The organism is Algoriphagus sp. (genome assembly GCF_046296635.1).
Taxonomy (GTDB): Bacteria; Bacteroidota; Bacteroidia; order Cytophagales; family Cyclobacteriaceae; genus Algoriphagus.
In genome coordinates this window covers 1-54,592 of sequence record NZ_JBKBKZ010000011.1, presented here as the reverse complement: position 1 = coordinate 54,592, position 54,592 = coordinate 1, and the positions used below count along the sequence as shown (strand labels likewise).

Sequence of the window (54,592 nt, the reverse complement as noted above, 5' to 3'; positions counted from 1 at the left end):
TTAAGAAATTAAGGGCATTTAGAGCTTTAAACCAATCTACTGTTTATCAATTTGTTACAAGTATAAATGACTCTAAAATTAACATGTGCTAGTGTCTTAATTCTTAATTAACTCAATTACCTAAATGGTTAAAAATCAATACTCTTCCACCTTGATCACCCATTTTGATTTCTCAAATAGTTTCTAACCATTAAGAAATTAAGGGCATTTAGAGCTTTAAACCAATCTACTGTTTATCAATTTATTACAAGTATAAATGACTCTAAAATTAACATGTGCTAGTGTCTTAATTCTTAATTAACTCAATTACCTAAATGGTTAAAAATCAATACTCCTCCACCTTGATTAACCATTTTGATTTCTCAAAGAGTTTCTAACCATTAAGAAATTAAGGGCATTTTGAGCTTTAAACCAATCTACTGTTTATCAATTTGTTACAAGTATAAATGACTCTAAACTTAACATGTGCTAGTGTCTTAATTCTTAATTAACTCAATTTCCTAAATGGTTAAAAATCAATACTCCTCCACCTTGATTAACCATTTTGATTTCTCAAAGAGTTTCTAACCATTAAGAAAATTAAGGGCAGAGAATTATGTAACTTCCTGTCCGACATTTCATATAAAAAAAGCCACCAAACCAAACCCCATGAAAAACAAAAAGCTTGTATTAACCTGTTTGATAGCAACAATGGCCTTTTCGCCACTGCTAGCTCAAAAAGCCCCCAAACCCAATCCTCTGAAAGGTTCTGTTCAGCAAACCATTGACACACGGTTTGCAGCCATGACTGATCTCAGTGATCAAATTTGGGCCTTCGAAGAAATTGCATTTAAGGAATTTAAATCATCCGCTGCGCTCTCCGCTTATGCAGAAGAACTCGGATTCAAAGTCACTCGGGGTGTGGGTGAAATTCCTACAGCTTTTGTAGCGGAATATGGCTCAGGATCTCCGATTATCGGAATCATGGGAGAATTTGATGGACTTCCCAGACTCTCTCAAAACAAGGTCCCCTATAAAAGTCCTCTTCACGAAGATGCACCCGGTCATGGCTGTGGGCACAATCTTTTTGGAGTAGCCTCACTCAGTGCAGCTGGCGCCATAAAGGATTTGATTGCTGAAGGCAAACTCAAAGGAACTATCAGGTTTTATGGAACTCCAGCGGAAGAGAAGTTTTTTGGAAAACTTTGGATGCTTCGAGCAGGATTGATGGATGATGTGGACATTATGATGGATTGGCATCCTGAAGATCAGACCAAAACAGACGTACAAAAAGGTCTGGCCTTGGTGGATTTCATCGTAGAATTCAACGGTCAGGCAGCACATGCTTCGGCGGATCCTTGGAATGGACGCTCTGCATCTGACGGACTCGAACTCTACACTAATGGCATCAATTACTACCGGGAACATGTCAAGCCAACCGTTCGGATTCATTATCATATTCAGGATGGTGGCCAGGTAGTCAATGTAGTTCCGGATTACAGTAGACTTTGGGTGCGGGTAAGAGATACCAGCCGAGAAGGCTTGATGCCCGTATGGAAACAAGTCGAGAAAATGGCAGAGGGAGCTGCAATCCTCGCTAATGTAAGCCACAAGGTCACCCTAGTCTCCGGTGTACATGAAATTCTGGTAAACCGAAAAGGCTCCGAGGTAATGCAAGAAAATCTTGAGAATTTAGGACCGATCAGTTATACAGCGGAGGAGCAGGAATTTGCCAAGAAGATTCAAGAAGCAACTGGAAAACCTCAAATCGGATTAATCTCAGAAATCAAACCCCTTGAAGCAACGCTAGAACACAGCATGGGAGGAAGCACAGATGTCGGTGATGTAAGTTGGGTGGTACCCACGATCCGAATGAGCGCAACTACTGCACCAAATGGCACCCCTTGGCACTCTTGGGCTGTGGTAGCTTCCGGTGGCATGTCGATTGGACACAAAGGCATGGGCTATGCTGCAAAAGCGCTGGCAATGACCATGGTGGATCTGTATCAAAATGAAACCTTGAGAAACGAAATCAAAGCTGAATTCAAGACCAAAAAAGGAGATTATGTTTACAAAGGGATTGTTCCCGATGGACCTCCGCCTTTGAATGCAGGGTATTGATCGGAAAAATCCTCCAAAGAAAATGAGCTTTGGAGGATTTGATTTTAACTTTGAAAAAATGAGGATTTCTGCCAATAGATTTAGCTATCCATACAGTTATGAAAAATGTACTCCTTCTTATCTTCCTTTTACTTGGATTTTCTCCTCTTTCCCAAGCTCAAACTTCGGATGAAACCGAAATCCAAAACTTGATTCAAAACTCTTTCGATGAATTGTTTTCAAATTTGGATGCAGAAAAGTTGGGAGACTTTTACACAGATGATTTTCTATTGCTGGAGCAAGGGGAGATTTGGGATAATGCAATCATTCTTGGCTATTTTGAGCGAGCGAGCAAAAACCCAAATCGTCCGATTAGAACCAATCGCTTCGAATTTATCCAAACCAAAGTAGAAGGAAATCGTGGTTGGGTTGGCTACTGGAATTTTGCTACTTTAACCCGGGACGGTCAGGTCATCCAAGAAATCAAGTGGCTGGAAAGCGCCACAGCTGTAAAAACCGACAAGGGTTGGAGGCTGGATATGCTTCACTCGACTAGAGTAGATAAAGAATAAAAGCTTTAGCTTTTTTACTTTGTGCCCTTAAAAAGGATTGGTAACCTTAAAGGCATGAGGTTCAGGTAGAGATTTGTCCTGCCTTTTTTCTATTTCTTTACGCAACTTTGCGTTAAAAAAAGGGGGATTAATTCTCTCCAAACAGCTTCTCCAAAATTTTGTAAGTAATCAAATAAGTCGGCCTAACGCCTTCCATTCCTAAAGCACCTGAGGCAAGTGTACTGCCAGTTTCCAGTGGATTGTCTGAAGCATAGTAAGCGTACAGCACCTTTACATTGGAACGGATGCTTTTTCGAATTTTCGAGGCTGACTGAATTGCTTTTTGATAATGGGCACCTTCCATTTCGAGTCCCACAGCATGCCATGAGGACTTCATGAAATAGGTTAAAATATCCCGATTTTGGAGTGATGTGCCGAGCACTGTCACCATTGAACCGGTATAAACTCCAAGTCCATATCCCTCAAAATCAGCTTTTTTCAATTCATTTCTGAAAGGATAATTATCAGCAGTTCCTTCAAAAACGTGAGAATCCGGGACCATCAGGTCTCCTTTGCCACCATGAAGGATTCCGGCCTTGCCCATGATGGAAGTGGAAACAATATTCAGCGGATATTCCTTATCGTCTACATTGTATTTTTTCAGCAATTCATCAAAGCATTCATAGGCTTGCTCTCCAAAGGCATAATCCATCACGACAAAAACAGGACGCTTTTCTTTGTCCTCGGGTAGGGTTATTCCTGGAATCAACGTGGGATTTTCAAGCCATGCAGTATCAATAATCTGAGCGCCTATATTGGTTCCTGATTCATCGGGAAGGTCAATAAAGCCATGTTTTTCGGCATAATCACGGATTTTCTTACCATGATTATTTTTGGCTTTGACCGAAATATCCATCACCACTTGCTCTATTTCTTCATAGGATTTAAGACCAAGGGCCTGATGTCCATATATCGTATTAAGGACGCTATGGAGATTTGCGGAAATGATATGAATCGGTCGCTTGAGTAAATCCAGATTCAAAAGTGTTTCCTTAATCCGGTCCGACCACAATTCCCCGTAAACGTGATGTCCCACTCGCTCCCGAAGTGTAGCAGAAAAACTAATCTCTCGGTCCAAGCCATTCATTAATTCATCCATGGCGAGCTTACCCAAGTAATAAACCACTGAGAACAAACTGTTGGAATTACCACTTTTGGCGAATTTATCGACCGCGTACTTCGTCTCTTCAAAAGTCCTCCCAATCAGGTGACTGAGATAGGCACTAGCACTTTCAATTTCAAACTCCTCTCCTGCCTGTTCCTTTTTTACAAAATCCTCCAGCATGATCCAATTGGAAGAAATTCTTCCCTTTGGATCTGTACTGTTTTTTAGAATCTTCCGGGATTCGATATACAGGAAAGTCAAGTGAGTCAAGATATCATAAATATCAGACCTGCCTCGGGTCATTTCCACATACATGATCTGCTGATCCAAGCGGTAGCAGTTCCGCTTCCTTCTTGGTGGAATAAGTGGAGTTAAGTGCGAAGTCTCATATCCTTCTCTGCTTATCAATCTGACATAGCGGCACTCCTCTATTCCTCTTGGTAATCGCTCCATCACATAGAGCAAACCATCCAATTCGATCTTTTCTGGATCTGTCAGTGAGCCATAGATTTCCGGACTTAGGGTGATCAGAGCTTGAATCAGGCCTTCACCGGAGATCCCCATCGGCTTGTAGCTACCCCTGTTGAAAAGGTGTCGCATGGTGATATACAATCGCTCGATGGCTGCTCTGGATTCTTGTGCTCTGGTTCGTTTCATATTTTATACTTGTTCTTTAAACGGTCAAACCCGACTGCCTTCAGGCAGGAGCTTGTCCCCAACCTGTCTGCCCAGGCTCATTTTATAAATTTTAAAAAGATTAAATTCTGCGAAATTAGGTAAAATCACTGATTTGTCATGTCAATTTGAATGTCAGTTGATAAACTGGTCAATGAGAAAAATAAAGTTTTGTGTTTAAATGACTGATAGACAACGCAGCTGAACTTCGATATTTCACAATCCGACAAATCAAATTTTCACTTCAATCGTTCAGCAAAATACTTCTTTAACTTATCCACTTTAGGTTTCACCACAAACTGGCAATAGGGCTGCATTCCGTTGAGATTGAAATAATCCTGATGGTAATTTTCCGCAGGATAAAAATTGCTGAATGCGGTGATTTCAGTGACTATTGGTTTATCAAATACCTTTTGGGCATTTAGTTCCGCTTTAAGTTTGGAAGCGATTTCCTTCTGAGATTCATTTTGATAAAAAATGCCGGAGCGGTACTGTGGCCCCGCATCCCCACCTTGTCTATTGAGCGTAGTCGGGTCATGTGTAGCCCAGAAAACTTCCAAAAGACTTTCCAAGCTTGTTTTATTTGGATCAAAAAACACGTTGATGACTTCGGCATGGCCTGTGGTCCCTGTGCAGATCTGCTTGTATGATGGATTGGGGATAATTCCTCCTGCATATCCTGAGACCACTTTTTCCACTCCCGATAACCGCTGAAAAACTGCTTCTGTACACCAAAAACAACCGGCACCAAGTGTGATTAACTCGAGTCCTGCGGGAATTTCAACGGTTGTTTTTGGAAGTGCTTGATCTAAATTCATTTCGCTGGATTTTTAGAGATAACACCAGACTAATCACTTTGGTTTGGCGATTCCTGATATCCTCACTGGCCCTTTTGGATTTTCTTCACGATCAACGGGAATTCCTTTTTGGGATACCTGAATCAGTCCTTCGCGGTACATCACCATCATCACCTCCCGAATATCCGGCATAAAAAGCGCCCAATCCTCGGGAAACATCTGACGGACGACCTCTGAGGGGCAAAAGGATTTCGCTTTTCTTCTGTTACAAAAATCAAATATGGCTGTTCGGAGTACTTCCATACCCGGATTACTTTAGTTACAAATCATCACAAAGGCAGGCGGCAAATTACGGATAGTGAATTTAGTCTCGACATTCGGGAAGTATTTCCCAAAAAGCTTCTTGAGTAAAAAGGAATAGCAAATCTGGATAAATTTACCTTTACCATTCAGGGAGTTTTTCGAATGAATGAGAATTTGATCCGTAGCTTCTTTCGAAATCAAACTAAAGGGTAAAGAAGATAATACATAATCTACCTTTCTCCCATTTAAATATTGCTCTAAATTTTCAGCTGAATCACAAATAATCCTGACATTTGACATGGGAAATTGCTTTTCCATTGCATCACAAAAAGACCTATTGATTTCAAAAACTAAAAGCTCTGCATTTGGAGATAGTCTATCGCTGATTCCCTGAGTAATACTTCCATCCCCTCCCCCAAGTTCTACAATGAGATTTGCTTTTTCGATGTCTGTATATGAAAGCATTTTATTAACTAAAGCCTTGGAACTAAATGTTAGTGCTCCAGTCGTACTTAAATTGGAAGAAAGCTCCAACCACAAATCTGATTTACTCATATATTTATAATATAACGGAAAGATACCCGAAATTTGACTTATATTCTGTCACTCACACGAAAAACTTAACACCTTTCTATGGCCCAAAAGGCTGAAATTCGCTCGACTTTACCGCTTCGCATACAGAATATTTTTAGGAATTTTTGGGGTATGGCCTTTATTTTTATGGCCTTAATGCTAGTGTTCAGAGTAGCTGAGACTTTCCTTGTATTTGAAAATCATGTTTTAGGATTTTCATGGAAAGATATTTTTTTTCAAGGCCTTGTTGAAGATTTGGGATGGTTCCTTTATTTACTCGGATTGCTTTTCATTATCCATTTTTCACTGAGTTTAATCTCTGCAAAGTTCACCAGATTTTTTATTCAGATAATTATGATGCTATTCATGATTATCCATCTGGCCTTGGTTTTTTATTTTATGAAAACACTCTTGCCGCTAGGTAAAGATCTATTCGCCTACAGTTATAGCGACCTAGTGTCTACAGTCTCCGCTTCTGGGCAATTAAATGCAGTCAATTTGGTCCTTGGACTAGTAGCATCAGCATTTTTGATGGGCTTACTCTATTTGGGAATAAGGATCGTTCGATTTAGTCTTACTACTTATTTGGTTTTGACAGCCTTCCTTTTTGGAGGCCTGCTTGCCTTCACTTTTTTATTGGAATCAAGAAAATTGGAAGCAAATGAGATCAGAAGAAATATGGAGTTAAACAAATCCAAATATCTAGCTGAAGAGGCAATCAATCATTGGATGTATGGTGGGGAATTCTATTTTGACTTCTATCTCAGAAGTACTAATGATGATTTACTCATCACCAAAGAATTCACAAATGAAGAATATCCTTTCCTCCATAAAAATAATTATCCGGATGTTTTGAGTCCATTTTTCGACAGTTTGACACAAGCTCCTGATTTTGTCTTCATTTTTTTCGAAAGCCTTGGGAAATCTTATTCAGGCAAGGATGCCCCACTTGGAAGTTTTACCCCTTTTTTGGATTCTTTGGAGCAACACAGCTTGGTATGGACCAATGCGCTATCTTCCACCGGGAGGACATTTGGACTACTTCCGGGAGTCTTTGGAGGACTTCCTTTTGGTGAAAAAGGTTTCTTGGAACTTTACCAAGAGTTTCCACATCATAACTCGCTTCTGAGTGTGCTTCGGGATAATGGCTACGAAAACCGATACTTCATCGGTGCGGACAAAAATTTTGACCGTGTAGGCGATTTTATAGGCTATCAAAAACCGGTACAGCTTGAGGATGAATCCAGCTTTGATGCGTCATTCAACAAAACCCCCTCAACCAACGGATTTTCGTGGGGATATCCGGACAAGGCCCTTTTTCTAAACGGACTGAAAAAGCTTCCAAAAGAGCGAAATGCACCTCAGATGTTGATTTTTCAAACTCAGACCTCACATGATCCTTATATCGTTCCAGAAAAAGAATTCTATCAACAAAAACTGCAGGATCATCTTACAAATAAACTTAAGCTGAGCTCAGAAAAAATCAACGAATACCTTTCTTATGAATCCATCTACATGACGGTTTTATATGCTGATGATGCGATTAAATTGTTTTTTGATGCATATAAAAATCGTCCTGAATACGCCAATACTATATTTGTAATCACAGGTGATCATCGACTTCCTGAGATACCGATGTCTTCCCGGCTAGATCGATTTCATGTACCACTATTAATTTACTCACCATTATTAACCCGTCGAGACTATTTCAAGGGAGTCACAAGCCACTATGAAATTACGCCTTCACTACTTGCTATGTTGGAAAAGCAAAAACTGATTGAATTGCCAGAGGAAGTAATATGGCAAGGGCAAGTTTTAGATACCGCTAGGACCTTCCAATCTCTCATTGCCATGCCACTCATGAGAAATAAGAATCAATTGGTTGATTATATTCATGGAGAGTTTTTATTATCTGACAGTCAGACCTTTATTGTTTCTGATGGGCTGAATATTGACGCGATAGAAGATGAGAACATTTTCAACAGGCTAAATGGAGAATTTGAAGAATTTAAAAACAGGAATAGTTATATGGTTCAGACTAGAAAGCTCTACCCCATTCCTACCCAGTCAAGGAACTAATCAGATTTATCCAATGACCTACGAAGAACTTGGTTAATCAAAGGATTATAATAGTTCCAAAAAAATCCCTGTCGATCAGTGTAATCCGAAGCAGCATAAAGGCCTCGCCAAAGTGCAGGCAATCCATAAAAATACGGCGACCCAAAATCTCCCGGAATATCAGAAAAATCTCCTGCAAAATAATACTGATGAGCGTCTCCAATTTCCCGCAAGACTGAAGCAGGAAAAAACCGTGGCAATCCCATACTTCTCAGTCGCTGAAGACCCAAAGCAGTGGGATCAATATCATAGTATGAAATTACCTGATAGTCCCGTTCGATCAAGACTACATCAAACCAATCGGGATATGGAACCACTTCAGGAAGCTTGAAGCCATGCTTATTGAGTTTCTGGGTCCTAACGAGGGGTATTTTATTTTGATAATCCTTGGTATGAAGAAAGGCTTCAATTTCCCCGCTTTCTTTTATAAAGATCAACCCCGGACCACTCAGATTCCAAGAACTATGCTGTTGAGCATATTGTCGGATCATCCATCGGGGAATCTCAGTATTAATCAACGTATCGAGGTCATCAAAATAGCGGCCTATCCAACCAGTCCATTTAACCCCCATTAAATTTTCAAATTCTGTCCTAACAAGTTTGGGAGTAGGAGAAGCCATAGAGTTAAATTCAGCAATCATTACTTTGCCTTCCTCTCTAGCCATTCTTATCAATTGGATTTCCGAAAGGTCAAGCCCACCATAAATCTTTTTGGTGAGTAGGACATCCTGATTATTTGAAAAATCACCTTCATAAATACCGTATGAATCCGCCAGATAGATTAAATCATGCTTCTTGGCTATAGATCTAATTTCACTTTCTGATTTCCGTTGTAAATCTTTTATAGTCCCAAGGCCTTGGGTGTTGTTCGGGAAATATCCGAGATAATCCTTTTCCAAATTATAAAAATCACCAGTTGACTTTTTGTATTTCAAATGATTCAGTGTCCAGAATAAGCCTGCATGCTCTTGAAAGGAATTGTCGGGCACAGTTTTATCTATCACCAAAATGTCAAGAGTCTTAGAAGGCGAAAAGAACCAAACTGCCAAGCTTAGAAGTGGCAATCCTAAAAAGATGAAAAGGAACGGCCAAAGCTTAAATAAAAACAGTTTTAATTCTTCCTTCATATATAATGATAGCTTAAAAGCGGTATTCAAACCCTAGAGACAAATTGATGTTATTTCTATAATTATCAGTACTCAGTTCGTCCCTGCTAAATCCGGTAAATCCATAAATCATAAATTTTGGGGAAATAAGTTGCTGGTAACCAATTCTTGCTCGGTAAGAGTTGAGCAATTGGGTAAGGTCCCTTGTTTCCTCATCAGGTGACACGCCGGTCCCTAATTGAATGCTAAAGAAGTCTTCAGCGGTTTTGAAATAGTATCGTGCTGTAAATTGGGTAGAGGAACTTGTCCCAAGAGTTGGATCCGGGATCACATTTAACCGCAAATTAAGCCACCAGTTTCCTGTGTATTTCCCAACCGACCCGGTAATAATATGAGTCGCCGCTGCAAAACCAAGGTATCTGTAGCCGCCTTCAAGTTCCCATCCTCTTTCAAGATTATGATAATAGGAAGCTCCAAGCCTTAATTTTGGAAAGAATGAAGCACCTGAGCCCCCGACATTGAGGTAAGCGTAGCCATTTTTTCCAATGGACGGGTAAGCATCAAGTTCGACCAAAGTCCCAAAATCATCAAATCTGACTGATTGGGTCACTCTTGCTATCAATGCACCCGTGAGTTTGGTGCGGGTTCTTCCATAGATTGACCAAGTATGCCAGGGTGCTAAATCTCCCATAAATGTATCGTAATCGTAGGTTGCTCCCACTGCATTGACCTTTCGGAATCGCTCTAGATTCTTCATGTATCCCAGCAAGCCCTCCGTCTTGTATCCTTTTTTAAAAAGTGGATCCACCAATTCAAAAGCTTCTTTATAAAGTTCTCGGTAATAAAACAACCGTGATTCCCGATAGATAATGGGATCCGGAGTTGGGGTCCCGAGGTTTGATTTGGCTCGGTCAATGATTTTTTCTGCGCTGTCCAGATCGCCTGCCCAAAACAAATTATCTATGTATGCAACATATCCATCTTCATATTGAGGAGATGCAATGACGGCTTTTTCCAAGTAAATGGTTGCAGAATCATTCTTGCCCTCCCAAGCATAACTTCTACCCACCAAAATCAAAATATCCGCATAATCGGGATACTTTTCCAAAGCCCGAAAGGCAATTTTTCGACCTTCTATATACTTGCTCTTTAGGATTAATTCCCTTGCCTTCACCAAGAGTTCATCGGGATCGAAAGAATCCTGAGCTTTGGAAGAAAAGACTAAAATAACTATTGAGAGAAAAGAAATAAGTAGCCTTTTCATTTCAGAGTTGATTGTGGTGACAGGTTTTTCTTGTCTTCGGCTTTTTTGAAGCCTGTACGTATCATAGCCCCCCAGCCGCCTTTACCATTAATAAAATCATAATGCCCTTTTAGGCCCCAGAAAACAATTTTCGGATGGATTAAAAAAGGCTCTGTGAAAATCGTCCAAATCAGAGAACGGAGATCCTTTTTGTCCTTGTATTGATTATATGCCAGCTGTTCATAGAGTACACTGAAGGAGGAAACCAACAAAGACAATAAATACATCATTATCAACAATGCGAAAAAATATACTGCACTGAAGTCACCTATAATCAATAAAATCAAGGTGTAGATTATTCCAAGAGATTCGATTATTGGAGCTGATTTTTCAAAAATTGACCAAAAAGGGTAAGAAACCATTCCCATTAATCCATACTTTGGATTTAATCTGGCTATTCTATGCAATTGTAGAGTCTCGATAGTCCCTCTCATCCAGCGATTGCGTTGCTTTGATAGTATCTCCTCGCTTTCAGGTACTTCTGTCCAGCATAATGGATCAGGAACAAATGCAACACGGTAAGGCTTTTTTTGCTCCTCCATATACCTTCTCATCCGGACGACTAGTTCCATATCTTCGCCCACCGTTTTAGGGAAGTAGCCTCCAACTTCTCTTACCAAATCTTTTTTGAAAAAACCAAAGGCCCCGGAGATTAGCATGAGTCCATTAATTCGAGACCAAGCCATACGACCCATCAGAAACGCTCGGAAATATTCAATTACCTGAAATTTGCCCAACTGTGACTCAGGTACTCTGTAAGTAGTAACAGTACCATCCTGTACATCGCAATTATTTGCAGCGCCTATCACCCCACCCACAGCGATCACGATGCGGTTGGTCTCTTCCATAAATGGCCTCACCATTCTGGAGATCGACTCATTGGAAAGAATACAATCCACATCAATACAGGCCAAAATCTCTAACCTAGCAATATTAATTCCGGTATTAAGTGCATCCGCCTTTCCGCCATTTTCTTTATCGATCACTGTCAACCTTCTATACGACATGTTGTTGGACCGATACACCCCTCGGACCGGCTTCGTTTCGATCTCAGGATTATATGCGTAGTCTGTTTTCTCCAACTCAAAGGACTCAATAAGTTTCGCAAGTGTATCGTCCTTGGAACCATCGTTGATCAGGATCACCTCAAACTTTCCATAATGCAGCGAAAGCAAACTTTTGGCATTCTGAACAATGTTGGCTCCCTCATTAAAGGCAGGTGCCAAAATAGATACTCCAGGTGCTATCGGAGAAGTGACAATATCCCCATAATCTGCAAATCTGTTTTTTCGAAGGTAGTCACGCATTTCTAAGGCGCTCAACACCATCATAATCATATAGATAACGATTACAGCGAAGCTAAGAATCAAAAAGAGCCAACCGAATATCTCCAAAATAAGAAAAAACAAAAAGCTATACATTTTGAAGCATGGGGTCTAAAATATGCCTTTTGATATCCGTATCCTCTTTCTCAATACCACTGCTGATAACTTGGTCAAATCGGTCTTTGTCCAACTCATATAAACTCCTTGAAAAGGTCATTTTTCTCCTGAAATCAGACTCTTTACGGATCAAATCAGTCAATATATCTGCTGTTTCGGTATCTCCAATGGAATACGCAGCGTATGCAGCAGTCAGAACTACCAAGGAATTGTCAGATTTTAGACAGCTGTTGACAAAACCAACTTCCATATGAGCCCCAAGTGAAGCATAAGTATCCAAAATCTCAATTTTCTCCTCATCCGAAACTTCTCTCGCTCTGTTGGCGACTACCTCAATAAGGTCGACTCTACCGAGCATTTTTACGAGCTTGTATCCAAAGATACGGATACTTAGATTTTGGGAATCGAAGAGAATTTCTATTTTTAGTGTTTTTTGGTGGCTGACAAACTTGATGATTCTCAGATAATTCATCTGTTGCCAAAGTGAAAGTGGGAAGGTCTGATCCCTTAGGAATTTCAAATCCACCTTTTCAGAAAGGTTCAGCAAAGTAGCCACAGCCTGGGATCTCACTTGAAAATTTTCGGAATTTGCATGGATTTGAACTTTTGGTAGCGCCTCTCTGAGATCCATTTCATTGATTTGAACCAATCCCATCGCCACCTTATCCCACCTTTTACTATTTAATGAATCGATTGAAATTTTATCCAGATTCAATTTTTTGTATAATGCTTTCAACTTTTCCTTGAACTCCCCCTTCATTTTCTTATTCAACCCAATAATCCGGTCCATCAAAACCTCATTGAAAAGTTGCTTAGAAAGCATCGATTCAGGGAAATAATCATTAATTGTGGTTTGATCTAGGTCAATAATCTCCTGAAGCTCTCTCTCAAAAAGTAAATTCGTCAGAGGCTCGATAATAAGAATATCGTATTCTTTAAGGAGATTTTCTTTTTTGTTTTTCCTGACTTTCATGATTAGCATAAATCCAATCATGAATGAGGCCACCGTAAAGAAAAAACCAATAATAATAGTGACAAGTAAAAGCTTCAAGTCAGAAATGAATTTAAGCTTAAACTTCTGCATTGGTGAATACCTTGCATAAGAAGCTAATGCTACTATGTCTTCTGATGGCTCCGATTTTTTAAGTTTAAATAAAAAATCTCCGCTTTTTAACAAATTGGAGATGTATTCACGTGTGGCTGCGGTGGAAGCGATTTCTGAAAAGACTAAGTATTGGATTTCAGGTTTTAGATTATTTTCCAGAAGAGGTTTAATTATCTGATCCGACTGAGAAAAATCAGAATAAAACTGAGATACCAGCCCTGAATCAGTTTTTGTGAACGAATAAAGACTGTCTGAAAAAAGACTGTCCGGGAAAACCTCATCTGCTAAAAAAAATCTATACTTCAAACCAGGAACTTCCGCCTGTAAGATTAAAAAGTCATGTAGCTCATCTTTACTGACTGGAATATTGACTTCCTGAGCTTTCACAACTGTAGAAGCAAAGAAGAAAACCAACAGACTGAAAATCTTGAGTAGAGTTGCCTCCATAAGCATTATTTAAGAATACGCTTGACTCGGATTGCTAGCTCATTTGGGTTGAATGGCTTGGGAATAAAGTCAGCAACTCCAAGATTGAAGGCCTCCAAAACTACTTCTTCCTCTTCACCGAGAGAACTTAACACTATAATTGGTGTGTTAGGCTGAGATTGCTTAGCGTGGTGAATTATTTCAATTCCACTCCGGAAGGGCATCATCACATCTGTAATTATCAGGTCAGGAGTATATTCATCGATGGCTTTGATACCTTCATTTCCATCACAGACCAGTCGTGTCTCGTAACCATCTTTTTTTAATCTGAATTGTACTAAACTTGATATGAGCAAATCGTCCTCAATAATCAGGATTTTTTTCATGTTGTTGGGGTGATCCAAGACTAAAGATAGCATGTACTTACAAAATCCAAGCCTTTTAAACCGTTCAAATAAGTCACTTGGCTGAGAGATGTAAATCAGATGCACTTATTTGCACTTTAAATTAACTTAGACACCATTAATCAAAAAAAAAGATTCGAAAAAAAAATCATTCTAAAAGCTCAAATAGCTTTTGTTAGCTTGCTTCTTGAAGAATAACCATTAATAGAATGAAAAAACAATTTCTAAAAGCAGGAATCGTTGGATTGCTTTTGTCGGGAATTTTCTCGCATACCGTTTGGTCACAAAGTGACCCGACTGGCAAGCGAAGAGTTTCCGATACTTATGCCATTACCAACGCTACAATTTTTGCAGCTCCTGGACAACAGGGCACCAAAGGCACTATCCTATTCCGCAATGGAGTGATTCTTGGAATGGGAGCCAATCTTTCACTTCCGAAAGAAGCCCAATTGATCGCCGGAGACTCTTTATTTATTTATCCGGGTTTCATTGATGGCGCAGGATTAGCTGGAGTAACCAAACCCAAAGATCCTGAGAGACCAAAAGATTTTGTGTCTTCCACCCCACCTGATGAGCTCGCAGGCATTACTCCATGGAGATCTTCAAAGGATCAGTTTTCAATTACTGACAGTCAGATAGACGACTGGAGAAAATCAGGATTTACTATCAGCCAAATCCTTCCTGATGGTGGAATGTTGCCTGGAAAAGCATCACTAATGATCCTCGGAAGTCCGACTTCTGTGAATCTCCTTCAGGAAAACACTGCTCTGGCGGCCAACTTCTCCGGTGCGAGAGGAATGTATCCTGCCACAGCTGCAGGTGTCATGGCCAAGTTCCGGGATGTTTATCAAAATTCTACCCTTGCTTTGGATCATTCTAAACTTTTCGCTTCTACAGCTGGAGTAAAAAGACCGGAAATGACTCCAACCCAAAGCGGAATGGCCACAGCAGTTCAGGGACAGATTCCGATTATTTTCAAAACTGTATCTGATCTGGAAGTCAGAAGAGCAATTGCTCTGCAAAAAGAGCTTGGTTTCAAACTTGTCCTGTCTGGCCTTGAAAATTATGAAAATGTAATTGACTTGATCAAGAGTTCTGGTACTCCTGTTCTCATCAAACTGCAATTACCAGATGACAAAGCAGTAAAAAATCAAAAGGCTGACAGCGCATCAACGTCGACAAAAGCACAATATGAACGGGTAAAAGAAGCCTACGATAAAGCACTCAAGCAAGCTTCTTTGTTGGAGAAAGCAGGGATTCCCTTTGCCTTCACCACCATTGATGCAAAGGCGGGCGATGCCTTGAAAACAATCCGAACTATGATTGCAAACGGTTTGAGCGAGAAAGCTGCTTTTGCTGCTTTAACCACCAATTCAGCTTCAATCCTTGGAATCAGCAGAATGGCAGGAACTATCGAAAAAGGAAAAATGGCGAACTTCGTGATTAGTACAGATTCGATTTTTAAAGAAGATGCTCAAATCAAACATGTCATTGTTGATGGGTATGTATTCGACTACGAAGTGAAGAAAAAAGCTACCAATGGAAATGGAAAATCAGAAAATGGCACATCCCCTTCCATCACAGGAGTTTGGGAATACACTTCCGAAACCCCCGCAGGATCTTCTGGAGGAGAATTAACTATTTCCAAAAGTGGCTCAGATTACAGTGGAACTATCACTTATGATGACCCTTCCGGCGGAGGAAAAGTGACTGCTCCAATAAAAAATGTAGAACTCAGCGGCAAGACGCTCACTTTCCAATTCGATGTCGCCGCTGGTGGCATGTCCCTCACCGTGGATATTTCCGGAGAAATCACCGGTACAACAATGGAGGGAACGATGGCAATTGGCCAGTTCGGTTCATTCCCACTGAAAGCAAAACTTTCTTCACCAAGTCAATCTTTACAATAAAATGAAAAAGCTCAATTTTATACTTGCTGCTTTGCTGGGACTGGGGTTGAATTATTCCTATGCTCAAACACAAAAAGGCAGTGTCCTGATAAAAAATGCTACTGTTTTGACAGTAACAAAAGGCAATCTTGAAAATACCGATGTACTGGTGCAGGATGGGATTATCCGTCAAGTAGGAAAAAATCTGGCAGCACCTTCTGGAGTTCAGACGATCGATGCCTCCGGAAAGTACCTTATGCCAGGGATCATCGACGCACACTCTCACGTCGCATTGGATGTAGTGAATGAAGCCTCCTCTCCTATCACGGCTGAGGTTAGGATGAAAGATATGGTCAATCCATTTGAAATTGGAATCTACCGAGCATTAGCTGGCGGTGTGACCATCTCCCATGCAATGCACGGTTCGGCTAACGTAGTAGGTGGACAAAACGCCACATTAAAGCATCGTTGGGGAGCAAAAGATCCCTCAGCCATCATCATGCAGGATGCTCCTCGCACGATCAAGTTTGCTTTGGGTGAAAACCCGACAAGAGTACATGGAAGAGGAAACGGCATTCAGCCAAGAACGAGAATGGGTGTGGAAGCTGTTTTGAGAAATGGTTTTAGCGAAGCGCTCCAATACAAAAAAGGTTGGGAAACTTACAATACTGGAAAAAGCCAAAAAGGCAACACGGTAACTCCACCTGTTTACAATGAGCGACTTCAGACCTTGGCGGATATTCTGGATGGAAAGATCATCATCCACTGCCATTCCTACCGTGCTGACGAAATTTACATGCTAATCAATGTGGCAAAAGATTTTAACATCACTAAACTGGTATTCCAGCATACCAACGAAGGATTCAAAGTCGCTCCAGAGATCGCAGAATATACCATGGGAGCATCCGTGTTTGCAGATTGGTGGGCTTACAAGATGGAGGTGTACTACTCAACAGCATTCAATGCCGCTATCCTTCAGCGCAATGGCGTGATCACTTCAATCAATTCCGATTCAGCAGAATTGATTCGTCACTTATATCATGAGGCTGCAAAGACTCAGCGCTATGGAGGACTGACAGATGAAGAAGCTCTGGCTATGATCACCATCAACCCCGCAAAGCAATTGGGAATTGATGATAAAGTCGGTTCGATCGAAGTTGGAAAGCAAGCTGATTTAGTGATTTTTGAAGGTCATCCACTCTCCTCTTACACTGTTCCTCAGATGACATTTGTCGATGGAGTTAAATATTTTGACATCAAGACAGATCGTGATGATCAGCGTCAGTTTGTGAGTGCTACAGAAATGGTAGAACCGATTTTCCTACATACTCAGGAAAACCATCAGTGTCTCCAGGATGTGGACGCATATTTTGAAGCATTTCAGGGAGCTTTCCTTGAAGAAAAACATTAATCACCCCGGAAATTCAGACATATCATGAACAGAATTTTAAAAACCTTTTGCGCCGCAATGCTTGCCCTTCTTCCTGTGGCAGCCATGGCACAGATCGACGGGGAATTTGTAAAACCTCGTACAGGAAAATTTCTCCTGCAAAATGCTACAGTGGTCACAGTGACCAAAGGAACTTTGACCAATACCTCAGTTTTGGTGGAAAATGGAAAGATCGCCCAAGTCGGATCCAATATTCCTGCTGCTGGAGCTGAAGTAATCGATTGCACCGATATGTTCATCTATCCGGGAATGATCGATAGCGGAACTCGACTAGGTTTAGTTGAGATCAGCTCAGTACCTGAAACAGTTGATTTTGCAGAGGTTGGAAATGTAACCCCAAATATGCAGGCTTTGACTACAGTCAATCCAAATTCGGAGGCCATAGGAGTGACCAGAGTTTCTGGGGTCACAACAGTTTTGACAGTTCCAACTGGAGGATTATTTCCTGGAACTGCTGCACTTATCAATTTGAATGGTTATACGCCTGATCAGATGTATGGTGGATTCAAAGCAGTTGTGATGAATTTCCCTAATTCGGGTCGTCGTGGTCGCTTTGACCGTAGGTCTGATGAGGATGTAAAAAAAGATTCCGAAAAAGCACTTAAAGATGCGAACGAGATCTGGGATAATGCCAAGAAGTATTTGGATTTGAAAAAATCTGGGGCTCAACTGCAATACTATCCTGAAATGGATCAATTGTCTAGAGCAGTTTCCGGAGAGCTTCCTTTATTGATCGTTGTCGATGCAGCTTCAGATATTCAGAATGCGATCAAATGGGTAGCAGGAAAAAACATCAAAGTAATCTTCTCAGGTGTAGCTGAAGGCTGGAGAGTTGCTGATGAGATTGCTAAATCTGGAATTCCGGTGATTACAGGGCCTGTGCAGGAACTTCCAACCCGTCAGTCGGATCGCTATGACACGCCTTATGCTAACGCCGGAAAAATGGCAAAAGCAGGTGTGAAAGTTGCCCTTCGTACAGATGAGGAAGAGAATGTGCGAAACCTTCCATTCCATGCAGCTTTTGCAGCTGCTTACGGAATGGGTAAAGAGGAGGCCTTAAAAGCGATCACCATCAATCCAGCCGAAATCTTCGGAATTGCGGATCAGTATGGTTCAGTAGAAGCTGGAAAGCGCGCGAACTTGATTATTTCCACCGGGGATCCTTTGGAGACTAGATCTCAAATTCATCATGTTTTCATCGATGGCTATCTTATCCCGATGTCTAACAGACATATCCGATTGTATCAGGAATTTCTTGAGCGATCACCGGGATTGAAAGCAAATTAAAACACAAAGGCCATGGAATTGATTCTATGGCCTTTTTTTCTTTTTATTGAAAAATTGGAATATTTGAAAATTGAAAAATTGATTTTCAGCTAAATTTCCACCTTAATTTTAAAAAAATGACCTCGACTCCGCTCGGCCACCGGATATTAGAATTTAGACACGGAGGGGAGGAAAATGCGGCCCCCCCGATTTTCCCTCCCCTCCTTTAAAAAAGAAACCCAACGGTCACCGAGCGAAGTCGAGGTGTAATCAAAATGAAATTTGGCGACTGGAGTTATTTTGGAAATTCATTTTAAAAAATTGATTTTACCACGAGATTCATAGCCCAATTTTTCAATCTTTCAATCCGCCACGGCGGACAAGTTATTGTAATATTTCAATCCACACCATGAAACAAACCTTACTCACCTTAGCAGCTGCCTCTCTCCTGTCTTTTAGTGCTTTAGCCCAGCAGGATGGATTTTCACCAAGTCAACTAGCTTCTCAAAAGAAATTTGAAGCGGATTATTTGAAAGCTGTCGACTATGATCGATTTAAAATTCACTTATCAGAACTGACAAAAAACCCACACATTGCCGGCACTCCAGAAAATGAACTGGTCAAAGACTACATGGTGAAAATCATGGGTGATGCGGGAATGAATGTGAAAGTTTGGCCTTATGATGTTTATCTACCTAATCATCCGGGCAAATCCGAACTTCAAATTATCTCACCTGTACAGCTAACCCTTTCCCAAAAAGAAGGAGCTCTACCCGAAGATCCATTTTCAAATGATCCTCGACTTCATTTGGGATTTAATGCTTTTTCAGGCAGTGGAGACGTGACTGCGGAAGTGGTATATGTGAATTACGGCACGCGGGAAGATTTTATGAAGCTTGCCGAAATGGGTGTACCCTTGGAAGGAAAAATTGCCGTGGCTCGCTATGGAGGAAACTTCCGTGGCTATAAAGCCAAATATGCCGAACAGTACGGCATGATCGGATTGGTCGTGTACACCGATCCAAAAGATTCTGGTTTCACCCGTGGAGAAGTTTATCCGAAAGGACCTTTTTTCAATGAAACGACTATACAGCGTGGATCAATGTTGACGTTGGACTACACAGGTGATCCTTTGACTCCGGGTAAGCCTGCCCTTCCACTTGATGGACCTGAGAAAGTGGATCGCTTGGACCCTAAAGATGTTCCTTTCCATAAAATTCCCGTGACACCAATCGGATACGGCGCTGCCAAAGAAATCCTGAGTAGAATGACCGGATCTGAAGTGCCTGAAGCTTGGCAAGGCGGATTGGATTTCAAATACCGCATCACCGGAGGTGAAGATCTGAAAGTCCGAGTAATGGTCGATCAAAAGCCTGATTTCATCCGGGCAAACAACGTGGTGGGCACCTTCGAGGGAAGTGAATTTCCAAATGAATGGATCATACTTGGAAGCCATTACGACGCCTGGTCATTTGGCGCAACCGATCCAAATTCAGGTACCGCTATGCTTTTGACGCTATCTGAAGCTTTAGGAGAACTATATAAAAATGGGCAAAAGCCTTCTCGATCTATTTTGATTGGGCACTGGGATGCGGAAGAACAAGGTGTAATTGGCTCAACCGAATGGGTTGAACATCTGAAAAAAGACCTAAGTGCCAAGGCGGTATCCTATATGAACTTTGATGCGGGTGTATCGGGCAGAAACTTCGGCGCTTCTGCCGCTCCTACCCTGAAAAAACTCATCATCGATGCTTCGAAGGAGGTGATGTATCCCGATTCTGCCAAAACTGTCTTTGAAATTTGGGCTGGAAAAAATCCGGAACCGGGTATCGGAAATCTTGGAGGTGGATCCGATCACATTGCTTTCTACATGCACGTAGGTGTGCCTTCCCTCAGTGGTGGTTCGGGTGGTCCTACTGCCTATCACAGCAACTATGACAATTTCCACTACTACTCGAAGTTTTCGGACCCGAGTTTCAAAATGGGTGGTGCTGTGGCCCAGCTATTTGGCTTGGTTGCCATCCGTCAGGCGAATGCTGCAGTGATCCCCTATGATGTCCCACGGTATTCAAAAGATCTGAAAGGACACTTTGAGCAAGCAGTAAAAAATGTAAAAACCATTGACTCCAACTTCATCGAATTTGATCAGGTCAATGCAGCTTTGGCGAAACTGGAAGCAAGTTCGACTGCTTATCAAAGAAGATTGGAAGCTGGACTTTCCTCCGGCAAAGTATCTGCTAAAAAGCTTCAAAAGATCAATACCGGACTGATCGGACTGGAAAGAAGTTGGATCGATCCTAGAGGAATGTATTATGGAGAATGGTATAAATCACTCTATGTCTGCAATGATCCTTTTTCGGGTTATGCATCGTGGATTTTACCGGGTATTCAATATGAAGTCGCCATTAAAAGAACTGAAAAATTAGAGGAATGGGACACCCGCTATTCCAAGGCAATTTTGAACTTGAGTAAAAAGATCGATAAGCTGAGTAGGTTGCTTTGATCTAAAAAACTAAAATATGGATATAGGCTAGACGGTCAAAAGGCGAATTATCTCTTGAAATCCGCGGGAAGACCGAAGACCACGCTATGGCTCGCAGGCAAAGAGGGTATGAATTTAGGTATTAAGCTAGTGTCCATTCTTGGGTTTCATCTACTGGCAAAGAACCGGATATAAATAAACAACTATTCTCAATTACTAAACCGCTGAGTGGCAACTTGACGGTTTTTTTATTGCCTAAAATGGAAGTCAATAGGCAAACGAGACCCTGAAATGACAATTCCAATTAGAGAAGCGATTTCGGGGCGCGGTTAACTATTTCAGGAATTTCTGAATAAGTTCAACCCACTTCGGGGTTGTCTCTTACGTTTTTGATTTCATTTTCCCTAGCCCCGATAGCTATCGGGGCACCTAGGGCTATTGAAAAGTTCGACCACTCCGTGGTCATTAGTCAAATTGCATTTCGAATATTCCAGGTTCTATTTCTGACCCCGACAGGGTGTCAAACCTCTCAATACTTGTGCGCCGTGGCGTAGCCGCGGGTGAAACCCATGGAAAACGTTAAATACGCAAGTCCCCACGACCCTGCCTTTGCCGGCAGGCAGGCCCGAAGGGTGTCGAACAACTTTCTTGGTTCACAAAGAAATCAAAACCTTCCTTTTCTGGCAAGCAGGCCAATTCGAAATTGTCATCTTTGTTTTGGTTTTCTTTTTTCCATAGGTTGTGATTCTACTCGTGTCGGAAAAAGGATCTATATACGATCCCGTTAGCTATACATATTAATTCAATTAAGTCCGGGATACCTTTTTTATAAGCATACCAATAACCTAGTCTCTTCTCATTTTGGGTGGAAATAGATTGATATACAGACTATTGTTTAAATTTTCTTAACACTAGCTTAATTTTTTTGAGAGTTTTTTAGTATAATTTGGAAATTAATATCACCCTAAAATTAAAATTGTGACAAGTTCTAAATTGATGTCAGCCTTAATCGGGCTTTCAACGGTTTTATTATTATTTCTCTTCTTTCCAGCTGTATCTCAAAAATCAACAGCTTCAGTTACGGAAAACTCCACACAAGCTTCTGATACGATTTTTAGGCAAGCTTCTAATTCACCGGGATATTTGGTAGTGAAAAAAGCCGATTGGGACAGGCTTAGAAAAGTTTGGACCGATTCGTTAAAGAAAAATCAAGAACTGCTTATTCAGGAACAGAAAAAATACACTTCCAAAGTGGACTCTCTTCAACAATTTAAAGCCTCGACAAACAATCAGGAACTCAGTCCTAAATCCGACAACAATCCTTCAAATCCTCTAGATTTCACCATCCCGATACTTGCCCTCAGCCTTGGAGTACTAATTATATATGGAGCGGTGATCACAATAAAGCTTCTTAGTCAAAAAATTGGACAGAAATCCCAAATCGAACGCTTGGACCAAATTGAGAAAGATTTTGAACAGCATAAAAGAAACAGCATAGAAAGAGAGCGGAAATTGATGCGGGAACTTATTGATGTCCAGAATGAACTTGAGGAAGAAAGATCAAAACAAAACCAAGATTCTGAATAAAGTTTATATTATAATCCGCTATTCCACCAGTAAGCGAATTTTCGATTGGTAAGGGTCGGATGTTGGATGACCGATGTCCGATGAATCCCAAAATCAAGTTTTTCGAAGAATTTTCTATTTAATAATTTAAGCTTCTGGTAAGACTGCAGATATACTTAAAGTTTAATCTGATTATCTCCAATCCTGCCAGTTGCCTAATTTTATATGGTTTCACCTCGACTTCGCTCGGTGTCCGTTAGTTTTGTTTTTGAGGGAGGGGATGCAAATGCGACTGCGCCGTATTTGCATCCCCTCCCTTTAATAACCTCAAATCCGGTGGCCGAGCGAAGTCGAGGCCATTTTGATCTACTGGTAAGATTGCAGATATACTTAAAGTTTGATTTTAAATCTAAATCTCAGTCGGCTCTTTCTGTGTATTTAAATCTCAATTTTTAAAATCTTGTAAAAAGCCTCACCATCTGTTGTTCTACCCTCCACACGTATTTTAAGCTTATTTATTCCATATGGCACTTTTACTTTGGTCCTATAAATCCCATCTGAAGTTTGAGCATCCGGTTCCCAAAAGACGGTTGGTTTTTTCTTCAGATACTGTTCTGAGGGAGGGTTTTTGGGGAATTCAGAAAAGCTTGAAAACCCCCTTACCGGAAATATCTGAAACCCCTCCGAATTGAATTTTCTATCGGAATCAGGTCCGGTTCTAAAGCCCTTTTTGGTCTCGATCATAATCACTCCTGCATAGCCGGCCATGCCAAATACGACATTACTTATATTATCATAATATACTTTAATTGAAAGCAATTGTGAAGGTTCGAAGCTCAATAGTAAATCCTTGAAATCAGCCTTTTCCATAAACGGCATAGATACCCCATCAATGATCAAAAGCGGTGAACCAGTTGAATCTCCAAAGGTGTAATTTCGGAATTTTAAGCTGTTTATATTAAATCTCAAAAGGCCTAAAATCTCGGCCATGGTTTTGTTTTCCAAATCACTCGGGCCGACCTCCTGATTGGGTTCCCCATACCCATAATTCCGATCAGCCATTGTTTCCTTTTCTTTGACCTCCTCTTTCACAAATTCCTCTAACTGAATGAAATCCCCGGATAAATCAAACATGGGTTCGGATTCTTTTGGAATCTCCTTTAATCGGTACCTTGCTTTGGGAAAGGTACCTTTAAAAGAGGGAGAATTGAAAGGAAGCAATTCCACCTTGCCATAGGGTCTTCGTTTTTCATCCACAGCAGCGATGGCAATCTGTGCGGTATCTAAAAACTGCAGCCCCGTAGCCCAAAATCTCCCTGAAGAATCTGAATTTACCTGACCAAAATCTTCCAAATCTCCCCGCACCAAGGTAATCACAGTAGCTAAGCTAGCCCGTTTCTTATCCGGCGTAAACTTCCCTTCGACAGAAATCCCATATTCAATATCAAATGGCAAACGACTATCGAAACCCTCGGGCAAGGCCTTGTCCAACCAATCCAATCGGTTTTCAAATCTGAATTCTGTTCCTAGTTCTTCAGTAATTGATTCTTCCAAAATCGAGAACAAAAAATTGGCCTCTACCGAATTTTCATCCGAATCCTGAAAATTCAATTCCAAATCCAAAACTCGGTAAAAAACAGAATCTGAGACCGAATGGTCATAATTTACCGCTATATCCCCGAAAAGTTCTTCATCGATTTCTTGCCATAGGTCGAGGGTTTCATTTGGATTAAGGATAGGAAAAGGGAGTTGGAAAATATCCATTTCACCAAAGTTGAGACTCCATCGAGTATAAGCACGAAGTAAGTAATCTCCCTTGTTTAAGGTATCTGAAAGTGTCAGTCCTCCATTGATTTTTCCATTGGCAATGGGATAGGTTTCATGATGAAGAACTTTCAATTGATCATTCAAAATATCTACATAGAGCACTCTGCTGAGTGTATCCCGCATTACAGGGTTTTGATAAAGCATCTCCCCTCCCAGCCAAAGGTTCTCTCCTGGGTAAAAAAATGATTTATTTAAACTGATCCAAGGCGTTTCGCGAAGGTTATTGAGTGAGATGTACCGGTTTTGAAAGACCTCCATTTTCTCCAATAATCCATCGAAGCTTTTATCCGGCACAAAATCCAGAGGAAGTGCGCGTGCCATTCGCTGCCTCCCAATAAATCCTGAAAGCACTAATTGGGTAGGATGGAGTAATGTCCCGTTTTTATCTACATCAAAATAGCCAGATGGGGCTACGATCCATGAAATAGCATGATAGATATTCGTATAATAATCATTGGGCCAGGGTTTGTTCAAATGATGGACCTCCATTCTTTCAGGAAGAAAAATTCGATAAATCCCATTTCCAAGTGGTTTGGTATAGATGAATTCCAGATTGACGGGAATAATGGACTTTTTCAGTTCGTGGTAAAAATCATTTGTCCGGTCTTTGGGTACACTGGAATTTGCCTGATAAAATTCAAAACCCTGAGAACCTGAATTCTTGAGCAAAAGCGAAAGTGCCAAATGCCTGACGGAATTTAGATAATTCAGCTCCTTTCCCTCTTTCCATTTCGATTCTACTAGTGAATCTTCTGGAGCGAGATTCTTGTAGAACGCTTGTCCAAAAAATTGTGAGGCATTGCGAAGCATTCGGAAATCCTGTAAATAAAAATCAATCTGATAACCTAATGCATTGTTAACTAACTGCAATGGTAATTGTGCTTTGGCTTGGGTATAATTGGAACCATTGTCCGGCTTAACCGTCGAAAAATCCAAGACCCAGGGATTCAAAATTTCTATATCATTTCCATAGGGATCGTCAGGTACAGCCAGAAAAACCTCCTTAAACTTTTTGAGATTTCGCTCCCAGGATTTGTCCCGCTTTGCCTTCAGTTCAATCTCTGTGAGGTTATCTTCCAGCAGTTCCAATTCAAAATTTTGAATAATAGACTGCTTTCCTTTACGGTTAATGGTCAAGCTGACCGTGTTGTATCCCACAAAAGAAGCGACCAGCTCAAACTGATCGGGAATAGTTCCAGTGATGGTGAATTTTCCGTCAATATCCGTTGCTGCACCGATGGTGGTGTTGTTGATAAAGACGTTGGCAAAAGGAAGTGGTAATCCGCTGCCCTTTTCCAGAACAGTTCCGGTGATGGTTTGGGAAAAACTGAAGCCGGAAATAAGCAAAAACCCAATGAAAAAGAATTGGCGCATGTAGGACTGAAATTTTGAGCTACTTAATTCCTGAATATAAACTAAATAGACAATAGTATTTGCTTTTTTTCTGTGAAACAATGATTTTTTTACCACGGAGAAAAAAGAGAGAGTGATTTGGCTTTTTTTGAACTCTATGAGAAATACATACCATTCAGCTTAATAGAAAAGGATTACAAATCCACTGATAGTTTCTGGAGGTTACAAACCTCGAGCAGCTGAGCAGCGGAAATTTAATTCTTTCTCTCCTAACCCTCTGAGGTCTGTGGTGAAATTTATTTGCGCTCATTCATGTCCTTTGAGGCAAAAATCCAAAAGAGAAAAACTCAGCAATATTTTTTAAAAAACCACATAGGAGTCACATAGAAAAACATAGCAGAAGATTTTTGAGGAATGGAAAGCTATGTGCCCTATTTTTCTATGTTGTAAAAAACCTCCGCAGCCTCCTGCGGTTAAAAAAATTTGCGTAATCTCGCTCCTCTGCGTTAAAAAATAGATCGTACCTGCCTGCTGCAGACAGGCTTTCAGCACTCAAAACTGAATCACTTCCTATTAACCCAGCATTCCATACTGGGCTATTACAGGACGTGCCGATGGCACTTTTTTAGACCCAATCCATTCTCACAAAAAGCAAACACCTTTTACTCTGTTCGCTCTCCTGTAAAAAAACTTTGCGTGACTTTGTGCCCTTCGTGGCTAAAACCACTCGAGCCTGCGAGCAAAAATCTCCGCGGCCTCATCTGTTAGCATCAGATTAAAAACCCACTCTCTGCGGTAATTACCAAAAGCTTTAGCTTTTCTCCGTGACCTTGTAAATGGTCTGGTATGTTTTTCACAATTGCAGCTCTAAATACCAACCAAAATCCCTCCATCCTCTCTCTATTTTTCTCTGTGGTAAAAAACTTCCCGGCCTTCGCGGCTCCTACGGTTAAAACCGTCCGAACAAAACTGTCCGATTTTGGCGCACTCATTTTAATAAAAGCCCCTCTATCCACATTTAACATTGATTTAAGCGCTTGGAATATATTTTGATTAATGATAAGAAATCAATCCATCATGCTGACTTTCCTCCTTTGGCTTATCCTATTTATTCTGTGCTGGCCCATTGCTATAATAGCATTGATCCTCTACCCTTTTGTTTGGCTCTTGCTTCTACCCTTCCGGCTTTTGGGGTTTGCGGTGGACTTGAGTTTCGATTTGATAAAGAATATCTTTATGCTGCCTTTTCGACTTGTGGGAGTAAAATAAGTAGCTCAATTACTTTTTGACGTACGCAGCAATCAATTTCTCAGCACAGCGCTCCCCATCCATTGCGGCTGAGACGATGCCTCCAGCATAGCCTGCACCCTCTCCACAGGGATAAAGCCGCTTGATCTGTGGATGCTCAAATGTTTCCTTGTCACGGGGAATACGAACAGGTGAAGATGTCCTGCTTTCCACCCCAATTATCTGGGCTTCATTGGTAAAATAGCCTTTCATTTTTTGACCGAAAGCCTTGAATGCCATAGCCATCCTTTCTGCAATAAAATCAGGAAGGACTTGGCGCATTTCAACTGACTCCAATCCAGGTTGATAGGAGGTATCCAAAAGCGAAGAGCTTACCTTCCGATTTACAAAATCCACCATAAGTTGAGCAGGAGCCACTTGATTTCTGCCACCCAACTCCCAAGCTTTCTTTTCGATATCAGCTTGAAAATGCATGGCTGAAAGTGCTCCGAATTTTTGATAGTGAGGTAGATCTTCCAATTCTACAGAAACCACCATACCGGAATTGGCAAATTTGCTGTCTCGGCGACTCGGACTCATTCCGTTGACTACCAACTCACCGGGAGCTGTTGCTGCTGGCACAATAAATCCACCGGGACACATACAGAAGCTAAAAACTCCTCTTTGCTTTCCTTTATATTCAGTTTGCTGAACCAAAGAATAGGCAGAGGCTGGCAGATATTCCCCCCGGTCTACTTCACAGTGATATTGGATTCGGTCAATCAAATTTTGACTATGCTCGATTCTGACTCCCAAAGCAAAAGGTTTGGCTTCGATCAGGACTTTGCGCCGATCAAGCAATTGAAAAATATCCCTTGCAGAATGTCCTGTCGCAAGAATTACTCCCAATCCCTTGATGTGATCTCCATTTTGTGTCACCACACCTTTGATCTCATCTCGTTCAAGAATCAGGTCTTCCACCCGAGTTTCAAAAAGAATCTCTCCTCCGGATTCCATAATAGTCTCCCTGAGTTTGGCTACCAATACGGGCAATTTATTCGTGCCAATATGTGGATGAGCATCAACTAGGATTTCTTCTGTGGCACCATGGGCCACGAGGATTTCCATAATTCTTCGGATATCTCCACGCTTTTTGGACCGGGTATATAGCTTCCCATCTGAATAGGTACCAGCCCCTCCTTCTCCAAAACAATAATTTGAATCCGGATTTACAATTCCCTCTTTATTAATTGCAGCAAGATCTCGGCGTCTCGCTCTGACATCTTTTCCACGTTCAATGACAATGGGCCTTACCCCTAATTCGATTGCTCTCAAAGCCGCAAAAAGCCCCGCAGGCCCGGCACCAATAATTATAATGGGTTCTTCGCTTTGTACATTTTGATATTCGGGAAAGTGATCCAATAGGGAACCCGGCTTTTCATTGAGAAACAACTCCGCCTCCACATTGACGATCACTTTACGTCCGCGAGCATCAATTGATCTTCGGGTTTGTCGGGCAAAAGAGGAGGATAAGTCGGCGCTAAATCCCGCTTTTTTTAAAACAGTCTGCTTAAAAAGTTCTGGATCATAAGCCTCTTCAGGGCTTAGCTGTAGGGTGAAAGTCTTTTTCATTTGGTAAGGTATCTATCCTTAAATCATGATAAAGGTAGGAAGAAAGTATCAAGACATTAGTATCAATTATTTAGAGGTCAGTATCAAGAAAAGTGGGAATAAGGAGGAAATACAATAGAAATAGGCTCCCTTCGGTCGAGAGATAGGCTTCAGCAGAAACAAAAAAGCCGCTCTCTTTTTGAAAACGGCTATTCTTGATACTTAGTACGTGATACTTAGTCTTGATACTTTTTTAATTCATTCGATCCAAAACCTCAAATCTCGATGAGTTTGAAATATACTCCGGAACCAATGATTTGAGGTGTCTGACAAGATCGGTTTCATTGTTTTTTCCAATCAATTCATGGAAAAACTCGATCTGACCATCAATCCTGTGATAAGATGAAGTTTGGACCTGCGCAATTTTTATTTTCGGGTGATGAGTAATCTTAACAGTTTCGAAATCATTAAGCAACTCTTCATAAAGCTTCTCCCCTTCTCTTAATCCGGTAAATTGAATTTTGATGTCAACATCTACCTTCTTACCGGAAAGTTGGATCATTTTCTTGGCCAAATCCAAAATCTTAATTGGCTCGCCCATGTCAAAAACAAAAATCTCACCACCTTCGCCCATAATTGCTGCTTCCAGTACCAACTGACAAGCCTCAGGAATCGTCATGAAGTATCTAGTGATGTCAGGATGGGTAACAGATAGTGGACCACCCCCCATTATCTGTTTTTTGAAAAGCGGAATTACAGAACCGTTGGACCCCAAAACATTTCCAAATCGAGTGGTAATAAACCTTGTATGGTACTTTTTATGATTTGCTTCTAAATATTCATTCAGTGCTTGCACATACATCTCAGCTGCTCTTTTACTCGCTCCCATCACATTAGTTGGGTTTACTGCCTTATCAGTAGAAACAAAGACAAATTTCTCAACTTGAGCTAAAACGGAAAGGTCTGCAAGAATTTTAGTACCCAAAATATTGCAATGAATGGCTTCCTCTGGATATTTTTCCATCATTGGCACATGCTTATATGCAGCCGCATGGAAAACCACCTGAGGCTTGAATTCTTTGAAAATTTCTTTCATTTTCTTTTTATTCTTGACATCCCCAAGAATAATTTTTATCGGACAGCCTGTGTGATTCTCTCTAAATTCTTGCTCGATATCATACAGGGGAGACTCTGCATTATCCAGCATGATTATCAACTTAGGATGGTAATAGGAAATCTGACGGCAAAGCTCCGAACCTATTGATCCGGCAGCCCCGGAAACTAAAACCGTTTTACCTTTGAGATCTTCTTCTATTCTCGGATTATCCAAAATAATTTGTTCTCGACTCAGTAAATCCTCAATCTTGATTTCTCTAATCGCCCCAACTGTAAGACCACCATTGATCCATTGATCAACAGGGGGGACCATGGAAACGGACACATTAAGTTTAAGACATTCGTCAATTATTTCGTTTTTTCGGTGGACGGATAGATCCCTCACCGCAATAATCAATTCCGTGACTCCAAATTGTTTTACTAGCTTTTCAAGATCCTCTAGGCCTTTATAGATGCGCTTACCATCAATATTTTTTCCATCCTTTTTTACGTCATCATCCAAAAAAGCGACAATATTCATCAGGCTTTTACTGTCGTTTTTTATCGCCTCTTGAGCAATAATTCCTGCCTCTCCCGCTCCAAAAATCACACCGTGACGTAAATCTTTATGAGCAAATCCATTTTTCAAATAGACGAAAAGTTCCTTCACCAGTAATCGGTAAAAAATCAACATAAACATTGAGGATAAGCTGGCAATGATCAATACTGATGTTGGGAGTAAGAATCGATCATTTAAAAAATTCCCATGAAAGAAATTCAGTAGAAGAAAGAGGAGGAAAGTAATCAAGACGGTTCTAAAAATATTTGAGCCATCACGGAAACCAGTGTGACGGACAATTCCTTCGTAACTGCGGGTATTTTGCATCACTAATAGTCCTCCGACCATAAAAGTGAAACTTCCTGCAAAAGCATCATTCTGTTCAATTAATTCCAGCTCGAAATTAAATCTGACTAAATATCCAAATAGAGCACATTGGAAAAGAATTAAACAATCGAGGAAAGCGATTATCCATCTAGGAAGGATTTTGAGCCTTGATAAAAAATTCATAGTAGAGATATTTTCAAATAGTCAAAATCATTAATTCACACTATTTATTCACAATCTTTTTGCAAAGTAAACAGATTTTTTCAGATTCTGCATATTTGATTTTTTTGAAGAGAAAGCATTACTATTCAATGAGATTTGCAGCAAAACTTCAATCTAACCAAAAATAGTTCAGCTATTTTGAAAATTATTTAAACTGAAATATTGCAGAGAAATTTGTGATTCAAGAAAATTTCTCAAAATCAAGTATTATTTGGATGATTTACGGTGGAGACTTTTTTTTGGATTAAAAAAAAGAAAAAAAACTTGTTTAGTTCTCCTGGTTACTCAAAAAATTCAATGCAGTAACCTGCCTATTCTGACTTGTCCCTTCTAGTGGAAGACATACCAAAGGATTTGAAAAATATTCCGAAGCCTACAAAATTTAAGTTGGGTAACAAACCAAAAGTCATAATCAAAATTTAAATGCCAACTGCAAGCATTTCATTGACAAATTTGTGTCCGTTCGGAAAAAACCCTTTTTTCGGAATATGGTCGAAAAGGGATCAGTTCAAATTAATATTCCCCGAATTCAGAGCTTCTTTTTCTACTTTCACACTAGCTTTTTGGCGTTTAGTTAAAACCTTCATTTCCAAAATCTTCGGTGCTTTCATTACATTTCTTCTCACATATTTGACAGTTACCTGATCTAATCTAAATCCTAAGAAAAGTACAATAAATGATAGTATAGGTAAAACTACATTATCAGAAAAATCACTTAAAATAAAAACCAATAAAATTAAACTTAACTGCAAAAACCCAACACAGAGTGCCACTTCATTATGTTTTAAGCCCATTCTCATGAGAAAATGGTGAACATGGCTTTTATCAGCAGTCATGGGATGTTTGCCTTGAGATATTCTTCGGGCAAACACACGAGCCATATCATATAGCGGATATATCATCAATACGATTCCAGCTGTAAAAGCAGGTTCCAATTTAAGAAAAGCTCCTTGAGGGAGAGCTGCATTATTTTCCATAAAAGCTACTACCAAACTACCCAAAGCAAATCCCAAAGTAAGTGAACCTGTATCCCCCATGAAGATCTTGGCCGGATGCCAATTGAATACCATAAAGGCCAAAATGCTACCCAGTAAAGAGAAACTCAGGACAGCGTAACTTTCCAGACCTTGGATATAAAACCATGAACCAAGCAATCCAAGTGAAATAATTGCAACCGTGCCTGCCAAGCCATCCAATCCATCGATCAAGTTGAAGGCGTTGGTGAGGGCTAAAAGAACAAAAGAAGTAAATCCATAGCTTATTAGAAGTGGGACTTCCTGAATTCCAAGGAATCCATGAAAGTCTCTGATTCGGATGTCACCGGCAACCACTACAATCAAAACTGCCACAAGTTGACCTGCCAATTTATGTTTGGCGTTCAGTTCTATCATATCATCTCGGAGACCCACAAAAAACATTAAAGTAATCCCCCCAAGTAAAAAGCGGATATCGGGTAGAGGAAAGTGCCAACCCCAAATCGCAAGAGTGACGAAAGTCGCAAATAAAAAACCGATTCCACCCATGGAAGGGGTGAATTTCTTGTGAATTTTCCGCCCACCTGGGGCGTCTCCGATATTAGCTTTGCGAAGCAATGAAATAACCATCGGAGTAACCAAAAAACCAACAGAAAAAGCGGTAATGGTAGCTAAAAGAAGATACATATCATTCTAGTTTAAAAGTTGAAACAAAAATTAATTTAAGATTTAGCAATTATTATACCTATTTTTTTCCAATAAAATAATTTGACCCCTACTTCTTTGAAAAATGCAAAATCCAGTTAATTCTGTTTCAAGATACAGCAATTCTAGTTTGAAACAATTTTTTTTGGATATTAAACAGTGCTTTAATCTTGAAATAAATTTCTAAAAAGAGATTTTCAATTAGCAGTTTAAGGAAAAACGGAGGAAATTCTCAAAAAGTTGAGTGATTTCGATAATTCAGAGGTGTCTACTGTGAGCAGTTTATTAAATTAAAACTCTTAAACCACAGCCGCAAGAACAGTCCCAAACTTTAGGGGAGTTTTTCATTGGTCTAAATAGGTTTTTTTTTGTTGTTGTCATACTTAGGGAGAAGGGTTCATGGTTCGAAGTTCGGAGCTTATCTCCATCGTATCTCGCCGCAGGCCTATTCTTGGATATTCTCCCACAAATCTTTCCAACATGGATTAATAGAATTGATTAAGTCTTCCTTTTTTTTTTCCTACTTCCACCCTTAATTTGTTTTTCCTTTGCTATCGCTTCTTCATTAGAATGAAAGGACTCAAAATACACCAACTTGGTCTGCTCAGATTTATCGTAAATAGTAAGCAAGTGAACTTCCTCTTTTAGTACTCTTACATGAGTAATTACTCTGCTCCCACCACTTTTTCCTTTTCTTTTGCTTTTTATAGCCATTCAAATTTTATAGCAACTTCTTGAAAGCGGAGTTCCAAGGTTCGGATTCACTTTTAACAGCGAGATAAGTTCAAAAAGGTCACTTTTGATTGATGGATACTTTTTGAAAAGTCTTTTTAATTCCTTTTCAAATTGGGATGTGGGGATGATTTTATAATTCATCCATTAATTGCTCTATGGTCTTAGGCCGTATCTCACCTTTTTCAATCGAAAGAGATTCCTTGTACCCTTTAGCTATACCCTCAAGAATGCGTTTTTCTTCAAGTTTTTCCGGAAAATCAGAAAGACCAATAAATTTCATTTTGATAGCCTTTGCAAAGGCCTTCAAAGCAGTTAGCTGCTCTTCATTTTCAAATTTTATGGATGCAACTTTCATGGTTTAAAATTACGAATTTTGAGGAAATTTAATTAACAGCAATCTCATCCCTTTAAGATTTATTCGGATTTTACGTGTTCATGAAGAGAAAATCAAAGACGTTGGGACTACTATGAAGGCTTCTTGGGAAAGTCTGTCTCAATTATTTCGGGAAAGCGATCTTGATATAGCTAAGAAAGATTGCTTCGGGGTAATAAACTGTAAAATAATTGATGATTTTGGTCTCACCCCTCGCAATGACGAATTGGCGTCACTGTGATGAGGCACGAGCGAAGCAGTCTTAATATCAAAAGATTGCTTCGGGGTGGTGAGCTGTCAAGTAATTGAAGGCTTTTGTCTCACCCCTCGCAATGACGGATTGGCGCCACTGCGAGTGAGGCACGTGCGAAGCAGTCTTATTATCAAAAAGATTGCTACGGGGTAATGGTCTTTATGAAAAGGGATTGAATATTAACCATTTCCAGGCAAGGATTACTTCAACTTGATCTGGAATGACTCCGCTTTTCAACTGATTAAACCGTTTATTAACAATGAACAAATATATCAAAAATCATTCTCTATAAAAGAAAGATATTGAATTCAATTAAAAATCAGTCCAGTTGGTTTGTGGTGAAATTTTATTTGGGTCCCCACCGAGCGAAACCTCAAATCCAAATCTTATGACAGAAATCCTTAATCACAAATTTCGAAAAAAACACGCCTCCGTTTCGGGAGGCGTTTTGATATAAAATCCAGATGGACTTACATTTTTTTCATTCTATTTCACCGACCGAAGGAAGGTTTATTTCCATTGTATCTCCTACCTCCGGTAGGCAGGCGCCTTAGGCTTATTTCCCTTCCCTTTTCTTCCAAAAATAAATAGCACTTACCTGTGCCATCACACTGGTCAGGTTCTCCCCTTTCGGGAATTCAGGGGTACTGGATGGGTCCAGCTGCCATTGGTAGTTTCTGGCATGAATAAATTGAAGCTTGGAGCTAAGAAGGAGGTTACCAAATTGCTTATCATATAAAAAACCCAATGAGAGATCGACCCATGGTTTTTTAGCATTTTGCTGACCTAGTGAGCGATAAAAAAAACCTTGCCTATTTTCTCTTCTTTCAATTAAAAAACCTGTTTTATCGAAATCTTTTGTAAGAGCAACTTCTACGGTTTGAATATTTCCTCCAGGACCAATACCAACACCAAGTGGTTGCCCGAAATTTGTGAATCCTCTAGCTTGGTGATGCATATGCCAGCTACTTAATCCTGTTAAGCCTGAATAACGAATATATCGATTTACTGATTCTTGTTGATGCGAAATTTCAGATCTAATTTGAATTGTACGGTTAATTTGGTTTAGTTCTACCAACTTTAAAAACCCAAAAATGTAGGCACGAGCATGTTCTGGACTTAGAACAAAGTCCCTCCAATTGAATGCATGATCACGCCTTCCAAATTCGAAGTAAAGTTCAAGTTTAGAGGGGATATTTCTGTATGACCCAAAAATAGTGAACTGTTGATCTTGACCATTGCTATCAAAATCAACTGAGTTTCCATTTTCAAAAAAGTTCTTTTTTTGGAATCCTTGGAATACAGGAAACAAATCAATGAACCTATCAGTAAGCGTACTACTATATTGCTGAACAGTCCGACTGAAACCTAAAGAAAGTCCATTCACCCATTTGGGATACCATGTTAATCCAAGGCCATTTACATATCGCCAGTCATCTGATAAAGGATCGAAAAATTGATCATCAAGTTCATCTATACCAGTAGGTCTCAAATTACTGGACTCCAACTTTCCCATTAGGAATTGCATTTCCAGATTCCCTGCAAAAGTTTTAGCAGGTTTGATTGTATTAAAAGAAATATGGGGAAAGCCCTGAGCATTGTTCGAAAAAGTAAGTGTATTCCATTGACCAGGTCCCCACCACGTATTCTTTGTAGATATTCCAGCTTCAAAACCGCCAAACTGTACGGTAATCTTTGATTGACCCCACCACGGGAAAAATGTCTTTCCACTCCCAAAATACTGGGGAAAGTCTCCGTAATTAAAATCAAAATAAAAATCATTTACTTGACTGGATGGCCAGGAGTTTAAGAAATCCAAACATTCTCCAGCACCTCCAAAGTAAAATTCAGGATTAAAATCGATAGCGAAAAATTTTCCTTTCACATTGATTCCTCCTGAAACATATCCTTGATAACCTTTGATTGATCTCATTCCCCTATCATCCCATCCATAAGCAAAATTCGTATTGAAACGTTGATTAAACTGGAGAGGGCTGATAGTTATTTGTAAGTTTTTAAAATTTGATTTAAAGGACTCGTCAAAAATTGAATAATAAAAACTGGAATAATTGACAGAATCAGGAATTGCATTTAGGCTGAATCTTTTGCTTAATTCTCTTTCGACTGGCAGTGTATTTTGATGTATCTGTGCACTGACAGGAAAGGCTAAAACATAGAAAAAATAAAGAAAAAATAAATAGTAAAACTTCATATTCTTAGCTTCATTTGAAAAACATCAAAAATAAAGCGTGGAGTGGAAATTAGGTTTCTTCTCCATAATCTTCTTGGTTCATTTAGAAATCTTGGTAACCACTCCAATCCCAAATTGATCCAAACTTCATTTGGACGCTGAACCGTTCCAGCATAAAAATCAAACACCGCACCGATCGAGCAGACCATTTTGGCTTTTAAATTCTTTTTATTGAGAAATACCCATTTTTCTTGCTTTGGGGCTGTCATTCCTACAAACAACACATCCGGTTCAAACTGATTGATTTCCCGAATCATTTCTAAATTTTCCTCTTTTGTGAATTCAGACTTAAATGGAGGGCTATACACTGCTGCTTGAATTTGAGGAAATTCTTTTTTTAAACGAGTCATAATCAGCCCAAGAGTTCGTTCTGATGCTCCGAGGTAAAAAACTTTTCCCCCACCCTTTTTTTGCAACATCTTCAAAAAATGAAGATGTAAATCAAACCCAGAAATTTTCTCAATACGCTTTTTGTAAAGGTATTTACTTGCCCACACCACTCCAATACCATCAGGAATTAAAATATCTGCACTTAATAAAGCCTCTCGAAATAGACCATCTTCCTTGGCTACACAGTAAGAATGTGGATTAATTGTACAAGCAACCTGCAAATTCACCGGAAGATGAGAAGGAAGATCGGTCGTTAACTTATATTCTAGAAAATCCATTTAAAATTCTTAAACCTACAATTACTAAATAAAAAGAAAACAAAGATTAATACTGTACAGAATAGTAAAAAAATATTATAATAACCAAGTAATAAAAATATTTCTCAAATAAGTATATTAATCAATTAAACTCTTCTTGAATAAATTTATCAAAGGATATATCAATATCTTTACTATATAAGTCAAACCATTTTTTAGCCTCATTTTTATAATTAATTCTGATTTTTTCAGAATCAATCACATCATTTAGGATTTTTGAAGCTTCAACCAAATTATCTGGTAACTTTATAACAACGTTACTAGGTATTTCAGATTGAAAAGAATATTCAGTAGTAACAACCGCTACACAACCATTAAATTTGATTGATTTCAACAGAGCACCTTCAACTGGTGCCGACCATAAAGAAGGATTTATAACTACTTGACAATTAATTAGTATTTCCTTTAAGCCTGTGTTCCATTTTATTGACAAAAAATCAACATTTTCAAAATCTTCAAAATCAGGAATCAGGTTTCTAACCTCTTTTAGCGAAAATGGAACAATAAAACTATAATTCCGTAAAAGTTTAGCAATACTTAAAAAGTAAAAAATACCTTTTGCTTCGATTAAAGTATTATGATAAAGAAAATCATATTTTTTAACAGTTTTTTTTCCGTTAAAAACAACATCCTCCATATCTACCATCATTCCAATTTGAGTAAGGTTAGGAATTGGTCCAAATTTCTGATAAAGTAAATTGGACTGATTTCTGTTTTGAGTTAAAAAATGTACTCGAGATAAATTATTTGAAATAGTCAATAAAAAATCATCATATTTATGAGGGTTATGTTTTACAGGGAAAAAATCACATTTATATTTTAAATAGGCATCTTTATCTTTCAAACATAATAAACATGATTTATTTCTATCTATATAATTATAAGATTTTCTGCAAAAAAGAAAATTGTCAAAAACATAAATATATACAAAATTATTTCTAATTAGATTAATAGATAATTCCAATCCTATTGATTGAGGATGAAAGAGAATTACTTTTCTATTTATAATATTCTCACTCGATTTAAAAAAAAATCTATAAAAACTGTAATACAATGATTTACTTAAATTTCTAGGAACAAAATTCTTTAATTGCCTTATTAAAAACCCATCAGGTGTTTTATTAAAATGTAATTTAAATTCAACATAATTAATTTTTAATCTATCAAGGAAAAAATAAACTAAATTTCCCGCTCCCTTTTTTCCAGGTTCAATTCCTGAAAAAATAATAATTTCATTCTTCATTAACTTAATTAATTAATTTATACAATACACTTAATAATAAATTTTTAAGAAGATTATTACTTAAAAATAACTAAATTAAAAAAAAGACCAAATTTATCCCAAATACGATTTTTTATTGAAAATTTCGATTTGAATTCTTTAACAAGCTTATCATCCATCATAGAAAAGAGCTCGAATTTAAATTTCCTTTTATTAGTTATATCTAAAGGAGTATCAAATCTTCTTGAACTTAATGTGTTAGTTGCATTTTTAGAAAAACCAATACTTTTAATTTTTGAAACAGATGGATAAACAGTTTTTAAATTATTGTTGAATTGATGAAAGCAAAAACGAATAGCCCAAGAATCTACTTCATTGTTTTTTTGTCCAGTTAACATGCTTACCATATCACTTCCTCCAAGCCGGAATCTTCTTTTTTGTTTAGGATCATTTATAAATATTTCATAACTTGACATATCCCAATCAATATTTTCCCAAGATTTTTTCCAAGTTCCCCAACCCCATGAAGATGCTCTATATCCAAAGTAAAAATCTTTATTACCAGACAAACTCGGAAGATCTAATGTATAGCCTGAAATTGAAACTATGTTAGAATCATTTTCATAAAAATTTAATGCCTGATTCATAAAATCTAAAAAATTTGGAGAAGTTACTAAATCATCTTCCATAACAATTACTTTACCATAAATATTTATAATTCTAGTAACACCATAAATGATAGAATTTGCTAGTCCTTTATTTAAATAGGATTCATAAATTTTTATTTTCCGAAAACCTGTTATAGTTTTTAGATATTTTCTAACATCATTTACTTTTGCATTTCCTGCTTCTCCTTTTGATCCATCAGAAAAAACAAATAAATCACTTTCTTTAGAAAGAAAATTATTTTGTAAAGCTTCTATAGTTCTGATAGTTTCAGATAAACGGTTATAAGTAAAAAGGACTATGGGAGCTAAATGTGTCATCTATTTAAGTTAATTTTTTATACAATTTCGGAAATAACATTTTTAAATACGCTTTAAAGGCAAAAAAAATCCACTTTTTTCGCCAAAATTTCTTACGAAAAATAATATACTCTTTTATATTTAACCCAAGCGGAGAATGTAATGATGTCCAACGTTTTTTTAAGGTATATTCAGGATTACACCATCCAGAAATACCTACATTTGAAGGACACGTCGCTAAATAACTTTTAGTGGTATAACATATAAATCCTTTTTCAGCTGCACGTAAACCATAATCGTAATCACCCATTCCATGTGTGTAGTTGTTTGACAAATTTCCAATGGATTGAAAAATGACTTTAGGAATTAATACAACATTTCCATTTATATATTTACAAATTTGAAGTTCTCCATTTGGAATCAAAGGGCCTATTTCATTTCTTCCACCATAGGAGAATTCGCTATTTTTTAAATTAGTTCTACAAGCCCCACAAATCAAAACTTCATTGCGTTCAATAAATTTTGCGAAATTGTAAGATTCAAAAATATTTAACAAAGCGTCTTTATCTAAGTTTGTATCGTCATTTAGCCAAAGATAAAAATCATAATCTTTAGTTTCTGCTGCATTTTTCCATGCGAGTCTCATACCTTGGTTCCAAAATAAATTACCATTTCCTTGTATAACGTTTACATCTGGAAAATTAAGTTTAATTGCTTGCCCAGTACCATCAGATGATCCATCATCAACCAAAAAAACTTCCATAATTAAACCTAATGGTAAACTAGCACTATACAGATTACGTAGACATTGCAACGTTTTTTCCTTTCTGTTATGGCACGTTAATAGGATAGATAATTCAATCATTTATACAAAATATACTTTCTTCTTAAAATCAATAATTTAGTATATACAAATAAGGTGTTAGATGATCCAATTATTAAGCTTTGCAACTAAATACAGGCATCCTCCAAAAGATTTGAAAAAAAATCCTTACAATATTTCGGGAACTTAATCTATTCTTTTCCAAAAAAATTAAAACATATTAAAGATAGTCTTATATTCATAATAACTTCCTCCATAAATTTCAGAATAAAAGAAAGTAAAATATTGTTTTATAACATATAATAATATAATAAAAATCAAGCTGTTTCTTAAATAAAAATTCCTTAAATTTTTTAGAGCCAGTGGTAATGATACAATAAGGAAAGGAACAAAAAACATCGAAAGTCTATTCACAAGAAATAGAATAGATCCTAATAAGCTAAAAAGGATGAAAAATAGAGAAAAAACTGCTACACGCCTTTCAATTATATTTCCGACTTTATAAGCATATAATATTAAAATAAAAGTTATAATCCTAAAAAGAGATTGACTTATTGAAGTTTCTGCAATTTTTTCGGACCATTCATCATTTAAATAATGTGAATATTGATTAAAATATAAATCTACATAAGGAATAATATTATTTTTAAAACCAGAATCAGCAAATAATACCAATAAAAAAAAAATACTAAATAAATAGATTAATTTATCTTTTAAAATATATTGATTAACTATAAAATATAATGGCATCAATATAAGAATACTGCTATGAATCAATCCACCAAACAATAGTAAAAGAATGAACTTTAATAGATTTCTTTTCTCTGCAAAATTATATGCCCACACAAATATAAAAATAGCTATAGTTTGTCTAATTGCTGACAATTGAACCAACATACCACCTGGCCAAAATAAATAAAGCGCTAAGGCAAACCAGTAATAATTCGGAAAAACGTACTTTTTAATAAAATAAAAATAAGCAAAACAATTAAAAAAAGACCAGAAAATTATAAATATATAAAAATCAGAGAATGGGAAAATTTTTATTAAATATAAATATCCAATTTCAATTCTATTCTTTTCTCCAAAACCAACAATAGTGTCATGATTAAATGGCAAATGCTTTACTTCATTAAAATTATGAAAATAAGACATATAGTCATTGCCATAATCATACCGAACAGCCTGAAATACGAACAAGATGGCAAATCCAATAAAAAGGCTTTTCTCTGCCTTAAAATTTCTAAATGCATAATTACATATTACAATTAAAGAACATACAATTGACGATTCAAACATATAATAACTGAAAATATAAAAAAGTCATGTAATATTTAAACGAATGTTATTATAAATTATTTTTTCTTACAAATCTAATCGGATTTCCAGCCCAAATTTCATTTTCGGGTATATTCTTGGTTACAACAGAGCACGCTCCCACAATGGCATTATCCCCAATTTCAACTCCTTTTAATATAGTAGAGTGTCCTCCAATAAAAGCGTATTTACCTATTTTTACGGGAGCTCTTATAGTTTCTTCTTTATCTGTTTTGGAATCAATTCTAGATTCTAAATTTAGACTATGAAAATCAGTATCATAGATAACTACATTTCCTCCTATCTTTACATTGTCTCCAATTTCAATATGATGATGACAGACAATCGCAGTGGAACTTATACCCACATTATTACCAATTATGAGGCTCCCCCTATTACCAACCACTATACTACATCTATTAAACCGTCCGATAGGATTTGACATTTCGCGATTGTTCGATCTAAAACCATATCCAATAACACATTTTCCACCACTTCCAACATTCACTCTAGGCCACCCCTGATTTTTGAAAGTAGAAAAATGAACCCCATTGATGTAAAAAATTATATAACTCATGATATAGTCAATAGGTTGCAATAGATTTCTTATAAGAATCCTCAATCCTTTAAAGAATAAAATAATAGCTTGTTGCATTTTTATCTACTCAAATTAGAATATACCTTTAATAAATCAGCTACTATTTTATCTCGATTATGACGCTGGAGTGCAATATGTTTTGCCTTTTGGCCAATTTTTTTTCTTAAATTTTTATCTCCTTCTAACATGATTAAATAATGAGTTAATTCAAATACTCCATTTGATGGTATCAAAAATCCAGTTTCTCCATCTTGTACCAGAGTTGAAATACCACCTACATCACATGCAATTACAGATAAACCTAACATCTGAGCTTCACAAACTGAGTTAGGACTATTGTCTATATATGAGGGATGAACAAATACATCGGTTGATTGCATCAGTTCGATCATTTCTTCAGGTTTTTTTCTTCCCCTGCAAATAATGTTAACATCCTGATGCATTATTTTTTCGGTACTTTCAAAATGTTTTAACAATTTTGAACTTTTCTCTAATCCAATAATTTCCCATTGAAAATCAATATTTGTAAGCTTTTTAAGTTGTCTAGCCGTTTTTAGAATTACATCGATTCCCTTATAAATAGTTGGCGATAAGGTTGATATAATTTTAAATCGTTTATCTGGATGCTGTTTGGATATGAACTCAATTTGATAGAAAACAGGTCGCAATACTTCATCTATATGAAAATATTGAACGTTTGGATTGTATAATTTTGCCAACATTTTATCCCAATTGGTTCGCCCCATTATAAATTTGGCATTAGAAAGAAAATCCTGCTCGCGCTTAGCTTTTGTTGAGAATCGTTTTTTTTCAAAATTAGGTGAATTACCAATTAGATTATTAAACAAATAACTAGTGTTGAACACAAAACTCCAGTCCGATTGATTTACTGGATAATAACTATTTAAACATGGATTTAAAACACCCTGAACATGTATTACAACAGGCACTTTAGTAAGCATCTGAATTTTTGAAAATGGTCCCTCCGTACCAAATACATGAATAACATCAGGTTTAAAATCATTGATTATCTTTAGAAATTTATTATCGAAAACATGGTCTTCAAATCTTCCCCTCCAATTATTAATTATTACTTTAAACGGGTTAATTATTTTTGGATTTCGAAGGATAGGGAAATAAGTAGTTCTATTTTTTACAATCTTTTCTTTGTCAAATTTATGAAAAAAACTAACAGCCAAATCTATTCCTTTCTGATCTCTTACTAATTCTTCAAGGGATTCAATCCAACCACCCCCGTGATAGTGATGATGGCCTTGATCATATAAGGACGGGGTGTTTGTAAACCAAAGAATTTTCATCGCTATAATTAATTATTCCAGATTCCTTTTGCTGTTCTATTTAAAATTTTATAGGTTTGCCATGGTTGGGTTACAGATCCAATTATGCTAGTGCCAATTATTGCCAAAACAACTCCTGTACTACTGGCAAACAAATTACTAAATAAATATATTAATATTAAATAAACCAATATACCTAGAAAAGATAAAATCATAGTAAGATTTATCTTTCCAAAACCATTTATAAAATTTGAATAGGGTGCAATCCATATTTGAATGATCGTATAAAATGCCATTACAATAGATAAATCATAAGTAATCAGTACTTTATCATTCAACCATATTTTGAAAATTTGTTGACTGAAAACAAGCATTAAAACTATCACAAAGCTAAACAAACCAGATAAGATATTTAATTGTTTAATGGTCTTCTTTAGCCAAACAAAGTCAGCCTTCATGTGTGCATCTGTTACAGCAGACCAAACTGGAGAAAGGACAATGGAAAAGACCATTATTGGTATTTGAAAATAAGTAAACACAATATTATAAGCAACAACTTCTTTTGGTCCATAAAATTGGGCAATAAAGAAACTTGAAGTAGAAAAAATAACAATAGAACAAATTTGTAAAAAGAAAAACTTCGCGCCGAGATTCATTAAATCTTTGCTTAACTTAAAGTCAATTTCTTTAAGTGTTGGTCTAATATCCCTATATTTTCCTGTAAATGAAATTATCGAAATGATAATAAAAATTACTGCAGGTATGCCACTAACTATTGAACCGAGAAGTATTAAATTTTCTTTTATCGAAGAATAGGTCAATAAAAAAACCAGAATAAAGGAAAGCAAACTTCCTATAGTACTAATAAAATGGCTGATTGAAGATTTTTGATCTGCTAAATAAACCACTGAAATTAGAGCGACAACGAACCGTATAAGAAAAAACGAAAAAACAATAGAAGTTAATATATATAACTCACTATTAGCTATTGTCTGAGTATTTAATATAGAATTCCAATTCAAAAAAAAATTACTAATATGAAATATAAATAGAATAAAACTAAATATGCAGATAAGTATAGCATATGTTGTACTAACATACTTACGCCCTAAACCTAAGTCACCACTGGAAAAAGCTTTAGCAAGATTATTGCGTAAACCGTTACCTAACCCAATATCAAAAAAACTAAACCAACCCAATATTGAGGTAAGAGTAAGCCAAATCCCATATTTCTCTTGGCTTAAATAACTTAACATAAGCGGAACATAAAGTAAACTTATTACTATGCTTATGCTTCTTAAGCCAAAAGAATAAATTACTTGTTTTCCAGCTTTTGCAGTCCTCCCATTACTTTTTAAAAATTTCAAAAAACTGTTTATGTTTTCCATTCAAACTTTACAATTATTATGTTTCATTGATTAAATCCACAAAAAAATGTTTTTTCAAACTAAAATTTATAAGGTAATAACTTAGTTTTTAAAAATCTGATCCTAAGCAATAAATTTTTGGTGTCTTTTGTTAGGTTTTAGAATAATAAAGTTAATTTCGAAACATAATTTTATTACCTTTATTATGTTTGTATTTTTTAAAAACACATTTAAAAAAATTATTAATAAATTTATTTCTTATTATAACACCTAATATAATTAGGTAAAAAAACCGAAATCCAGAATATAAAGCAGCTGTTTTTAACAAAAAACTTGACCAAAAAAATCTATCTCCATTTGAGCTTGTATAAGGAAATAAAAGTAAAAATCTATAAAACCGTTTTTTTCCATCAAGATAATTTAATAACAATTTAGGTAATAATTTTTTTTTGATTTTGAAATCAATTTCAGAATCATTAAAATATAATAACCCTAAAATTAATCTTTCATAATCCCATTTGTCTTGAATATTTTCAGGTTGGCCATGTTCTGTAATAAATTTATTTACCACTCTTATTGAAAATCCTTTTTCAACACATCTATATATTCCAACTAAATGCGGTGCCATAGTTCTTATAGCATTAGACATATAAAAAGTTTCATCTAGGATTATTTTAGTTTTAAATATAGAATTGGAAATAAACACCATATTGGAATAATATCCAAAATCATCACAAAAGTCAATTAAGTTTTCTATTCCTTTAATTTCAAGATTTCGATTTGGAAATTTACCTGCTTCACTATTAAATTTTATTAAAAAATCTTGTTCGGAGGTGTTTTCAATTTCATTCAATATTTTTTGAATAGAGTCTTCCAGTGGCAAATCATCATCACCTAAAAGCCACATCCATTGAGTTTGACAATTTAAAAAACTATTTATTAAATTCCCTCCCAATCCAACATTACCATTATTTCTAATGATTTTAAACTCTTCACTAAACTGATATTTTTTATTTCGGAGAAAATCCTCTGTTGACACATCTGAATTATTATCAATTACTACAACTGATAATTTATACTCTTTATTTATAGTTTTAATTTTATTAAGCAATCGTAAAACTTTTTCATTACGATTGTAAGTAGGTATTACTATTGATAACATTAATTATATTTTTGGTACATATCTCATCACCTCCCCTTCCCTGTAGGGTATGACACCTATTAGAAGTTTTCCTTGGGCATGCCATTTATCCCACCAATATCTTGAGAATTCCAAAATGCTTTGGGGATTCCCACTTCCTACATTGCTAAATATTGGTTGCCCGTCTTTCAAATCTTTATACAAACATTCTTTGACAAAATATTTAGCAACGTCTTCCACAGGAATAAAATCACGTATTTGATTGCCTTTTGTCATAGGGAAGTTTTTCCCGCTCATTGCTGCTATTTTAAGGGAAGGCCACAACCTTGATTGCGTTTCACCTTCTCCAAACACCTGAAAGATCCTATTATAAGAAAGTTTAACTTGATTTTGTAATGCAAATTGATAAAAAGCTATTGAGGAGGCTGCTTTTGAAGCGGCATAAGTCAGTGTAGGCTTTAGCATTGCCTCAACTGGTATAAACTCATACTCTTCACCACTCATACCATATTCAAAACAACTACCTGCTACAATAAATTTATTTACATTAGCTTTTAAAGCTTCATTAAATAATTTAAGAGGCGCACTAAGATTCCAATATAAACAGTTGGTTAAAGTGTCATAAGGGGGATTCATAGAATGAGCAGCAAGATGAACAATTACATCTACTCCTTTTAAATCTTCTTTGTCTACTTGATCTAATTGCTTTGTAATCCAATGTGGTTGCTTTGTTAAAGAAATTCTTGTTTGAGAATGTAAGCTTCTTCTCAAAGCCACAAGTTCAACTTCAGAATCTTGGGAAAGCATATTCAAAAAATAAGATCCTATAAAACCTGTTGCTCCTGTTACAAAAATTTTCATTCTTAAAAATTCAATCCAAAAAACTCCTCCAATTTCTCCGCAACAAATTCAAAATGCTCCTCACCTAATCCAGGATAAAGACCAATCCAAAACGTTTGATTCATGGTGATGTCTGTATTTGTAAGTTCACCTACCACACGGTGTTCGACATCTTTGAAATAAGGCTGCTTTGTGAGATTTCCGGCAAATAAGAGTCTGGAGCCAATTTTATTTTGATCCATAAATCTGAGTAGGTCCACTCGGTTGACTCCACTTTCTGGTTTTAAGGTAATGGGAAAACCAAACCAAGATGGATTACTCTTAGGAGTTGGAGTAGTAAGTTCTAGAAACTCTGAGAGGTTTTGAAGCCTATTATACAAATAATTGAAGTTCTCTCTTCGCTTTTCAATAAATCCATCGGCTTTATCCAATTGAGCTAATCCACAAGCTGCTTGCATGTCTGTGATTTTCAAATTATAACCAGAATGCGAATAAACATATTTATGGTCATAGCCATAAGGAAGATCTCCATGCTTTTGCTCAAATCTACATCCGCAAGTATTGTCACAACCAGGAGCGCAGTAACAATCTCTACCCCAATCCCGGAAAGATTCGGCAATTAATTTCAATTCTGCACTATTCGTGAATACTGCCCCACCTTCTCCCATTGTGATATGGTGAGCCGGATAGAAACTTAGCGTAGAGATATCTCCAAATGTTCCCACCATCTTCCCATCATAAGTGGCACCCAATGCATCACAAGTATCTTCGACAAGCCATAAATTATACTTTTTGCATAGTTCTGTTACCTTGTCAAGGTTGAATGGATTACCTAAAGTATGCGCAAGCATAATTGCTTTAGTCTTAGGAGTGATCGCTGCTTCAATAAGATCTGCATTTATATTGTGAGTTGTCAAATCAACGTCCACAAATACCGGAATAGCTCCAAATTGGATAATAGGATTGACCGTTGTTGGAAAACCCGCTGCAACACCGATTACCTCATCTCCTTTTTTGATAGCCCGATCTCCCAATCTAGGCGAGGTAAGTGTATTGAATGCTACCAAGTTTGCTGAAGACCCGCTGTTTACCGATAAGGCATATTTCACACCAAGGAACTCTGCTAATTTCTTTTCAAAAAGTTGGTTAAATCTACCAGTGGTTAACCAACCATCGAGTGAAGCTTCAACCATATTGACCAATTCCTCTTTACCCAACACTTTTCCAGATGGTGGAATTACAGATTCTCCAGGAATGAATGGGCGAGAAATGTATTTCTCTTCGGCAAACTTTTCTACAAGCTCAATAATTTGGCTTCTGATATCTACTTCAACATTCATATTATTTTGCATAGCTTTCTATTTCTGATAAACAATACTCCTTCATATCCGCTGTAGCATAGAATTGAGTATTCCAGTTTTTTATTTTTTCCAAGACTTCTGAAATTCCCCATTTGGGTTCCCATTTCAACAAGGTCTTGGCTTTTGAGCAATCCAATTTTAAAAATCGGGCTTCATGAGGCTGGGGATTTTCATCCAATTCCCAAGCTGCACCCTTGCCCCAAACTTTTACCAATTCGTCAAGAATCCATTCTACAGACTTACAGTCCTTTTCTTCAGGCCCAAAATTCCAAGCTTGAGCAAATTCATGACCTTTTGAATATAGACTTTCAGCTAACATTAGATAACCACTTAATGGCTCAAGTACATGTTGCCAAGGTCGAGTAGCAAGAGGATTACGAATAATCACTGGTTCGCCAATTTCAAAAGCTCTAATAGCATCAGGAATTAGGCGGTCAAGCGCCCAGTCTCCTCCTCCAATCACATTTCCTGCTCGAGCTGAAGCTAAAGCTGGCGAATTCGAATTACTGAAAAAAGATCTTCTATATGCAGAGGTAACTAATTCAGCACATCCTTTGCTACTACTATAAGGGTCAAAACCTCCCATTGCTTCATCTTCCCTATATCCCCAAACCCATTCTTTGTTTTCATAGCACTTGTCTGTGGTTACTGATACGATTGCCTTTAAATTAGGACATTGTCTCGCAGACTCCAGCACATTGACTGTGCCAATGACATTAGTAATATAGGTTTCAACTGGTTCTAGATAGGATAGTCTTACCAAGGGTTGGGCAGCCATGTGAATCAGAATATCCGGATTGAAGTCTTTCATACTTTTTGAAAGCGAATTCAAATCCCTAATGTCACCTATCTGGCTTTCGAGTAATGATTCTACACCTGCTGACTCAAAAAGTGAGGGGGTTGTATTTGGAGCTAAGGAATATCCTTTGACTATGGATCCCATAGAACTCAGCCAAATACTTAACCAAGACCCCTTAAATCCTGTGTGACCTGTAAGGAAAACACGTTTTCCTTTCCAGAAATTTCTATCCACTTTTCTCATTCCCAAATTTTCCAAGGGGCTTGATTGGATTCCCAAAGTTCCTGTAATTTGACTTTATCTCTTAAAGTATCCATAGGTTGCCAGAACCCTTCATGTCTAAATGCCATCAACTCTTCGTCAGCAGCCAATGACATTAAAGGTTCCTGTTCCCAAAGCGTTGCATCCCCTTTTATTTTTTCAACCACTTTTGGAGAGAGAACAAAGAATCCTCCATTGATCATTGCTCCATCACCTCTTGGCTTTTCTTTAAAGCTCTTGATTTGATCTCCTTGTATGTCTATTGCTCCAAATCTTCCCGGTGGGAAAGTTGAAGTCATAGTAGCATTTTTTCCGTGGGATAAATGAAACTCTATAGATTTTGAAATATTAATATCACCGACTCCATCACCATAGGTAAAGCAGAATGCTTTTTCATCTTTGATGTAATCGTAAACTCGTCTTAATCTTCCACCCGTCATGGTTTCATCTCCTGTATCTACCAAAGTTACTCTCCATGGCTCTACTCTTTTGTGATGAACTTCCATGGAGTTGGTTGCCATATCAAATGTCACGTCACTTTGGTGTAAAAAGTAATTAGCAAAGTACTCTTTGATCACGTATCCTTTATATCCACAGCAAATTATAAAATCGTTTATTCCATGAGCCGAATATAATTTCATAATATGCCATAAAATAGGTTTACCGCCTATTTCAACCATTGGTTTCGGCTTTAAAGAGGTTTCCTCACTTAATCGGGTTCCTAGTCCACCCGCTAAAATTACTGCTTTCATGTGATTATGTTTTTTTTTAAAAAGGCCACATGGAATCTCGCATGTTTGACCTGGTCTCTATAGGTTGAGATTTTTGTCATGCTCGATTTCATATTTGTACTGTTAGTTTGATGCAACAAAAGCATCTGAATAAAAGTGGTTTGGTTTTAATCCTAATTGAATGCTTTTACGCTTGGATTCTTGTATCATATCATCTGAACCACAGGCATAGACAACGGAGTGATTCCAGTCAATTGAAAGTTCCTCAAGGCAATTTTGGACATATTTTTTCGGTAAAGATTCCCGTGATAAAACTGGAGCAAATTTTACTAATTCTTGAGATGGACTCCAAAAAAGCTCCTTTGAATACTTCATACCCCAAAGAACTATCACTTGCTGATACTGCTTTATGAGTTCTTGATTTTTAGGGTTTTCTAATATTGATTTGATAGGCGCTATTCCCGTTCCAGTGGCCAAAAATACTAAAGCACTTTTACCTGAATGTTGCCTTAAAAAGAAGGTTCCCTTTGGAATTTCAAGTCTGAGTAAGTCATTTATCTTGGCTTCTTCAAACCAATATTTACTCATTAATCCCCCTTGATAATTTTTTATGATCAATTCTAAATCCTCTGCATTGTTAGAATTTGCAATTGAGTAGCTTCTTTTCAAACTGCCTTTTATCACATTTAGATATTGACCCTCCAGAAAAAAAGGTTTTTGATTTGGAGGAAAGCGGAGTTTAACCAAAATAATATCCTCAGTAAGAGGTGTAATTTTATTGATTTTTGCAGGGACGGTTTTAGGTTTTATAAGTCCATATTCGCTCAAGTCCTCAGCTTCAATTGCAATGTCAGATATTGGTCTTCTAATGCAGGATAAAATATATCCTTCACTTTTTTCAGATTCAGTGAGAGGTATTTCCTCAGTATCACAAACTGTTTGGCCGGAGATAATCCTGAATTTACAACTAGAACATCTACCAGTTAGGCAACTGTGATCTAGGAAGACACCATTTCTGATCGCTCCAGCAATGATAGATTCATTGCTTTCACAATCGAAGATCTTTCCGTCCTGTAGGGTAATTTTGAACACTAAGCTTGCTTATTGAATTGGTAACCTGCTTCCGCCAAAAGAATGTGTTTTTATCAAATTAATGTCAGACACCATCATATCCTCCACCAATCCAGCAAGATCATATTCCGGTTCCCAACCTAATTGGGTTTTGGATTTTTCAGTGACACAGAGTTCCACAGAGGAGGCACGGACCTGCCTGCCGGTAGGCAGGGTTACACGGAGTTTTTTGAGTTCGTGAATGGGAGGATAATAGTTAATTAGTTGATGGTTAATTGGTTAATAATTAAGCCGTTAAACGAATACCAAATCATTTAGATGGAGTTCAAGTAATTTCTAACCTCTTTTTTAACAGACAATTTTATTTTATCCCAATCTATTGGATAATACATTTTAGGGGTTTCATCCAAATCAGCATCATCAAAATAAGTAAGGCTTTTGAGGACTAAAAACTCTGAACCGTCTGCGAATTTTTTATTGTAATACCCTATCATTTCAGAAAGAGAATACTTGGAAAGTAAAAAATGCAAATCAATAAAGTCTTTTTTACTTCCCCTTCCTGAAATAGCATTAAGCTTCATAGCAGCAATATCTCTTTGATCAGCCAATCGCAGGTTTTCAAGATTCAAGGAAGGATACAATCAAGGATATCTATAATTTACTAAATCGACTTTTATCCCATCGATTGTATAAATGAGTATATTCTTACTTTTTTTCAAAATCTGGACCTTACCAAAACCTGATAAAAAATCTGACACCTCCAATTCTTCTAATTCCTTTTGGCCAAAAAGATCAATGTCTTTAGACTCCCTATGCCCCATTTGCAAGGCGAGGCTTGTCCCACCCACCAGATGAAACTCCCCGAAGTAGGGATTATTCATCAAAGCAGTCAAGATTTCCAGAAGTTTTGGGCTGACTGTTTGTTGGTAAAGCATCTAAAATTAGTTCTTTCTAAATCAAAAACTGCGCAAAGGAAAGAAAGTGTCACTTCATCCATTGATCGAATTGTCACAACAACCTTTTTTATTTCATCTTGTCCATAGATTGTTTTAAGTCTTTTCCAATCATTCAAATTCCCATATTCCAACACCCTTTCAACAAGCCATTTTTTTGATTGCTGCAAATCGACTTTTTCGGAATCTACATCCCAAAATAGATGGGAAGAAAAATCTGAAGGTTGAATTTTGGAAGTGATTTGTTTCATTTTGATAAAGTTAAGCGCTTTGCCTGTTTTCTAATTAACTAAGTAAATGTAATTCGGATTTGCGCTTAATTCTTTGGACTAATTGATTTCTGTAATTGGAGTCTTCTGGACCAGCTGAAAACTTTTTAAACTTTTTTATGCAGGTTGAGGTCCGAAACTACCATATCCTCCACCAATCCAGCTAGATCATATTCCGGTTCCCAGCCGAGTTGGGTTTTGGATTTTTCAGTGACACAGAGTTCAACAGAGGAGTCACAGACCTGCCTGCCGGTAGGCAGGGTTCCACGAAGTTTTTTATAATTAAAAAAGTAATTTCAAATGTTATTAGCCAAATTAAAGTCTTCTGTTTCAGTATTGACAATTGGTTCCTTTTCCTTAATCCTTTAGGACTCGCTTATTTGACTATATTGAATTGTAAAGATGGTGTATCAGATCGAAATTATTTTTAGAATCTTTTTGTCAAAGGTATGTAGAATAGTATTCGAACTGTCTTGATGGTATGCGATGAGAAGCGAATCAGCAAAATCAATTTTATTTTCAGAATAAATTTGGAGGGACCTAATGATAACGTTTTTGTTCTCCACGGATAGGTTTTTATATTCTACAAGAGATTCCAAAGTAATTCTTATATCCTTTCTAGGTACTGAATATACTTTCTCCAGAACGTAGACTACTTCGGCCAAAATAAAGTCCGATAATGAGATTTCATTATTTTCGATTACCTCCTTAACAATCAAAAATTGCTTTGGATGATCTTGAAGGAGATACCTTAAAATATAATTTGCATCAATGAACGCCATGCTTCTCCTTCACCACTTTGTCCCAAATTGTTTCTTCTTCCTTCAATTTATTTACATCTGAAAAAGAACTCAATATTCCCGCAACATTTTGGTGTCCAGTAAATTGATTTTGTTCAGAGTGAGAATCAGCATCAATTTCCACAACAAAATTAAATTTAAGAAGCAACTCCTTGAGAAAAGCAAGATTCTTCTTATTGTCTACTTTAATTATCAATGTCTCCATAGGACTAGAATTTTATTTACATTGATTAAAATATCAATTTTTTTTAATTTCTGTTTTGCCATTTTAAAACCAATTTTAAGATTTTTCAGTTTGAATTTTCTTTAAATTAAAACTTCTAAAATTGAATCTTCTCAGAGTATCTGTTTTTCAAATGTAATTCTAGATCCCCCCTCATCATATCCTCCACCAATCCTGCAAGATCATATTCCGGTTCCCAGCCGAGTTGAGTTTTGGATTTGGTTGGGTCGCCGAGAAGGAGGTCGACTTCGGTTGGGCGGAAGTAGGTGGGGTCGACGCGAACGAGTATTTGGTTAAGAGTTAATTGGTTAAGGGTTAATTTGTTAAGGGTTAAATTGTGACCTTGTCGTAGTGATTGATCCTCGGAATCCTTAACTCTTAACTCTAAACCCTTAACCTCTATTTTCAGTCCAGTCGCCGCCGCATATTTTTCAACATCAACATCGTCAAGTATTCCAACCTCCTCAACTCCCTCTCCCTCCCAGCGGAGGGTGAGGCCGACGTGGGCGAAGGCCATTTGAACGAAGTCACGGACTTTGGTGGTTTTGCCTGTGGCGATGATAAAGTCTTCAGGTTTGTCCTGCTGAAGCATTAACCACATCGCCTTTACGTAGTCTTTGGCATGTCCCCAGTCTCGTAAAGCGTCTAAGTTGCCGAGGTATAAGCAGTCTTGCTTCCCCAAGGCGATGGCTGCTGTGGCCATAGTGATCTTACGAGTGACGAAGGTTTCTCCTCTTCTCGGGGATTCGTGATTGAAGAGTATTCCATTGCAAGCAAACATCCCATAAGCTTCTCGATAGTTTTTGGTGATCCAATACCCGTAGATTTTTGCCACTCCATAGGGAGATCTTGGATAGAAAGGAGAATTCTCATCGTAGAAACCCTTCTCGTTCTTATTCTCCGGCATACCCCCGTAAAGCTCGGAAGTTGAGGCTTGATAGATTCTCGTCTTTTTTTCCAATCCCAGGATTCGAACTGCTTCGAGTATTCTCAAGGTACCGATGCCATCTACATTGGCCACGTATTCAGGAGAGTCGAAAGAAACCTTGACATGGCTCATCGCACCGAGGTTGTAGATCTCATCGGGTTGGACTTCCTGGATAATGCGGATGATATTGGTGGAATCAGTCAGATCCCCGTAATGCAGTTTGAAATTAACGGTTCCCTCGTGAAGGTCTTGGTAAAGATGGTCAATACGTTGGGTGTTGAATGAGGATGCCCGACGCTTGATACCATGAACTTGGTATCCTTTTTCGAGTAAAAGTTCGGCGAGGTAAGAGCCGTCTTGGCCGGTGATGCCGGTGATTAATGCTGTCTTCATTTTAGTTGGAACACGGAGTTCCGCGGAGTTAGTCACGGAGTCTCACGGAGTTTTATTTTTTGGGGACACGGAGTTAAGCGGAGTTTTATTTCTTTCACGGAGTCTCGATGAGTTCTTTTTGTGACACGGAGTTCCGCGGAGTTAGTCACGGAGTCTCACGGAGTTTTATTTTTTGGGGACACGGAGTTACGCGGAGTTTTATTTCTTTCACGGAGTCTCGATGAGTTCTTTTTGTGACACGGAGTTCCGCGGAGTTAGTCACGGAGTCTCACGGAGTTTTATTTTTTGGGGACACGGAGTTAAGCGGAGTTTT

At 37.7% G+C, this 54,592-nt stretch carries 44 protein-coding genes; 8 read left to right on the top strand and 36 right to left on the bottom strand.

Annotated features, from left to right (window positions below; all coding sequences use genetic code 11):
- Nucleotides 1-648: 648 nt before the first annotated feature.
- Nucleotides 649-2,100 (top strand): amidohydrolase, encoded by a 1,452-nt coding sequence (locus ACK4HU_RS10050; protein ID WP_409806321.1) that lies wholly within the window; start codon nt 649-651, stop codon nt 2,098-2,100.
- 98 nt (nt 2,101-2,198) lie between these two features.
- Nucleotides 2,199-2,651: a DUF4440 domain-containing protein gene (locus tag ACK4HU_RS10045; RefSeq protein ID WP_409806318.1), complete on the top strand. Its 453-nt coding sequence runs from the start codon at nt 2,199-2,201 to the stop codon at nt 2,649-2,651.
- Between the two features lie 127 nt (nt 2,652-2,778).
- Here ACK4HU_RS10045 and ACK4HU_RS10040 read toward each other — a convergent pair whose 3' ends face one another.
- The 4 genes from ACK4HU_RS10040 to ACK4HU_RS10025 form a co-directional block, all read right to left on the bottom strand.
- Nucleotides 2,779-4,452 (bottom strand): DUF6909 family protein, encoded by a 1,674-nt coding sequence (locus tag ACK4HU_RS10040; RefSeq protein ID WP_409806315.1) that lies wholly within the window; start codon nt 4,450-4,452, stop codon nt 2,779-2,781.
- Nucleotides 4,453-4,709: 257 nt separating this feature from the next.
- A complete protein-coding gene (gene msrA, locus ACK4HU_RS10035) occupies nt 4,710-5,288 on the bottom strand; it encodes a peptide-methionine (S)-S-oxide reductase MsrA (RefSeq protein ID WP_409806313.1) in 579 nt (192 codons plus the stop codon).
- A 33-nt stretch (nt 5,289-5,321) separates the two neighbouring features.
- A complete protein-coding gene (locus tag ACK4HU_RS10030) occupies nt 5,322-5,570 on the bottom strand; it encodes a DUF3253 domain-containing protein (protein WP_409806311.1) in 249 nt (82 codons plus the stop codon).
- Nucleotides 5,571-5,582: 12 nt separating this feature from the next.
- Complete coding sequence (locus tag ACK4HU_RS10025; RefSeq protein ID WP_409806308.1) at nt 5,583-6,125, bottom strand: class I SAM-dependent methyltransferase; 543 nt, start codon at nt 6,123-6,125, stop codon at nt 5,583-5,585.
- Nucleotides 6,126-6,203: 78 nt separating this feature from the next.
- Between ACK4HU_RS10025 and ACK4HU_RS10020 the strand changes: the two genes are divergently transcribed.
- Nucleotides 6,204-8,222: an LTA synthase family protein gene (locus ACK4HU_RS10020; protein ID WP_409806305.1), complete on the top strand. Its 2,019-nt coding sequence runs from the start codon at nt 6,204-6,206 to the stop codon at nt 8,220-8,222.
- Here the strand turns inward: ACK4HU_RS10020 and ACK4HU_RS10015 are convergent.
- Genes ACK4HU_RS10015 through ACK4HU_RS09995 form a run of 5 tightly spaced genes read right to left on the bottom strand, consistent with a single transcriptional unit; the run spans nt 8,219 to nt 14,029 of the window.
- Nucleotides 8,219-9,388, bottom strand: a complete 1,170-nt coding sequence (locus ACK4HU_RS10015) for a hypothetical protein (protein WP_409806303.1) — start codon at nt 9,386-9,388, stop codon at nt 8,219-8,221. The two genes, ACK4HU_RS10020 and ACK4HU_RS10015, sit on opposite strands and share 4 nt — an antisense overlap.
- A gap of 13 nt (nt 9,389-9,401) precedes the next feature.
- Nucleotides 9,402-10,631, bottom strand: coding sequence for a YaiO family outer membrane beta-barrel protein (locus ACK4HU_RS10010; RefSeq protein WP_409806300.1), 1,230 nt, complete (start codon nt 10,629-10,631; stop codon nt 9,402-9,404).
- Complete coding sequence (locus tag ACK4HU_RS10005) at nt 10,628-12,079, bottom strand: glycosyltransferase family 2 protein (RefSeq protein WP_409806297.1); 1,452 nt, start codon at nt 12,077-12,079, stop codon at nt 10,628-10,630. The genes ACK4HU_RS10010 and ACK4HU_RS10005 overlap by 4 nt, the downstream gene beginning before the upstream one ends.
- Before the next feature lie 4 nt (nt 12,080-12,083).
- Nucleotides 12,084-13,664, bottom strand: coding sequence for a HEAT repeat domain-containing protein (locus ACK4HU_RS10000; protein WP_409806295.1), 1,581 nt, complete (start codon nt 13,662-13,664; stop codon nt 12,084-12,086).
- Between the two features lie 5 nt (nt 13,665-13,669).
- Nucleotides 13,670-14,029: a response regulator transcription factor gene (locus ACK4HU_RS09995; RefSeq protein ID WP_409806292.1), complete on the bottom strand. Its 360-nt coding sequence runs from the start codon at nt 14,027-14,029 to the stop codon at nt 13,670-13,672.
- Nucleotides 14,030-14,256: 227 nt separating this feature from the next.
- Here ACK4HU_RS09995 and ACK4HU_RS09990 point away from each other — a divergent pair, with 227 nt between their 5' ends.
- From ACK4HU_RS09990 to ACK4HU_RS09970, 5 genes are all read left to right on the top strand, one after another.
- Complete coding sequence (locus ACK4HU_RS09990; protein ID WP_409806289.1) at nt 14,257-15,957, top strand: amidohydrolase family protein; 1,701 nt, start codon at nt 14,257-14,259, stop codon at nt 15,955-15,957.
- 1 nt (nt 15,958) lies between these two features.
- Nucleotides 15,959-17,347: an amidohydrolase gene (locus ACK4HU_RS09985; RefSeq protein ID WP_409806286.1), complete on the top strand. Its 1,389-nt coding sequence runs from the start codon at nt 15,959-15,961 to the stop codon at nt 17,345-17,347.
- Nucleotides 17,348-17,371: 24 nt separating this feature from the next.
- On the top strand, nt 17,372-18,673 hold the full coding sequence (locus tag ACK4HU_RS09980; RefSeq protein ID WP_409806284.1) for an amidohydrolase family protein: 1,302 nt from the start codon (nt 17,372-17,374) through the stop codon (nt 18,671-18,673).
- 388 nt (nt 18,674-19,061) lie between these two features.
- Nucleotides 19,062-21,155, top strand: coding sequence for a M28 family peptidase (locus ACK4HU_RS09975; RefSeq protein ID WP_409806282.1), 2,094 nt, complete (start codon nt 19,062-19,064; stop codon nt 21,153-21,155).
- A gap of 975 nt (nt 21,156-22,130) precedes the next feature.
- Complete coding sequence (locus ACK4HU_RS09970) at nt 22,131-22,721, top strand: hypothetical protein (RefSeq protein WP_409806279.1); 591 nt, start codon at nt 22,131-22,133, stop codon at nt 22,719-22,721.
- Between the two features lie 417 nt (nt 22,722-23,138).
- Here ACK4HU_RS09970 and ACK4HU_RS09965 read toward each other — a convergent pair whose 3' ends face one another.
- The 27 genes from ACK4HU_RS09965 to gmd form a co-directional block, all read right to left on the bottom strand.
- Nucleotides 23,139-25,901 (bottom strand): carboxypeptidase-like regulatory domain-containing protein, encoded by a 2,763-nt coding sequence (locus ACK4HU_RS09965; protein WP_409806277.1) that lies wholly within the window; start codon nt 25,899-25,901, stop codon nt 23,139-23,141.
- 1,257 nt (nt 25,902-27,158) lie between these two features.
- Complete coding sequence (locus ACK4HU_RS09960; RefSeq protein ID WP_409806274.1) at nt 27,159-28,739, bottom strand: NAD(P)/FAD-dependent oxidoreductase; 1,581 nt, start codon at nt 28,737-28,739, stop codon at nt 27,159-27,161.
- 232 nt (nt 28,740-28,971) lie between these two features.
- Nucleotides 28,972-30,882 carry a polysaccharide biosynthesis protein gene (locus ACK4HU_RS09955; RefSeq protein WP_409806271.1) on the bottom strand — a complete coding sequence of 637 codons (1,911 nt, stop codon included), beginning with the start codon at nt 30,880-30,882 and terminating at the stop codon, nt 28,972-28,974.
- 542 nt (nt 30,883-31,424) lie between these two features.
- Entirely contained in the window at nt 31,425-32,582 is a 1,158-nt protein-coding gene (locus ACK4HU_RS09950; protein WP_409806269.1) for a glycosyltransferase family 4 protein, read from the bottom strand.
- Nucleotides 32,583-33,098: 516 nt separating this feature from the next.
- The gene (locus ACK4HU_RS09945; RefSeq protein ID WP_409806267.1) at nt 33,099-33,314 is read right to left on the bottom strand and encodes a hypothetical protein; all 216 of its coding nucleotides are present in this window, start codon (nt 33,312-33,314) and stop codon (nt 33,099-33,101) included.
- A 151-nt stretch (nt 33,315-33,465) separates the two neighbouring features.
- Nucleotides 33,466-33,690: a hypothetical protein gene (locus ACK4HU_RS09940; protein ID WP_409806265.1), complete on the bottom strand. Its 225-nt coding sequence runs from the start codon at nt 33,688-33,690 to the stop codon at nt 33,466-33,468.
- An 827-nt stretch (nt 33,691-34,517) separates the two neighbouring features.
- Nucleotides 34,518-35,894 (bottom strand): capsule assembly Wzi family protein, encoded by a 1,377-nt coding sequence (locus ACK4HU_RS09935; protein WP_409806263.1) that lies wholly within the window; start codon nt 35,892-35,894, stop codon nt 34,518-34,520.
- A gap of 275 nt (nt 35,895-36,169) precedes the next feature.
- Nucleotides 36,170-36,880 carry a WecB/TagA/CpsF family glycosyltransferase gene (locus tag ACK4HU_RS09930; RefSeq protein ID WP_409806260.1) on the bottom strand — a complete coding sequence of 237 codons (711 nt, stop codon included), beginning with the start codon at nt 36,878-36,880 and terminating at the stop codon, nt 36,170-36,172.
- A gap of 121 nt (nt 36,881-37,001) precedes the next feature.
- Nucleotides 37,002-38,162, bottom strand: coding sequence for a hypothetical protein (locus ACK4HU_RS09925; protein ID WP_409806257.1), 1,161 nt, complete (start codon nt 38,160-38,162; stop codon nt 37,002-37,004).
- Between the two features lie 56 nt (nt 38,163-38,218).
- A complete protein-coding gene (locus ACK4HU_RS09920) occupies nt 38,219-39,127 on the bottom strand; it encodes a glycosyltransferase (protein WP_409806255.1) in 909 nt (302 codons plus the stop codon).
- Between the two features lie 4 nt (nt 39,128-39,131).
- A complete protein-coding gene (locus tag ACK4HU_RS09915) occupies nt 39,132-39,971 on the bottom strand; it encodes a glycosyltransferase family 2 protein (RefSeq protein ID WP_409806253.1) in 840 nt (279 codons plus the stop codon).
- Nucleotides 39,972-40,139: 168 nt separating this feature from the next.
- Nucleotides 40,140-41,228 carry an EpsG family protein gene (locus tag ACK4HU_RS09910; protein WP_409806251.1) on the bottom strand — a complete coding sequence of 363 codons (1,089 nt, stop codon included), beginning with the start codon at nt 41,226-41,228 and terminating at the stop codon, nt 40,140-40,142.
- Nucleotides 41,229-41,277: 49 nt separating this feature from the next.
- Complete coding sequence (locus ACK4HU_RS09905) at nt 41,278-41,901, bottom strand: acyltransferase (RefSeq protein WP_409806248.1); 624 nt, start codon at nt 41,899-41,901, stop codon at nt 41,278-41,280.
- Between the two features lie 2 nt (nt 41,902-41,903).
- Nucleotides 41,904-43,163, bottom strand: a complete 1,260-nt coding sequence (locus ACK4HU_RS09900) for a glycosyltransferase family 4 protein (protein WP_409806246.1) — start codon at nt 43,161-43,163, stop codon at nt 41,904-41,906.
- Between the two features lie 8 nt (nt 43,164-43,171).
- A complete protein-coding gene (locus ACK4HU_RS09895) occupies nt 43,172-44,530 on the bottom strand; it encodes a lipopolysaccharide biosynthesis protein (RefSeq protein ID WP_409806244.1) in 1,359 nt (452 codons plus the stop codon).
- Nucleotides 44,531-44,681: 151 nt separating this feature from the next.
- Nucleotides 44,682-45,671, bottom strand: a complete 990-nt coding sequence (locus ACK4HU_RS09890; protein WP_409806241.1) for a glycosyltransferase — start codon at nt 45,669-45,671, stop codon at nt 44,682-44,684.
- Nucleotides 45,672-45,674: 3 nt separating this feature from the next.
- Nucleotides 45,675-46,511, bottom strand: coding sequence for an NAD-dependent epimerase/dehydratase family protein (locus tag ACK4HU_RS09885; RefSeq protein WP_409806238.1), 837 nt, complete (start codon nt 46,509-46,511; stop codon nt 45,675-45,677).
- A 2-nt stretch (nt 46,512-46,513) separates the two neighbouring features.
- On the bottom strand, nt 46,514-47,842 hold the full coding sequence (gene rfbH / locus ACK4HU_RS09880) for a lipopolysaccharide biosynthesis protein RfbH (RefSeq protein ID WP_409806234.1): 1,329 nt from the start codon (nt 47,840-47,842) through the stop codon (nt 46,514-46,516).
- The gene (gene rfbG, locus ACK4HU_RS09875; RefSeq protein ID WP_409806232.1) at nt 47,832-48,893 is read right to left on the bottom strand and encodes a CDP-glucose 4,6-dehydratase; all 1,062 of its coding nucleotides are present in this window, start codon (nt 48,891-48,893) and stop codon (nt 47,832-47,834) included. The genes rfbH and rfbG overlap by 11 nt, the downstream gene beginning before the upstream one ends.
- A complete protein-coding gene (rfbF, locus tag ACK4HU_RS09870) occupies nt 48,890-49,663 on the bottom strand; it encodes a glucose-1-phosphate cytidylyltransferase (RefSeq protein ID WP_409806229.1) in 774 nt (257 codons plus the stop codon). Before rfbF ends, rfbG begins: the two co-directional genes overlap by 4 nt.
- 102 nt (nt 49,664-49,765) lie before the next feature.
- Nucleotides 49,766-50,734, bottom strand: a complete 969-nt coding sequence (locus ACK4HU_RS09865; RefSeq protein WP_409806226.1) for an FAD-binding oxidoreductase — start codon at nt 50,732-50,734, stop codon at nt 49,766-49,768.
- A 293-nt stretch (nt 50,735-51,027) separates the two neighbouring features.
- A complete protein-coding gene (locus ACK4HU_RS09860) occupies nt 51,028-51,321 on the bottom strand; it encodes a hypothetical protein (protein ID WP_409806224.1) in 294 nt (97 codons plus the stop codon).
- A gap of 33 nt (nt 51,322-51,354) precedes the next feature.
- Entirely contained in the window at nt 51,355-51,648 is a 294-nt protein-coding gene (locus ACK4HU_RS09855; RefSeq protein ID WP_409806221.1) for a nucleotidyl transferase AbiEii/AbiGii toxin family protein, read from the bottom strand.
- The gene (locus ACK4HU_RS09850) at nt 51,603-51,917 is read right to left on the bottom strand and encodes a DUF6922 domain-containing protein (RefSeq protein WP_409806219.1); all 315 of its coding nucleotides are present in this window, start codon (nt 51,915-51,917) and stop codon (nt 51,603-51,605) included. Before ACK4HU_RS09850 ends, ACK4HU_RS09855 begins: the two co-directional genes overlap by 46 nt.
- 428 nt (nt 51,918-52,345) lie before the next feature.
- Nucleotides 52,346-52,717 carry a PIN domain-containing protein gene (locus ACK4HU_RS09845; RefSeq protein ID WP_409806217.1) on the bottom strand — a complete coding sequence of 124 codons (372 nt, stop codon included), beginning with the start codon at nt 52,715-52,717 and terminating at the stop codon, nt 52,346-52,348.
- Nucleotides 52,704-52,940 (bottom strand): hypothetical protein, encoded by a 237-nt coding sequence (locus tag ACK4HU_RS09840; protein WP_409806214.1) that lies wholly within the window; start codon nt 52,938-52,940, stop codon nt 52,704-52,706. The genes ACK4HU_RS09845 and ACK4HU_RS09840 overlap by 14 nt, the downstream gene beginning before the upstream one ends.
- Nucleotides 52,941-53,055: 115 nt before the next feature.
- A complete protein-coding gene (gmd, locus tag ACK4HU_RS09835; RefSeq protein ID WP_409806212.1) occupies nt 53,056-54,279 on the bottom strand; it encodes a GDP-mannose 4,6-dehydratase in 1,224 nt (407 codons plus the stop codon).
- Nucleotides 54,280-54,592: the final 313 nt, after the last annotated feature.

What these genes read in the sequence shown, in the direction of transcription:
- ACK4HU_RS10050 (WP_409806321.1), top strand. Translation starts at nt 649, where the DNA reads ATGAAAAACAAAAAGCTTGTATTAACCTGTTTGATAGCAACAATGGCC.
- ACK4HU_RS10045 (WP_409806318.1), top strand. Translation starts at nt 2,199, where the DNA reads ATGAAAAATGTACTCCTTCTTATCTTCCTTTTACTTGGATTTTCTCCT.
- ACK4HU_RS10040 (WP_409806315.1), bottom strand. Translation starts at nt 4,452, where the DNA reads ATGAAACGAACCAGAGCACAAGAATCCAGAGCAGCCATCGAGCGATTG.
- msrA (WP_409806313.1), bottom strand. Translation starts at nt 5,288, where the DNA reads ATGAATTTAGATCAAGCACTTCCAAAAACAACCGTTGAAATTCCCGCA.
- ACK4HU_RS10030 (WP_409806311.1), bottom strand. Translation starts at nt 5,570, where the DNA reads ATGGAAGTACTCCGAACAGCCATATTTGATTTTTGTAACAGAAGAAAA.
- ACK4HU_RS10025 (WP_409806308.1), bottom strand. Translation starts at nt 6,125, where the DNA reads ATGAGTAAATCAGATTTGTGGTTGGAGCTTTCTTCCAATTTAAGTACG.
- ACK4HU_RS10020 (WP_409806305.1), top strand. Translation starts at nt 6,204, where the DNA reads ATGGCCCAAAAGGCTGAAATTCGCTCGACTTTACCGCTTCGCATACAG.
- ACK4HU_RS10015 (WP_409806303.1), bottom strand. Translation starts at nt 9,388, where the DNA reads ATGAAGGAAGAATTAAAACTGTTTTTATTTAAGCTTTGGCCGTTCCTT.
- ACK4HU_RS10010 (WP_409806300.1), bottom strand. Translation starts at nt 10,631, where the DNA reads ATGAAAAGGCTACTTATTTCTTTTCTCTCAATAGTTATTTTAGTCTTT.
- ACK4HU_RS10000 (WP_409806295.1), bottom strand. Translation starts at nt 13,664, where the DNA reads ATGGAGGCAACTCTACTCAAGATTTTCAGTCTGTTGGTTTTCTTCTTT.
- ACK4HU_RS09995 (WP_409806292.1), bottom strand. Translation starts at nt 14,029, where the DNA reads ATGAAAAAAATCCTGATTATTGAGGACGATTTGCTCATATCAAGTTTA.
- ACK4HU_RS09990 (WP_409806289.1), top strand. Translation starts at nt 14,257, where the DNA reads ATGAAAAAACAATTTCTAAAAGCAGGAATCGTTGGATTGCTTTTGTCG.
- ACK4HU_RS09985 (WP_409806286.1), top strand. Translation starts at nt 15,959, where the DNA reads ATGAAAAAGCTCAATTTTATACTTGCTGCTTTGCTGGGACTGGGGTTG.
- ACK4HU_RS09980 (WP_409806284.1), top strand. Translation starts at nt 17,372, where the DNA reads ATGAACAGAATTTTAAAAACCTTTTGCGCCGCAATGCTTGCCCTTCTT.
- ACK4HU_RS09975 (WP_409806282.1), top strand. Translation starts at nt 19,062, where the DNA reads ATGAAACAAACCTTACTCACCTTAGCAGCTGCCTCTCTCCTGTCTTTT.
- ACK4HU_RS09970 (WP_409806279.1), top strand. Translation starts at nt 22,131, where the DNA reads ATGTCAGCCTTAATCGGGCTTTCAACGGTTTTATTATTATTTCTCTTC.
- ACK4HU_RS09965 (WP_409806277.1), bottom strand. Translation starts at nt 25,901, where the DNA reads ATGCGCCAATTCTTTTTCATTGGGTTTTTGCTTATTTCCGGCTTCAGT.
- ACK4HU_RS09960 (WP_409806274.1), bottom strand. Translation starts at nt 28,739, where the DNA reads ATGAAAAAGACTTTCACCCTACAGCTAAGCCCTGAAGAGGCTTATGAT.
- ACK4HU_RS09955 (WP_409806271.1), bottom strand. Translation starts at nt 30,882, where the DNA reads ATGAATTTTTTATCAAGGCTCAAAATCCTTCCTAGATGGATAATCGCT.
- ACK4HU_RS09950 (WP_409806269.1), bottom strand. Translation starts at nt 32,582, where the DNA reads ATGTATCTTCTTTTAGCTACCATTACCGCTTTTTCTGTTGGTTTTTTG.
- ACK4HU_RS09945 (WP_409806267.1), bottom strand. Translation starts at nt 33,314, where the DNA reads ATGGCTATAAAAAGCAAAAGAAAAGGAAAAAGTGGTGGGAGCAGAGTA.
- ACK4HU_RS09940 (WP_409806265.1), bottom strand. Translation starts at nt 33,690, where the DNA reads ATGAAAGTTGCATCCATAAAATTTGAAAATGAAGAGCAGCTAACTGCT.
- ACK4HU_RS09935 (WP_409806263.1), bottom strand. Translation starts at nt 35,894, where the DNA reads ATGAGATCAATCAAAGGTTATCAAGGATATGTTTCAGGAGGAATCAAT.
- ACK4HU_RS09930 (WP_409806260.1), bottom strand. Translation starts at nt 36,880, where the DNA reads ATGGATTTTCTAGAATATAAGTTAACGACCGATCTTCCTTCTCATCTT.
- ACK4HU_RS09925 (WP_409806257.1), bottom strand. Translation starts at nt 38,162, where the DNA reads ATGAAGAATGAAATTATTATTTTTTCAGGAATTGAACCTGGAAAAAAG.
- ACK4HU_RS09920 (WP_409806255.1), bottom strand. Translation starts at nt 39,127, where the DNA reads ATGACACATTTAGCTCCCATAGTCCTTTTTACTTATAACCGTTTATCT.
- ACK4HU_RS09915 (WP_409806253.1), bottom strand. Translation starts at nt 39,971, where the DNA reads ATGATTGAATTATCTATCCTATTAACGTGCCATAACAGAAAGGAAAAA.
- ACK4HU_RS09910 (WP_409806251.1), bottom strand. Translation starts at nt 41,228, where the DNA reads ATGTTTGAATCGTCAATTGTATGTTCTTTAATTGTAATATGTAATTAT.
- ACK4HU_RS09905 (WP_409806248.1), bottom strand. Translation starts at nt 41,901, where the DNA reads ATGCAACAAGCTATTATTTTATTCTTTAAAGGATTGAGGATTCTTATA.
- ACK4HU_RS09900 (WP_409806246.1), bottom strand. Translation starts at nt 43,163, where the DNA reads ATGAAAATTCTTTGGTTTACAAACACCCCGTCCTTATATGATCAAGGC.
- ACK4HU_RS09895 (WP_409806244.1), bottom strand. Translation starts at nt 44,530, where the DNA reads ATGGAAAACATAAACAGTTTTTTGAAATTTTTAAAAAGTAATGGGAGG.
- ACK4HU_RS09890 (WP_409806241.1), bottom strand. Translation starts at nt 45,671, where the DNA reads ATGTTATCAATAGTAATACCTACTTACAATCGTAATGAAAAAGTTTTA.
- ACK4HU_RS09885 (WP_409806238.1), bottom strand. Translation starts at nt 46,511, where the DNA reads ATGAAAATTTTTGTAACAGGAGCAACAGGTTTTATAGGATCTTATTTT.
- rfbH (WP_409806234.1), bottom strand. Translation starts at nt 47,842, where the DNA reads ATGCAAAATAATATGAATGTTGAAGTAGATATCAGAAGCCAAATTATT.
- rfbG (WP_409806232.1), bottom strand. Translation starts at nt 48,893, where the DNA reads ATGAGAAAAGTGGATAGAAATTTCTGGAAAGGAAAACGTGTTTTCCTT.
- rfbF (WP_409806229.1), bottom strand. Translation starts at nt 49,663, where the DNA reads ATGAAAGCAGTAATTTTAGCGGGTGGACTAGGAACCCGATTAAGTGAG.
- ACK4HU_RS09855 (WP_409806221.1), bottom strand. Translation starts at nt 51,648, where the DNA reads ATGCTTTACCAACAAACAGTCAGCCCAAAACTTCTGGAAATCTTGACT.
- ACK4HU_RS09850 (WP_409806219.1), bottom strand. Translation starts at nt 51,917, where the DNA reads ATGAAACAAATCACTTCCAAAATTCAACCTTCAGATTTTTCTTCCCAT.
- ACK4HU_RS09845 (WP_409806217.1), bottom strand. Translation starts at nt 52,717, where the DNA reads ATGGCGTTCATTGATGCAAATTATATTTTAAGGTATCTCCTTCAAGAT.
- ACK4HU_RS09840 (WP_409806214.1), bottom strand. Translation starts at nt 52,940, where the DNA reads ATGGAGACATTGATAATTAAAGTAGACAATAAGAAGAATCTTGCTTTT.
- gmd (WP_409806212.1), bottom strand. Translation starts at nt 54,279, where the DNA reads ATGAAGACAGCATTAATCACCGGCATCACCGGCCAAGACGGCTCTTAC.